The sequence below is a fragment of the Klebsiella sp. 10 genome (genome assembly GCF_018223925.1).
Classification (GTDB): domain Bacteria; phylum Pseudomonadota; class Gammaproteobacteria; order Enterobacterales; family Enterobacteriaceae; genus Klebsiella; species Klebsiella pneumoniae.
In genome coordinates this window covers 1-56,523 of sequence record NZ_JAGRRB010000006.1, presented here as the reverse complement: position 1 = coordinate 56,523, position 56,523 = coordinate 1, and the positions used below count along the sequence as shown (strand labels likewise).

53 protein-coding genes and 4 tRNA genes (1 of these 57 only partly in view) are annotated in these 56,523 nt (G+C 57.8%); 43 read left to right on the top strand and 14 right to left on the bottom strand.

What is annotated here, in order from left to right:
* From rfbA to KHQ26_RS07990, 12 genes are all read left to right on the top strand, one after another.
* On the top strand, window positions 1–531 hold the 3' portion of the coding sequence (gene rfbA / locus KHQ26_RS08045; RefSeq protein WP_019704852.1) for a glucose-1-phosphate thymidylyltransferase RfbA. It extends 351 nt beyond the left edge of the window; only the last 531 of its 882 coding nucleotides appear in the window; the start codon falls outside the window, past its left edge; its stop codon occupies window positions 529–531.
* Window positions 509–1,183 (top strand): dTDP-4-amino-4,6-dideoxy-D-galactose acyltransferase, encoded by a 675-nt coding sequence (gene rffC, locus KHQ26_RS08040; protein ID WP_004146507.1) that lies wholly within the window; start codon window positions 509–511, stop codon window positions 1,181–1,183. The genes rfbA and rffC overlap by 23 nt, the downstream gene beginning before the upstream one ends.
* A gap of 5 nt (window positions 1,184–1,188) precedes the next feature.
* A complete protein-coding gene (rffA, locus tag KHQ26_RS08035) occupies window positions 1,189–2,319 on the top strand; it encodes a dTDP-4-amino-4,6-dideoxygalactose transaminase (protein WP_002883310.1) in 1,131 nt (376 codons plus the stop codon).
* Window position 2,320: 1 nt separating this feature from the next.
* Window positions 2,321–3,571, top strand: a complete 1,251-nt coding sequence (gene wzxE / locus KHQ26_RS08030) for a lipid III flippase WzxE (RefSeq protein ID WP_004177945.1) — start codon at window positions 2,321–2,323, stop codon at window positions 3,569–3,571.
* Window positions 3,568–4,644 (top strand): TDP-N-acetylfucosamine:lipid II N-acetylfucosaminyltransferase, encoded by a 1,077-nt coding sequence (locus KHQ26_RS08025; protein WP_004177944.1) that lies wholly within the window; start codon window positions 3,568–3,570, stop codon window positions 4,642–4,644. The genes wzxE and KHQ26_RS08025 overlap by 4 nt, the downstream gene beginning before the upstream one ends.
* Window positions 4,641–5,987, top strand: coding sequence for an ECA oligosaccharide polymerase (gene wzyE / locus KHQ26_RS08020; RefSeq protein WP_004146500.1), 1,347 nt, complete (start codon window positions 4,641–4,643; stop codon window positions 5,985–5,987). The genes KHQ26_RS08025 and wzyE overlap by 4 nt, the downstream gene beginning before the upstream one ends.
* 11 nt (window positions 5,988–5,998) lie before the next feature.
* Window positions 5,999–6,739 (top strand): lipopolysaccharide N-acetylmannosaminouronosyltransferase, encoded by a 741-nt coding sequence (wecG, locus tag KHQ26_RS08015; RefSeq protein ID WP_004186366.1) that lies wholly within the window; start codon window positions 5,999–6,001, stop codon window positions 6,737–6,739.
* A gap of 205 nt (window positions 6,740–6,944) precedes the next feature.
* Window positions 6,945–8,330, top strand: coding sequence for a bifunctional threonine/serine APC transporter ThrP (gene thrP / locus KHQ26_RS08010; RefSeq protein WP_002883322.1), 1,386 nt, complete (start codon window positions 6,945–6,947; stop codon window positions 8,328–8,330).
* Window positions 8,331–8,432: 102 nt separating this feature from the next.
* A tRNA-Arg gene (locus tag KHQ26_RS08005) sits at window positions 8,433–8,509 on the top strand.
* A gap of 54 nt (window positions 8,510–8,563) precedes the next feature.
* Window positions 8,564–8,639: transfer RNA gene (locus KHQ26_RS08000), tRNA-His, on the top strand.
* A 23-nt stretch (window positions 8,640–8,662) separates the two neighbouring features.
* Window positions 8,663–8,749: transfer RNA gene (locus tag KHQ26_RS07995), tRNA-Leu, on the top strand.
* Window positions 8,750–8,791: 42 nt separating this feature from the next.
* A tRNA-Pro gene (locus KHQ26_RS07990) sits at window positions 8,792–8,868 on the top strand.
* A 461-nt stretch (window positions 8,869–9,329) separates the two neighbouring features.
* Here KHQ26_RS07990 and hemY read toward each other — a convergent pair.
* The 4 genes from hemY to hemC are packed head-to-tail and all read right to left on the bottom strand — an operon-like array spanning window position 9,330 to window position 13,411.
* Window positions 9,330–10,526 (bottom strand): protoheme IX biogenesis protein HemY, encoded by a 1,197-nt coding sequence (hemY, locus tag KHQ26_RS07985; RefSeq protein ID WP_004152054.1) that lies wholly within the window; start codon window positions 10,524–10,526, stop codon window positions 9,330–9,332.
* Window positions 10,527–10,529: 3 nt separating this feature from the next.
* Entirely contained in the window at window positions 10,530–11,711 is a 1,182-nt protein-coding gene (gene hemX, locus KHQ26_RS07980) for a uroporphyrinogen-III C-methyltransferase (RefSeq protein WP_020804034.1), read from the bottom strand.
* A 21-nt stretch (window positions 11,712–11,732) separates the two neighbouring features.
* On the bottom strand, window positions 11,733–12,473 hold the full coding sequence (gene hemD / locus KHQ26_RS07975) for a uroporphyrinogen-III synthase (RefSeq protein ID WP_002883380.1): 741 nt from the start codon (window positions 12,471–12,473) through the stop codon (window positions 11,733–11,735).
* A complete protein-coding gene (gene hemC, locus KHQ26_RS07970; protein ID WP_004212684.1) occupies window positions 12,470–13,411 on the bottom strand; it encodes a hydroxymethylbilane synthase in 942 nt (313 codons plus the stop codon). Before hemC ends, hemD begins: the two co-directional genes overlap by 4 nt.
* Before the next feature lie 357 nt (window positions 13,412–13,768).
* On the opposite strand from hemC, the gene cyaA reads away from it, so the two are divergent.
* Complete coding sequence (cyaA, locus tag KHQ26_RS07965; RefSeq protein ID WP_002883383.1) at window positions 13,769–16,321, top strand: class I adenylate cyclase; 2,553 nt, start codon at window positions 13,769–13,771, stop codon at window positions 16,319–16,321.
* Between the two features lie 48 nt (window positions 16,322–16,369).
* On the opposite strand, the gene cyaY is transcribed toward cyaA, so the two are convergent.
* Entirely contained in the window at window positions 16,370–16,690 is a 321-nt protein-coding gene (cyaY, locus tag KHQ26_RS07960; protein ID WP_002883389.1) for an iron donor protein CyaY, read from the bottom strand.
* Window positions 16,691–16,836: 146 nt separating this feature from the next.
* Between cyaY and lptM the strand changes: the two genes are divergently transcribed.
* From lptM to corA, 8 genes are all read left to right on the top strand, one after another.
* Complete coding sequence (lptM, locus tag KHQ26_RS07955) at window positions 16,837–17,040, top strand: LPS translocon maturation chaperone LptM (RefSeq protein WP_002883392.1); 204 nt, start codon at window positions 16,837–16,839, stop codon at window positions 17,038–17,040.
* 35 nt (window positions 17,041–17,075) lie between these two features.
* A complete protein-coding gene (dapF, locus tag KHQ26_RS07950) occupies window positions 17,076–17,900 on the top strand; it encodes a diaminopimelate epimerase (RefSeq protein WP_002883394.1) in 825 nt (274 codons plus the stop codon).
* On the top strand, window positions 17,897–18,604 hold the full coding sequence (locus KHQ26_RS07945; protein ID WP_020804033.1) for a DUF484 domain-containing protein: 708 nt from the start codon (window positions 17,897–17,899) through the stop codon (window positions 18,602–18,604). Before dapF ends, KHQ26_RS07945 begins: the two co-directional genes overlap by 4 nt.
* Window positions 18,601–19,503 (top strand): tyrosine recombinase XerC, encoded by a 903-nt coding sequence (xerC, locus tag KHQ26_RS07940; RefSeq protein ID WP_002883396.1) that lies wholly within the window; start codon window positions 18,601–18,603, stop codon window positions 19,501–19,503. Before KHQ26_RS07945 ends, xerC begins: the two co-directional genes overlap by 4 nt.
* Window positions 19,503–20,219, top strand: coding sequence for a 5-amino-6-(5-phospho-D-ribitylamino)uracil phosphatase YigB (gene yigB, locus KHQ26_RS07935; protein WP_002883397.1), 717 nt, complete (start codon window positions 19,503–19,505; stop codon window positions 20,217–20,219). Before xerC ends, yigB begins: the two co-directional genes overlap by 1 nt.
* Before the next feature lie 63 nt (window positions 20,220–20,282).
* Complete coding sequence (uvrD, locus tag KHQ26_RS07930) at window positions 20,283–22,445, top strand: DNA helicase II (protein WP_002883398.1); 2,163 nt, start codon at window positions 20,283–20,285, stop codon at window positions 22,443–22,445.
* A gap of 148 nt (window positions 22,446–22,593) precedes the next feature.
* A complete protein-coding gene (gene ysgD, locus KHQ26_RS26285; protein WP_349815745.1) occupies window positions 22,594–22,650 on the top strand; it encodes a YsgD/CorL family protein in 57 nt (18 codons plus the stop codon).
* A gap of 150 nt (window positions 22,651–22,800) precedes the next feature.
* The gene (gene corA, locus KHQ26_RS07925; protein WP_002883400.1) at window positions 22,801–23,751 is read left to right on the top strand and encodes a magnesium/cobalt transporter CorA; all 951 of its coding nucleotides are present in this window, start codon (window positions 22,801–22,803) and stop codon (window positions 23,749–23,751) included.
* 43 nt (window positions 23,752–23,794) lie between these two features.
* Here corA and rarD read toward each other — a convergent pair whose 3' ends face one another.
* Window positions 23,795–24,688, bottom strand: a complete 894-nt coding sequence (rarD, locus tag KHQ26_RS07920) for an EamA family transporter RarD (protein WP_004187777.1) — start codon at window positions 24,686–24,688, stop codon at window positions 23,795–23,797.
* A 48-nt stretch (window positions 24,689–24,736) separates the two neighbouring features.
* Window positions 24,737–25,201, bottom strand: a complete 465-nt coding sequence (gene yigI, locus KHQ26_RS07915) for an acyl-CoA thioesterase YigI (RefSeq protein WP_002883404.1) — start codon at window positions 25,199–25,201, stop codon at window positions 24,737–24,739.
* A gap of 152 nt (window positions 25,202–25,353) precedes the next feature.
* Between yigI and pldA the strand changes: the two genes are divergently transcribed.
* The 3 genes from pldA to rhtC all read left to right on the top strand — a co-directional run bounded on the left by pldA (window position 25,354) and on the right by rhtC (window position 28,790).
* Entirely contained in the window at window positions 25,354–26,214 is an 861-nt protein-coding gene (gene pldA / locus KHQ26_RS07910; RefSeq protein WP_002883408.1) for a phospholipase A, read from the top strand.
* Window positions 26,215–26,281: 67 nt separating this feature from the next.
* The gene (gene recQ, locus KHQ26_RS07905; RefSeq protein ID WP_004213315.1) at window positions 26,282–28,108 is read left to right on the top strand and encodes an ATP-dependent DNA helicase RecQ; all 1,827 of its coding nucleotides are present in this window, start codon (window positions 26,282–26,284) and stop codon (window positions 28,106–28,108) included.
* 61 nt (window positions 28,109–28,169) lie between these two features.
* On the top strand, window positions 28,170–28,790 hold the full coding sequence (rhtC, locus tag KHQ26_RS07900; RefSeq protein ID WP_004152056.1) for a threonine export protein RhtC: 621 nt from the start codon (window positions 28,170–28,172) through the stop codon (window positions 28,788–28,790).
* A 44-nt stretch (window positions 28,791–28,834) separates the two neighbouring features.
* On the opposite strand, the gene KHQ26_RS07895 is transcribed toward rhtC, so the two are convergent.
* Together KHQ26_RS07895 and rhtB are read right to left on the bottom strand one after the other, a co-directional pair.
* Window positions 28,835–29,743 carry an Rpn family recombination-promoting nuclease/putative transposase gene (locus KHQ26_RS07895; protein WP_020804042.1) on the bottom strand — a complete coding sequence of 303 codons (909 nt, stop codon included), beginning with the start codon at window positions 29,741–29,743 and terminating at the stop codon, window positions 28,835–28,837.
* A gap of 162 nt (window positions 29,744–29,905) precedes the next feature.
* Window positions 29,906–30,526: a homoserine/homoserine lactone efflux protein gene (gene rhtB / locus KHQ26_RS07890; RefSeq protein ID WP_004181651.1), complete on the bottom strand. Its 621-nt coding sequence runs from the start codon at window positions 30,524–30,526 to the stop codon at window positions 29,906–29,908.
* A gap of 109 nt (window positions 30,527–30,635) precedes the next feature.
* Between rhtB and pldB the strand changes: the two genes are divergently transcribed.
* The 3 genes from pldB to KHQ26_RS07875 all read left to right on the top strand — a co-directional run bounded on the left by pldB (window position 30,636) and on the right by KHQ26_RS07875 (window position 33,461).
* The gene (gene pldB / locus KHQ26_RS07885; protein ID WP_002883412.1) at window positions 30,636–31,628 is read left to right on the top strand and encodes a lysophospholipase L2; all 993 of its coding nucleotides are present in this window, start codon (window positions 30,636–30,638) and stop codon (window positions 31,626–31,628) included.
* 44 nt (window positions 31,629–31,672) lie between these two features.
* A complete protein-coding gene (yigL, locus tag KHQ26_RS07880; RefSeq protein ID WP_049123847.1) occupies window positions 31,673–32,473 on the top strand; it encodes a sugar/pyridoxal phosphate phosphatase YigL in 801 nt (266 codons plus the stop codon).
* Between the two features lie 88 nt (window positions 32,474–32,561).
* Window positions 32,562–33,461, top strand: coding sequence for a carboxylate/amino acid/amine transporter (locus KHQ26_RS07875; RefSeq protein WP_002883414.1), 900 nt, complete (start codon window positions 32,562–32,564; stop codon window positions 33,459–33,461).
* Here KHQ26_RS07875 and metR read toward each other — a convergent pair.
* Complete coding sequence (metR, locus tag KHQ26_RS07870) at window positions 33,349–34,302, bottom strand: HTH-type transcriptional regulator MetR (RefSeq protein ID WP_020804035.1); 954 nt, start codon at window positions 34,300–34,302, stop codon at window positions 33,349–33,351. The two genes, KHQ26_RS07875 and metR, sit on opposite strands and share 113 nt — an antisense overlap.
* 247 nt (window positions 34,303–34,549) lie before the next feature.
* Between metR and metE the strand changes: the two genes are divergently transcribed.
* Window positions 34,550–36,814, top strand: a complete 2,265-nt coding sequence (gene metE / locus KHQ26_RS07865) for a 5-methyltetrahydropteroyltriglutamate--homocysteine S-methyltransferase (RefSeq protein WP_002883416.1) — start codon at window positions 34,550–34,552, stop codon at window positions 36,812–36,814.
* A gap of 58 nt (window positions 36,815–36,872) precedes the next feature.
* On the opposite strand, the gene KHQ26_RS07860 is transcribed toward metE, so the two are convergent.
* Entirely contained in the window at window positions 36,873–37,685 is an 813-nt protein-coding gene (locus KHQ26_RS07860; protein ID WP_002883417.1) for a dienelactone hydrolase family protein, read from the bottom strand.
* A gap of 272 nt (window positions 37,686–37,957) precedes the next feature.
* On the opposite strand from KHQ26_RS07860, the gene udp reads away from it, so the two are divergent.
* From udp to tatD, 9 genes are all read left to right on the top strand, one after another.
* Window positions 37,958–38,719, top strand: coding sequence for a uridine phosphorylase (gene udp, locus KHQ26_RS07855; RefSeq protein ID WP_002883419.1), 762 nt, complete (start codon window positions 37,958–37,960; stop codon window positions 38,717–38,719).
* A gap of 135 nt (window positions 38,720–38,854) precedes the next feature.
* Complete coding sequence (gene rmuC, locus KHQ26_RS07850) at window positions 38,855–40,303, top strand: DNA recombination protein RmuC (protein ID WP_020804045.1); 1,449 nt, start codon at window positions 38,855–38,857, stop codon at window positions 40,301–40,303.
* A gap of 70 nt (window positions 40,304–40,373) precedes the next feature.
* Window positions 40,374–41,129, top strand: coding sequence for a bifunctional demethylmenaquinone methyltransferase/2-methoxy-6-polyprenyl-1,4-benzoquinol methylase UbiE (ubiE, locus tag KHQ26_RS07845; protein WP_002883421.1), 756 nt, complete (start codon window positions 40,374–40,376; stop codon window positions 41,127–41,129).
* 13 nt (window positions 41,130–41,142) lie between these two features.
* Complete coding sequence (ubiJ, locus tag KHQ26_RS07840; RefSeq protein WP_002883422.1) at window positions 41,143–41,748, top strand: ubiquinone biosynthesis protein UbiJ; 606 nt, start codon at window positions 41,143–41,145, stop codon at window positions 41,746–41,748.
* Window positions 41,745–43,385: a ubiquinone biosynthesis regulatory protein kinase UbiB gene (gene ubiB / locus KHQ26_RS07835; RefSeq protein WP_004177924.1), complete on the top strand. Its 1,641-nt coding sequence runs from the start codon at window positions 41,745–41,747 to the stop codon at window positions 43,383–43,385. Before ubiJ ends, ubiB begins: the two co-directional genes overlap by 4 nt.
* 129 nt (window positions 43,386–43,514) lie before the next feature.
* Window positions 43,515–43,766 (top strand): Sec-independent protein translocase subunit TatA, encoded by a 252-nt coding sequence (gene tatA / locus KHQ26_RS07830; RefSeq protein ID WP_002883425.1) that lies wholly within the window; start codon window positions 43,515–43,517, stop codon window positions 43,764–43,766.
* 3 nt (window positions 43,767–43,769) lie between these two features.
* Window positions 43,770–44,306 (top strand): Sec-independent protein translocase protein TatB, encoded by a 537-nt coding sequence (gene tatB / locus KHQ26_RS07825; RefSeq protein ID WP_002883426.1) that lies wholly within the window; start codon window positions 43,770–43,772, stop codon window positions 44,304–44,306.
* Window positions 44,307–44,308: 2 nt separating this feature from the next.
* Window positions 44,309–45,088: a Sec-independent protein translocase subunit TatC gene (tatC, locus tag KHQ26_RS07820; protein ID WP_002883427.1), complete on the top strand. Its 780-nt coding sequence runs from the start codon at window positions 44,309–44,311 to the stop codon at window positions 45,086–45,088.
* A gap of 32 nt (window positions 45,089–45,120) precedes the next feature.
* On the top strand, window positions 45,121–45,924 hold the full coding sequence (gene tatD / locus KHQ26_RS07815; protein WP_004146458.1) for a 3'-5' ssDNA/RNA exonuclease TatD: 804 nt from the start codon (window positions 45,121–45,123) through the stop codon (window positions 45,922–45,924).
* Here the strand turns inward: tatD and rfaH are convergent.
* The gene (gene rfaH, locus KHQ26_RS07810; protein WP_002883430.1) at window positions 45,921–46,409 is read right to left on the bottom strand and encodes a transcription/translation regulatory transformer protein RfaH; all 489 of its coding nucleotides are present in this window, start codon (window positions 46,407–46,409) and stop codon (window positions 45,921–45,923) included. The genes tatD and rfaH overlap by 4 nt on opposite strands.
* Before the next feature lie 178 nt (window positions 46,410–46,587).
* Here rfaH and ubiD point away from each other — a divergent pair, with 178 nt between their 5' ends.
* Both ubiD and fre read left to right on the top strand, forming a co-directional pair.
* Window positions 46,588–48,063 carry a 4-hydroxy-3-polyprenylbenzoate decarboxylase gene (gene ubiD / locus KHQ26_RS07805; protein WP_009309755.1) on the top strand — a complete coding sequence of 492 codons (1,476 nt, stop codon included), beginning with the start codon at window positions 46,588–46,590 and terminating at the stop codon, window positions 48,061–48,063.
* Window positions 48,064–48,112: 49 nt separating this feature from the next.
* Complete coding sequence (fre, locus tag KHQ26_RS07800) at window positions 48,113–48,814, top strand: NAD(P)H-flavin reductase (RefSeq protein ID WP_002883448.1); 702 nt, start codon at window positions 48,113–48,115, stop codon at window positions 48,812–48,814.
* Window positions 48,815–48,920: 106 nt separating this feature from the next.
* On the opposite strand, the gene fadA is transcribed toward fre, so the two are convergent.
* Window positions 48,921–50,084, bottom strand: coding sequence for an acetyl-CoA C-acyltransferase FadA (gene fadA, locus KHQ26_RS07795; protein WP_029497107.1), 1,164 nt, complete (start codon window positions 50,082–50,084; stop codon window positions 48,921–48,923).
* A 9-nt stretch (window positions 50,085–50,093) separates the two neighbouring features.
* Window positions 50,094–52,283: a fatty acid oxidation complex subunit alpha FadB gene (gene fadB / locus KHQ26_RS07790; protein WP_004213300.1), complete on the bottom strand. Its 2,190-nt coding sequence runs from the start codon at window positions 52,281–52,283 to the stop codon at window positions 50,094–50,096.
* A 191-nt stretch (window positions 52,284–52,474) separates the two neighbouring features.
* On the opposite strand from fadB, the gene pepQ reads away from it, so the two are divergent.
* From pepQ to hemG, 4 genes are read left to right on the top strand one after another with little or no spacing between them, the layout of a single operon-like run.
* Window positions 52,475–53,806, top strand: a complete 1,332-nt coding sequence (gene pepQ / locus KHQ26_RS07785) for a Xaa-Pro dipeptidase (protein WP_020804037.1) — start codon at window positions 52,475–52,477, stop codon at window positions 53,804–53,806.
* Window positions 53,806–54,420, top strand: a complete 615-nt coding sequence (locus KHQ26_RS07780; RefSeq protein WP_002883449.1) for an IMPACT family protein — start codon at window positions 53,806–53,808, stop codon at window positions 54,418–54,420. The genes pepQ and KHQ26_RS07780 overlap by 1 nt, the downstream gene beginning before the upstream one ends.
* Window positions 54,421–54,458: 38 nt before the next feature.
* A complete protein-coding gene (gene trkH, locus KHQ26_RS07775; RefSeq protein ID WP_002883450.1) occupies window positions 54,459–55,910 on the top strand; it encodes a Trk system potassium transporter TrkH in 1,452 nt (483 codons plus the stop codon).
* Between the two features lie 11 nt (window positions 55,911–55,921).
* A complete protein-coding gene (hemG, locus tag KHQ26_RS07770) occupies window positions 55,922–56,455 on the top strand; it encodes a menaquinone-dependent protoporphyrinogen IX dehydrogenase (protein ID WP_002883453.1) in 534 nt (177 codons plus the stop codon).
* Window positions 56,456–56,523 lie beyond the last annotated feature (68 nt).

Sequence of the window (56,523 nt, the reverse complement as noted above, 5' to 3'; positions counted from 1 at the left end):
CCGAAGCTGCGCAGTGTCGCTGCCCGCACGGAAGGGGCGACGATTTTTGGCTATCAGGTGATGGATCCTGAGCGCTTTGGCGTGGTGGAGTTTGATGATAACTTCCGTGCGCTATCGCTGGAAGAGAAGCCGAAGCAGCCGAAGTCGAACTGGGCGGTCACCGGTCTCTATTTCTACGATGGCAAGGTGACGGAGTATGCCAAACGGGTCAAACCATCCGAGCGCGGCGAGCTGGAAATCACCTCCATCAACCAGATGTATCTGGAGGATGGCGCATTGACCGTCGAACTGCTTGGACGCGGCTTTGCCTGGCTGGACACCGGCACCCACGATAGCCTGATCGAGGCCAGCATGTTCGTGCAGACCGTCGAGAAGCGCCAGGGCTTTAAAATCGCCTGTCTGGAAGAGATCGGCTGGCGTAACGGCTGGCTGGACGACGACGGCGTCAAACGTGCGGCGAAGCGGCTGGAAAAAACCGGCTACGGCCAATATCTGCTGGATCTGCTCCGTGCCCGTCCGCGCCAGTATTGACCCCCTGGAGTGGGAGAACCGCTTCTTTGCCGTGAACAGCGCGATCGTGCGCTTTGACGAGCACGCGCCGCGGCTGACGCCTGAGGCGCTGGCGGGGTGGTCGCGAGTGCAGGCGAAGATCGCCGCCAGCGACACCGTCCGGCTGGACGCGCTGCAGCGGCTGGGTTTTCAGCTGGTGGAAGGTGAGGTCGATCTGGCGCTGCCGGTGGGCAGCCCTGCAGATGCCGGCGCAGACGTCGCCGTGGAAGCGGATATTGCGCCGCTGCGCGAGCAGGCGGCGCAGGCATTTGCCATGAGCCGCTTTCGCGCGCCCTGGTACGCTGCCGACGCCAGCGGCCGCTTCTATGCCCAGTGGATTGAAAATGCGGTGCGCGGCACTTTCGATCATCAGTGCCTGATTTACCGCCATCCTGAGGGCGATATTCGCGCCTTTGTCTCCCTGCGGCAGATCACTGCGACCGAAGCGCGTATCGGCCTGCTGGCCGGACGCGGCGCCGGGGCGCAGTTGATGCAGGCGGCGCGGTACTGGGCCGCCTCGCGCGGACTTTCTACACTGCGGGTGGCGACCCAGATGGGCAACACCGCCGCGCTTAAACGTTATATTCTCAGCGGTGCTAACGTGGAAAGCACCGCCTACTGGCTATACAGGTGACCCCCATGATCCCATTTAACGCGCCGCCGGTGGTTGGAACCGAGCTTGATTACATGCAGTCTGCGATGAACAGCGGCAAGCTGTGCGGCGACGGCGGCTTTACGCGCCGCTGCCAGCAGTGGATGGAGCAGCGATTTGGCACGGCAAAAGCGCTACTGACCCCTTCCTGCACGGCTTCGCTGGAGATGGCCGCGCTGCTGCTGGATATCCAGCCGGGCGACGAAGTGATTATGCCCAGCTATACCTTTGTCTCCACCGCCAACGCCTTTGTGCTGCGCGGGGCGAAAATCGTCTTCGTTGATATCCGTCGCGATACGATGAATATCGACGAAACGCTCATCGAAGCCGCCATCACCGATAAAACCCGGGCGATTGTCCCGGTGCATTATGCCGGCGTAGCCTGCGAGATGGACACCATCATGGCCATCGCCGACAAATACAACCTGTTTGTGGTGGAAGACGCCGCACAGGGGGTGATGTCCACCTACAAGGGGCGCGCGCTGGGCACCATCGGCCATATCGGCTGCTTCAGCTTCCATGAAACCAAAAACTACACCGCCGGCGGTGAGGGCGGGGCGACGCTGATCAACGATCGCACGCTGGTGGAACGCGCGGAGATTATTCGCGAAAAAGGCACCAACCGCAGCCAGTTCTTTCGCGGCCTGGTGGATAAATATACCTGGCGGGACATTGGCTCCAGCTATCTGATGTCCGACCTGCAGGCCGCCTATCTGTGGGCGCAGCTGGAAGCGGCGGAGCGCATCAACCAGCAGCGCCTGGCCCTGTGGCAGAACTACTATGATGCGCTGCTGCCGCTGGCGCGCGCCGGGCGTATCGAACTGCCGACGGTTCCGGCCGACTGCGGGCAAAACGCGCACATGTTCTACATTAAGCTGCGTGATATCGAGGATCGCAGCAGACTGATCGCCTGGCTGAAAGAGGCGGAGATCCTCGCGGTATTCCATTACATTCCCCTGCACAGCTGCCCGGCAGGCGAACAGTTCGGCGAATTCCGCGGTGAAGACCGCTACACCACTCAGGAGAGCGAGCGTCTGGTACGCCTGCCGCTGTTTTACAATCTGTCTGTGGTGAACCAGCGGACGGTGATTAACTCGCTGCTGAGCTACTTCTCCTGATATGTCGTTAGCAAAAGCCTCACTGTGGACGGCGGCATCGACGCTGGTCAAAATCGGCGCCGGTCTGTTGGTCGTCAAGCTGCTGGCCGTCTCGTTTGGGCCGGCGGGCGTTGGCCAGGCCGGTAACTTCCGGCAACTGGTCACCGTACTCGGCGTGCTGGCCGGGGCCGGGATATTTAATGGCGTCACGAAGCTGGTGGCGCAGCATCACGACGATCCCCCGCGCCTGAAGCAGGTGGTGGGCACCTCGTCGGCGATGGTGCTTGGCTTTTCCACCCTGCTGGCGCTGGTATTTTTACTGGCGGCGGCGCCGATAAGCCAGGGGCTGTTCGGCCATACGCACTATCAGGGGCTGGTACGCCTGGTGGCGCTGGTGCAGATGGGGATCGCCTGGGCGAATTTCCTGCTGGCGCTGATGAAAGGCTTTCGCGATGCGGCGGGTAACGCCTTCTCGCTGATTGCCGGGAGCCTGATCGGCGTGGCGGCTTACTATGCCTGTTACGTGCTGGGCGGCTATCAGGGCGCGCTGCTGGGGCTGGCGTTAGTTCCAGCGCTGGTGGTGGTCCCGGCGGGTATTATGCTCTGGCGGCGGGGTAATATCCCGCTGAGCGCCCTGCGTCCGCGCTGGGATAACGGTCTGGCGGGACAGCTATCGAAATTTACCCTGATGGCGCTGATAACCTCAGTGACCCTGCCGGTAGCCTATGTGATGATGCGTAATCTGCTGGCGGCGCATTATGGCTGGGAGGCGGTCGGGATCTGGCAGGGGGTGAGCAGCATCTCCGATGCCTACCTGCAGTTTATTACCGCCTCGTTTAGCGTCTATCTGCTGCCGACGCTGTCGCGGCTGAGCGCCAAAACGGATATCACCCGCGAGATTGGCAAGTCGCTGAAATTCGTCCTGCCGGCAGTAGCGGCGGCGAGCCTGACGGTCTGGCTGCTGCGCGATTTTGCCATCTGGCTGCTGTTTTCCGATCGCTTTACCGCGATGCGCGACCTGTTCGCCTGGCAGTTGGTGGGCGATGTTTTAAAAGTTGGCGCTTACGTCTACGGCTATCTGGTGATCGCCAAAGCGTCGCTGCGTTTTTATATTCTGACGGAAATCAGCCAGTTCGCACTGCTGACCGCATTCTCACACTGGCTTATACCGGCGCACGGCGCGGTTGGCGCGGCGCAGGCATATATGGCCACTTATATTGTTTATTTCGCCCTTTGTAGTGGCGTGTTTTTACTCTGGCGTAAACGGGCATGACAGCACTGATACATGTACTGGGATCGGATATCCCGCATCATAACCAGACCGTACTGCGGTTCTTTAACGACGAACTGGCCGCCGACCCGCAGGCCAGGAGATTTATGATCGTCGGTGATGAGGCCAGCGTGCGTGATGGGTATCCGGCGCTGGATGTCACCTGTTATCCGGGGAAAAAGGCGCTGGCGCAGGCAGTGATTGCTACCGCGAAAGCCAACCGCCAGCAGCGCTTTTTCTTCCACGGCCAGTTCAATACCGGGCTGTGGCTGGCGCTGTTGAGCGGCGGCATCCGCCCGTCGCAGTTTAACTGGCATATCTGGGGGGCGGATCTGTATGAAAATTCTGCCAGCCTGAAGTTTCGCCTGTTCTATCCGCTGCGCCGTATGGCGCAGGGGCGGGTAGGGCGCGTTTTCGCCACCCGCGGCGATCTCAGCTGGTTCGCTAACCGCCATCCGCGCGTCCCGGGGGAGCTGCTCTACTTCCCGACCCGTATGGATCCGGCGCTGAATACCCTGGCCGATAACGCTCCGCGCGGTGATACCCTGACTATTCTGGTCGGCAACTCCGGGGATCGCAGCAATGAACATATTGCCGCGCTGAAGGCAATCCATCAGCAGTTTGGCGATACGGTAAACGTCATCGTGCCGATGGGCTATCCAGCGAATAACGACGCCTATATCAATGAGGTTCGCGAGGCGGGGGCGGCGCTGTTTAGCGGTGAGCATCTGCAGATCCTCAGCGAGAAGCTGGAGTTTCATGATTATCTGGCGCTGCTGCGCCGCTGCGATCTGGGCTATTTTCTGTTTGCCCGCCAGCAGGGGATCGGCACCCTGTGTCTGCTGATTCAGGCGGGCATCCCCTGCGTGCTCAATCGGGAAAACCCGTTCTGGCAGGATATGGCCGAGCAGCATGTGCCGGTGCTGTTCACCAGCGACGCACTGGACGTCAGCGTGGTGCGCGAAGCGCAGCGTCAGCTGGCGAGCGTGGATAAATCCGCTATCGCCTTCTTCCGGCCGAACTATCTGACGGGCTGGCGGCGGGCGCTACGGTTAGCGGCGGAGGGGCAGGCATGACGTTAATGCAATTTAGCGGGCTGCTGGTGGTCTGGCTGCTGTCGACGCTGTTCATCGCCACCGCCACCTGGTTTGAGTTCCGTCGGGTACGCTTTAACTTCAACGTTTTTTTCTCGTTGCTGTTTCTGCTGACCTTTTTCTTCGGCTTCCCGCTGACCAGTATTCTGGTGTTCCGCTTTGACGTCAGCGTGGCGCCGCCGGAGATTTTGCTGCAGACGCTGCTGATCGCGGTGTGCTTCTACGCAGTCTACTACGTGACCTATAAAACGCGGCTGCGTTCGGCATCGCGTGAGGTTGCGCATCGCCCGCTGTTTACCATGAACCGGGTGGAAACCCATCTGGCGTGGGGCATTTTGATGGGGCTGGCGCTGCTGTGCGTCGGCATCTTCTTCGCCCACAACGGTTTCCTGCTGTTTAAGCTCAACTCCTACAGCCAGATTTTCTCTGCTGAAGTGTCCGGCGTGGCGTTGAAGCGCTTCTTTTACTTCTTTATTCCGGCGATGCTGGTGGTCTATTTTCTGCGCCAGGATTATAAGGCGTGGATCTTCTTCCTCGTCAGCACGGTGGCCTTTGGTTTGCTGACCTACGCCATCGTCGGCGGGACGCGCGCCAATATTATCATCGCCTTCGCCATCTTTCTGTTCATCGGTATTATTCGCGGCTGGATCAGCCTGTGGATGCTGGCGGCGGCGGGTGTGCTGGGTATTGTCGGCATGTTCTGGCTGGCGCTGAAGCGCTACGGGATGAACGTCAGCGGAGACGAAGCGTTTTATACCTTTCTGTATCTCACGCGCGACACCTTCTCACCGTGGGAGAACCTGGCGCTGCTGCTGCAGAACTACGACAAGATCGATTTCCAGGGGCTGGCGCCGATGATCCGCGATTTCTACGTCTTTATCCCCAGCTGGATGTGGCACGGTCGCCCGACGATGGTGCTCAATACCGCCAACTACTTTACCTGGGAAGTATTAAACAACCATTCGGGGCTGGCGATTTCGCCGACGCTGATTGGCTCGCTGGTGGTGATGGGCGGCGTCTGGTTCGTACCGCTGGGCGCCGTGGCGGTAGGGTTGATTATTAAATGGTTCGACTGGCTGTATGAGCTGGGCAACCGGGAGAGCAATCGCTATAAAGCGGCTATCCTGCACAGTTTCTGTTTCGGCGCTATCTTCAACATGATAGTGCTGGCGCGCGAGGGGCTGGATTCGTTCGGCTCCCGCGTGGTGTTTTTCCTCGTGATCTTTGGTATCTGCTTGCTGGCGGCGAAACTGCTGTACTGGTTCCTGGATAGCGTGGGACTGATTCATAAGCGCGTAAAACCGCTTTCGCAACCGCAAGTCTGAGAAGGATGGACATGACTGGGACCATTTCCGCGCCGTTGTACCTGTTAAGAGGGCTGCAGCTTATAGGCTGGCGCGATATGCCGCACGCTCTGGATTATTTGTTTGCCGATGGCGTTCTCCGCGAGGGGACGCTGGTGGCCATTAATGCTGAGAAAATGCTGGCCGTAGAGGATAACCCGGAGGTACGGGCGCTGATTGAGGCGGCGGAGTTTAAATATGCCGATGGCATCAGCGTGGTGCGTTCGCTGCGCAAAAAATACCCGCAGGCCCAGGTATCCCGCGTCGCCGGGGCCGATCTCTGGGAAGCGTTAATGCAGCGCGCCGGCGCTGAAGGGACACCGGTGTTTTTGGTTGGTGGTAAACCTGAGGTCCTGGCGCAGACAGAATCCAGGCTGCGTCAGCGCTGGCAGGTGAACATCGTCGGCAGCCAGGACGGTTATTTCACCCCTGAGCAACGCCAGGCATTGTTCGAACGCATTCGCGACAGCGGGGCGAAAATCGTCACCGTCGCGATGGGGTCGCCGCGCCAGGAGATCTTTATGCGCGACTGCCGGCGCCTGTATCCGCACGCGCTGTATATGGGCGTCGGCGGCACTTACGATGTTTTTACCGGGCACGTCCATCGGGCGCCGAAGTTCTGGCAGGATCTGGGGCTGGAGTGGTTCTATCGCCTGCTTTTGCAGCCGAGCCGTATCAAAAGACAGTTCCGTCTGCTGCGCTATTTACGTTGGCATTATTCCGGTAAGCTCTGATATTCCACTGCAACCAGGCGAGTTTGCATACATATTCTGTGTAATCTCTTCACTCGCCTGATACTTTATTTGCCATTTCCGCAAAATTAATTAACCATTCGCAGGCTTCATACGCGCCGGGGAGACCTGCGCGTCGGCAAGGCTATGGTTTCAGTTAATAACAATAACCGGGAGTACCCGGAATACGGCAAACACAAGAGGATATATGACTGAGAAAAAAGCGGAGCTCCAGCGTGGACTGGAGGCCCGGCATATTGAACTGATCGCCCTTGGCGGGACGATTGGCGTGGGGTTGTTTATGGGGGCGGCCAGTACCTTGAAATGGGCTGGGCCTTCCGTGCTGCTGGCGTACATTATCGCTGGCCTGTTCGTCTTTTTCATTATGCGCTCAATGGGCGAAATGCTGTTCCTTGAGCCTGTCACAGGCTCCTTCGCGGTGTATGCGCATCGCTATATGAGCCCCTTCTTCGGCTATCTGACCGCGTGGTCCTACTGGTTTATGTGGATGGCGGTGGGGATCTCGGAGATTACCGCCATCGGGGTCTATGTGCAGTTCTGGTTCCCGGAGATGGCGCAGTGGATCCCGGCGTTGATTGCCGTGGGGCTGGTGGCGTTGGCTAACCTCGCGGCGGTCCGGCTATACGGTGAAATCGAGTTCTGGTTCGCCATGATAAAAGTGACCACCATTATCGTGATGATCGTCGTGGGTCTGGGCGTCATTTTCTTCGGCTTTGGCAACGGCGGCCACTCCATCGGTTTTGGTAATCTCACCGAACATGGTGGTTTCTTTGCCGGCGGCTGGAAGGGCTTCCTGACGGCGCTGTGTATCGTGGTCGCGTCCTATCAGGGGGTGGAGCTCATCGGCATTACCGCAGGTGAAGCGAAAAACCCGCAGGTGACGCTGCGCAGCGCGGTGGGCAAAGTGCTGTGGCGGATCCTGATTTTCTACGTCGGCGCGATTTTTGTTATCGTCACTATCTTCCCGTGGGATCAAATCGGCTCCAACGGCAGCCCGTTCGTACTGACATTTGCCAAAATCGGTATTACCGCGGCGGCGGGAATTATCAACTTCGTGGTGCTGACGGCAGCGCTTTCCGGCTGCAACAGCGGAATGTACAGCTGCGGACGTATGCTGTACGCCCTGGCGAAGAACCGTCAGCTGCCGGCGGCGATCGGTAAGGTATCGCGCAACGGCGTTCCGTCCGTCGGTGTGGCGCTGTCGATTCTGATCCTGCTGGTGGGCTCCTGCCTGAATTACATTATTCCTAATCCGCAGCGGGTGTTCGTCTATGTCTATAGCGCCAGCGTCCTGCCGGGGATGGTGCCCTGGTTTGTGATCCTGATTAGTCAGCTGCGTTTCCGTCGCGTGCATCAGGCGGCGATTGCCAGCCATCCGTTCCGTTCGCTGCTGTTTCCGTGGGCCAACTATTTCACGATGGCCTTCCTGATCTGCGTGCTGGTCGGGATGGGACTGAATGATGAAACCCGGATGTCGCTCTTCGTCGGCATTATTTTTCTGGCCGCCGTCACCCTGATTTATAAGGTGTTTGGCCTCGGAAGACAGGGGCAAGTCAATAATACGGCTGAATAACCGTCAAAACGAACAAAGCATGAGCAAACGATAATTTTCTTTAAAAAGGCACTAGACAGCGGGGTAGGAAGTCCGTATTATCCGACCCCGCAACGGCGCTAAGCGCCCGTAGCTCAGCTGGATAGAGCGCTGCCCTCCGGAGGCAGAGGTCTCAGGTTCGAATCCTGTCGGGCGCACCATTAACCCGGTGCTGGAGCTGCGGTGGTTTTAATACCGCGTAAAGGTTTGCAGTGGTGGCTATAGCTCAGTTGGTAGAGCCCTGGATTGTGATTCCAGTTGTCGTGGGTTCGAATCCCATTAGCCACCCCATTATTTGATAGAGTTGTGAATTTGCGAAGGTGGCGGAATTGGTAGACGCGCTAGCTTCAGGTGTTAGTGTTCTTACGGACGTGGGGGTTCAAGTCCCCCCCCTCGCACCACGACTTTAACGAATTGAACTAAAAATTCAAAAAGCAGTATTTCGGCGAGTAGCGCAGCTTGGTAGCGCAACTGGTTTGGGACCAGTGGGTCGGAGGTTCGAATCCTCTCTCGCCGACCAATTTTGAACCCCGCTTCGGCGGGGTTTTTTGTTTTCTGCTACCGTCCGCCATCTCTTATTTCTCTGATCTTGCTGATAAAAAATCTTCTCTTTGCTTAAGAATACGCGTCAGGAAAACTCTCAATTCATCACTGTGGTAGATGCAATTTCCCCGGATCCTGTGCGATAATAACCGGGTAGATGCTCATTCCATCTCTTATGTTCGCCTTCGTGCCTCATAAACTCCGGAATGATGCAGAGCCGTTCTTACGGTGCTTATCGTCCACTGACAGATGTCGCATTTATGCCTCATCAAACACCATGGACATTACGTTGAGTGAAGCACCCAATTTGTTGTCAAACAGACCTGTTTTAACGCCTGCCCTGATTTCAGCGCAGGCGTTTTTTTCTTTCGGGGATCCGTCAATGTGAAGGCGGGGGAGAAGGGCTATCGCCCCGCAGGAGGCGATAGCCATGCCAGGTTATGGCTGAGGATTATTCTGCAGCGTCAGCAGCAGTCCATCTCGGCGCATAGCGGCGGCTTCTTCCGGCTGATGCAGGCGGTCCAGGACATCCGCCAGCCAGGCGTAATCAAAGGCATCCGGACGCTGCTTAAGCGCGGCGCGGAAGGCGATGCTGGCCTCCTGCCATTCGCCGTGCCGCATCAGCGACTGGCCCAGGGTGCTCCACAGCAGCGGACGGTCGCCAACGGCTTTGATCTGCTGGCGCAGCACTTTCTCAAGCTGTTCCGGGTTATTGGTCTTCAGACGCGGGATCGGCATCACCAGACGGTCATCATACTGTTTCTTCAGACCATCAATGATAATTTGCTGCGCGGTATCGTGATCGTCGCTCTCGATGAGGCGCTCGGCCATCGCTACCTGCAGCGGCACCAGCGCCCGCGTTTTACGGCTCTGGTTGCGCCACCATTCGCGTAGTCCTTCGCTGCCGCCATCGGCCAGCGCTTTATCCATCAGGCCAACCCAGGCCAGCTGTTCCAGCGCCGCGCGGTGCGCTTCATCGCCGACGTTAGCTTTCGCCATCGACGGAATGATGTCCAGCAGCGACTGCCAGGCGCCGGTGCGGGTGTATGCCTGTTCGGCGAGGCGCAGCACTTCCGGATGACGCGGGGTAATTTCCAGCAGCTTATCGATGCCATGGCGCGCGGCGTGATTTTCATTACGCGCCAGCTGCAGGCGAACGCGAGTGATTTCCACCGGGATCAGGTCATCGCCCGCCAGCTCGGTGGCGCGCTCCAGATGCTGGTTGGCCCGCGCTTCATCGCCGCGCTGCTGGGCCGCTTCCGCCGCCAGCAGATAGTTCACCACCGGCTGTTCGGCGTGATCGGCATTTTTCGCCATCAGCTTCTCAACCTGCTGGTAATCACCTTCCGCCAGCTTAAGCAGCGCCTGCTCGGTTTGCTTACGCGCGCGACGGCGTTTACGGCCGACAAACCAGCCGCGCGTATGCGCCCCGGTGCGGAAAATGCGGCGCAGCAGCCATTCAATGGCGAACAGCACCACCATGGCGAGGATCAGGATGATCACCAGCCCGGTCACGCTGGTCTCGATATTGTAATTATCGGTCTGGATCAGGACGTAGCCCTGATGCCCGGCGATCATCGGGCCAAGCACGATCCCGGCGATCAACAGTGCGAAGAGTAAAAGAATTTTCAGCATGCGTTACTCTCCTTGCGGCGCAGCGGGGGCGGCCGGCGCAGCAGGTGCGGGCGAAGGCGCGCCGCCCGCGGTAATGGCAGGCTGCGCCATCAGGTTGCGCACTCGGGTCTGCATTAGTTTTTCCAGCAACGCCTGGCTCTGCAGCGTTTCCGGCACCGTCATGGTAATGCTTTGCTGACTGAGCTTATCCACCTCGTCGAGGAAGGCTTTGGTGGTGGCGTCATCGGTATCATAATAGGCGCGTACCCAGGTCGAGACGTTATCCAGCGACTGTTTCCAGGTCTCTTCCTGATGGCGCGGAACTGCCTGCGCGGCGACCAGCAGGCGAGAGCGAATATTTTCCCGCAGATAGATATCCTGATTCGGCGCCAGCAGCGGGACCGCCGTTTCATCGCGGCGGCGCACGGTGATAAAGCTGTCCATAAAGTTCTGCCAGCTTTTCTGCAGGTTGACGCGCCATTCGCTGATAGAGCTGGAAAGCTCATCGCTATCAGCGTCCATCGGCGAATCGTCATCGTTATTATCGGCCAGCCGCAGGTTATCGATTTGATTCGCCAGCTGATTAACCTTGAGGATCATGCCGTCATAGTCCACCTGGCTTACCGCGGAGAGGGTGGCGATGTCGTCGGTGATCGCCCGGCGGGCGCCGATGAGGCTTGGGTCGTTCATGTCGGCGAGGCTGGCGTCAGCGCTTTTCAGCAGCGCGGCGGCGGTGGTGACATCCTGATCGCTCCACAGCTTACGTCCCGCCAGCTTGACGAGGAAGTCGGCCTGGGCCAGCAGCCAGGTTTTGGCATCGCTACCGGAAATCACCGCCACTTTTTGCTGCAGCTCATCCAACTGTTTGGCCAGCGTCTCCTGCTGGTGTTTGGCTTCGTTTAGCTGGTCGGCCTGCTGTTTGATAACACCTTCCAGTTCACTTTTTTGATTTTCCTGCGCTTTTTGCAGCGCCGCGACCTGGCTTGCTAATTCAGAGGTAGTTGCGTTTTGCCGCGTGGCCTGTTGTTTGTTCAGGCCATACAGGCCGATGCCGGCGGCTATCGCAATGGCGATAGCGATCGCGCTGAGCGCCAGGCTGGTTTTATTGCCTGCCTTCTTCTTCTCAGTGTTCTCTGGCTGTGGTGTGGTCTCCACGGCCTCCCTGGTCTCTTCAACCACGGCGGATTGATTTTGTTGTTCCGTCATTATGGCTTCCAATGTTGAGAGTTATTGTAATGCGCGTAGCAGCGCATCGTTGTCGGCGCTATCGGCAACCTGAATCTCCTGCCAGCCCAGTTCACGGGCCTGAAGGGCCAGACGTTCGCTGACAACGACAACGCGGCAGTGCAGGAGCCACTGTTCGCGATACCATTGCGGTATTAACGACCATAGCTGCTGCAGCATCTCGCCGCTGGTGACCACCAGCGTGGTGACTCCGCGAGATTGCCAGCGCATCGCTTCTTCTGCGCCATCGTAATGTTTTGCACTACGTTGATAACATTCACAAAATGTGACCCTGGCGCCGCGCTCGGTCAGCGTCGCGCCTAAGAGTTCCCGCCCGCCATTGCCGCGTAGGATCAGCGCATTTTTCCCGGCAATGTTTTGTAATTCAGGTAATTGTAGCAAGACTTCGCTAATTTCCCGATCTAACGGGTAATGGATATGCTGCCCACTGACCGTATGCAGGGCCAGCGCCGTCGTGCGGCCAATGGCAAAATAGCGCGGAGAAGTGGGCCAGGGCAGGCCCTGCTGCTGCAGACGGGCATGGGCGAATTCCACCGCATGCTGGGATAGCGCAAATAGCAGATCGTCGGGCCCCAGTCGGGCAAGCGCATCGCCCAGCGCGGGAAGCTCCCTGCCAGGCGTAAATTCTATCAGCGGAAAGCTCCAGGCCACGCGTCCCATGGCCCGCAGACGGCTGACCAGCGCTTCTCCTTGCGGTAGTGGACGAGTGACCAGGATGCTCATCGCGGGGCTTCTCCATCATAAACCGCCGCGAGAATCTCGCGGGCGCCATTATCCAGAAGCTCTTCCGCCAGCGAGATGCCGAGGGCTTCCGCTTGTTCCGCTGGCCCGCGTCGTTCGCCGCGCACCAGCTGTGAACCATCCGGAGCGCCAACCAGCGCCCGCAGCCACAGTTCCCCGTCCTTCAGTTCCGCATAGCTGCCGATCGGCACCTGGCAGCCGCCTTCGAGGCGGGTGTTCATCGCCCGCTCGGCGCGCACGCGCACCGCCGTTTCCGTATGGTTGAGAGGCGCTAACAGCCCCCGGGTCCATGCATCATCAAGACGGCATTCGATGCCGACCGCGCCCTGGCCGACCGCCGGCAGAGATTGCTCAGGCGACAGCGGCTGGCGAATACGCGCTTCCAGCTGCAGGCGCTTCAGGCCGGCGGCGGCGAGGATGATGGCGTCGTACTCGCCGTTATCCAGCTTACTCAGCCGGGTACCGACGTTACCGCGCAGAGAGCGGATCGCCAGGTCCGGACGGGTGGCGGCCAGCTGGCACTGACGGCGTAAACTTGACGTGCCAACGACGCTGCCGGCCGGCAGTTCGTCAATCGAGGCATAGCGATTGGAGACAAACGCGTCGCGCGGATCGTCGCGCTCGCAGATAGTCACCAGCCCCAGGCCCTCCGGGAATTCCACCGGCACATCTTTCATCGAATGGACGGCGATATCGGCGCGCCCTTCGAGCATGGCGAGCTCTAACTCTTTCACAAATAAGCCTTTTCCCCCCACCTTTGCCAGCGGAGTATCAAGGATGATATCCCCGCGCGTGACCATCGGCACCAGCTCGACCTTCAGTCCGGGATGCGCTTGTTCCAGGCGCGCTTTAACATACTGCGCCTGCCATAGCGCAAGCGGGCTTTGCCGTGTGGCAATTTTCAAAACTTTGTCTAACATGCTTGTTACCGTCATTATCGACCACTATCCATCCTAACATTGTTGTCTTACGGATGTTAGTTTTCACGGTTTATGTGGGAGGTGGCTCCGGCCCACTCTTTTTTAACCTTTCATGCGCGTGGCGGTTGCCGGAGGCGTAGTGAGGAATTTACAGGTAATAAACGGTGCTACACTTGTATGTAGCGCATCTTTCTTTACGGTCAATGAGCAAGGTGTTAAATTGATCACGTTTTAAACCATTTGTCAGTCCGCTGCTCATCACAACCACACCGACGACGAATGGTGACGGTTTTTGTTGAAATACTGAAATCCTCCGTACTATTGTACCTCGGGTTTTTGAACATCAGGCGATATGTCTTGTACCTCTATATTGAGACACTGAAACAGAGACTGGATGCCATCAACCAATTGCGCGTGGATCGCGCGCTTGCTGCCATGGGACCCGCTTTCCAGCAGGTTTACAGTCTACTGCCAACGTTATTACATTATCATCACCCGCTGATGCCGGGTTACCTTGACGGTAACGTTCCCCGTGGCATTTGCCTCTACACGCCTGATGAAACCCAACGCCACTATCTTGAAGAACTGGAACTGCATCGCGGTATGCAGACTCAGGAGCCGCCGAAAGGCGAGCTGCCGATCACCGGCGTCTACTCGATGGGCAGTACTTCCTCCGTCGGCCAGAGCTGCTCTTCCGATCTTGATATCTGGGTATGTCACCAGGCCTGGCTGGATAGCGAAGAGCGCCAGCTGCTGCAGCGAAAATGCAGCCTGCTTGAGAGCTGGGCTGCCTCGCTCGGCGTGGAAGTCAGCTTCTTCCTGATCGACGAAAACCGTTTCCGTCATAACGAAAGCGGTAGCCTCGGCGGCGAAGACTGCGGTTCGACCCAGCATATCCTGTTGCTTGATGAGTTCTACCGCACCGCGGTGCGCCTCGCCGGCAAGCGTATTCTGTGGAATATGGTGCCGTGCGATGAAGAAGAGCATTACGATGATTACGTGATGGGGCTGTATGCCCAGGGCGTGCTGACGCCTAACGAATGGCTCGATCTCGGCGGCCTCAGTTCGCTGTCGGCGGAAGAGTACTTCGGCGCCAGCCTGTGGCAGCTGTATAAAAGTATCGACTCCCCCTATAAAGCGGTGCTGAAAACGCTGCTGCTGGAAGCCTACTCTTGGGAATACCCCAATAACCGCCTGTTAGCGAAAGATATCAAACAGCGTCTGCACGACGGGGAGATTGTCTCCTTCGGCCTCGACCCGTACTGCATGATGCTGGAGCGCGTGACCACCTATCTGCAGGCCATCGAAGATGAAACCCGCCTCGACCTGGTGCGCCGCTGCTTCTACCTGAAAGTTTGTGAAAAACTCAGCCGCGAACGCGCCTGCGTCGGCTGGCGTCGCGAAGTCGTCAGCCAGTTGGTGAATGCCTGGGGCTGGGACGAAAAGCGTCTGATGATGCTCGACAACCGCGCCAACTGGAAAATCGATGAAGTGCGCAAGGCGCACAACGAACTGCTCGACGCCATGATGCAGAGCTATCGTAATCTGATCCGCTTCGCGCGGCGCAATAACCTTAGCGTCTCCGCCAGCCCGCAGGATATTGGCGTGCTGACCCGTAAGCTGTATGCGGCCTTTGAAGCGCTGCCGGGGAAAGTGACGCTGGTAAACCCGCAAATTTCGCCGGATCTGTCGGAACCGAACCTGACCTTTATCCACGTGCCGCCGGGCCGCGCCAACCGTACCGGTTGGTATCTGTACAACCGCGCGCCGGACATGGAATCGATCATCAGCCATCAGCCGCTGGAATATAACCGTTATCTTAATAAGCTGGTGGCCTGGGCCTGGTTTAACGGCCTGCTGACCTCACGCACCCGCCTGTTTATTAAGGGCAACGGCATCGTCGATCTGGCGAAGCTGCAGGAGATGGTGGCTGACGTGTCGCACCACTTCCCGCTGCGCCTGCCGGCGCCGACGCCAAAGGCGCTGTACAGCCCGTGCGAAATCCGCCACCTGGCGATTATCGTCAACCTCGAATATGACCCAACCGCGGCCTTCCGCAACCAGGTGGTGCACTTCGATTTCCGTAAGCTGGATGTTTTCAGCTTCGGCGAAGAGCAAAAATGCCTGATCGGCAGCGTCGACCTGCTGTATCGCAACTCGTGGAACGAAGTGCGTACGCTGCACTTTAACGGCGAACAGGCGATGATCGAGGCGCTGAAAACGATCCTCGGCAAAATGCACCAGGACGCCGCGCCGCCGGACAGCGTGGAGGTGTTCTGCTATAGCCAGCACCTGCGCGGCCTGATCCGCACCCGCGTGCAGCAGATGATCTCCGAATGTATCGAACTGCGTCTCTCCAGTACCCGCCAGGATACCGGGCGCTTCAAAGCGCTGCGCGTCTCCGGCCAGACGTGGGGGCTGTTCTTCGAGCGGCTTAACGTTTCGGTGCAGAAGCTGGAAAACGCCATTGAGTTCTACGGCGCTATCTCGCACAACAAGCTGCACGGGCTGTCGGTGCAGGTGGAAACCAATCACGTTAAGCTGCCGGCGGTGGTGGATGGCTTCGCCAGCGAAGGGATTATTCAGTTCTTCTTTGAAGACGCGGATAACAACGACAGCGGCTTTAACATCTATATTCTTGATGAGAGCAACCGCGCCGAGGTCTATCATCACTGCGAGGGCAGTAAAGAGGAGCTGGTGCGCGACGTCAGCCGCTTCTATTCGTCATCGCACGATCGTTTCACCTACGGCTCCAGCTTCATCAACTTCAACCTGCCGCAGTTCTATCAGATTGTCGAAGTAGACGGGCGCACCCAGGTGATCCCTTTCCGCACCCAGGCGATTGCCGCCGCGATACCCACCAGCCAGGACGTTACCGCCTCGCCGGTGCTGCAGCAGCGCTACTCGTAGATTTGGCCCGGATAAGGCGCGATGCGCCGCTATCCGGGAAACACGTCATTAACGGAATTTCACCGTCTCACCGGCCTGCTGGCTCGCCGCCTGCTCCAGCAGATCCCAGAAGGTTTCGCCGCTGCGATCGCAGATCCACTCGTCGCCTTTGAGATCGAAGTGATAGCCGCCCTGTTTGGTGGCCAGCCACACCTGGTGCAGCGGCTCCTGACGGTTAATAATGATTTTGCTGCCGTTTTCAAAGCTGATGGTCAGCACGCCGCCGTTGATTTCGCAGTCGATGTCGCTATCGCCGTCCCAGTCGTCCAGACGTTCTTCGATGGTCATCCACAGGCTATCGGCCAGGCGATGGAATTCACTGTCGTTCATAATTTGATTCTGCTTTTTTGATTTTTGAAGATGGGTCGCAGTATAGCGCGAAACAAAAGCGCGCGCAGTCGGATGCTAAAGGCTTGCTTTTACGTCTTCTCCTGCGATGATAGAAAGCAGAAAGAATGAATCACGGGCAACTATCAATGAAAAACGTTTTTCCTACGCTTGCCGTTTTGTTTGCGATCTTCAGCCTGACCGGCTGTGGTCTGAAAGGGCCTCTCTATTTCCCACCGGCGGACAAAACCGCGCCGCCGCCGACCAAACCGGTTAACCCTGGCATTCAGAGCGCAACGCCGGATCGTAACGATCGTGGCGATACCGGTGGTCCGAGCCAGGTCAATTACTAACGATAACGTTCTGTTCCGCGCAACTGGAGTAGATGATGCAGTTCTCTAAAATGCATGGCCTTGGCAACGATTTTATGGTCGTTGACGCGGTAACGCAGAATGTTTTTTTCTCGCCGGAGCTGATTCGCCGCCTGGCGGATCGCCACCTTGGCGTCGGGTTCGATCAGCTATTGGTCGTCGAACCGCCCTACGATCCGGATCTGGATTTCCACTACCGGATCTTTAACGCCGACGGCAGCGAAGTGTCGCAGTGCGGCAACGGCGCGCGCTGTTTTGCCCGCTTCGTCCGGCTGAAAGGCCTGACCAATAAACGTGATATCCGCGTGAGTACGGCCAACGGGCGTATGGTATTAAGCGTAACGGAAGACGATCTGGTGCGGGTGAACATGGGCGAGCCCAACTTCGAGCCGTCCCAGGTGCCGTTCCGCGCCAACAAAGCGGAAAAGACCTATATCATGCGTGCCGCCGAGCAGACAGTATTGTGCGGCGTGGTGTCCATGGGAAATCCGCACTGCGTCATCCAGGTTGATGATGTGGATACGGCGGCGGTGGAAACTCTCGGCCCGGTGATGGAAAGCCATGAGCGTTTTCCGGAGCGCGCCAATATCGGCTTTATGCAGGTGGTCGGTCGGTCTCATATCCGTCTGCGCGTCTACGAACGCGGCGCGGGGGAAACCCAGGCCTGCGGCAGCGGCGCCTGCGCCGCGGTGGCGGTGGGGATCCAGCAGGGGCTGCTGGCGGAAACGGTACGCGTGGAATTACCCGGCGGTCGTCTTGATATCGCCTGGAAAGGCCCGGGCCAGCCGCTGTTTATGACCGGCCCGGCGGCCCATGTCTATGATGGATTTATTCATTTATGAAACCAATCGGGGAAGAACAGCAGGAGGTTGCCAGCGCGTTGAACGATCGCGCAGTGGTGGACTATCTGTTGCAACATCCTGAATTTTTTATTCGTAATGCCGCCCAGGTCGAACATCTCCGCGTCCCGCATCCGGTACGTGGTACGATTTCGCTGGTGGAGTGGCACATGATGCGGGCGCGTAACCATATTCATGTGCTGGAAGAGAATATGTCGCTGCTGATGGAGCAGGCGGTCGCTAATGAAAGCCTGTTCCAGCGCCTGCTGCAGCTGCAAACGCGGCTGGCGGCGGCGGAGAGCCTCGACGATATGCTCAACCGCCTTCACCGCTGGGCACGCGAGCTGGGGCTGGCGGACGCCACGGTGCGCCTGTTTCCTGACTGCTGGCGCCTCGGCGCGCCCTCGAAGTTTACCCATCTGGCATTAAACCGGCAGGCGTTTGAGCCGATCCGTATTCAACGTCTGGGCCAGGCGCGCCACTATCTTGGGCCGCTGAACGGCCCGGAGCTGCTGGTGGTGCTGCCGGAGGCGAAGGCCATTGGGTCTGTGGCGATATCGCTGCTGGGGGGCGATAATGCCCCGGGGGTGATGCTCTTCAGCAGCCGCGATGCGCAGCATTATCAGCCAGGGCAGGGGACGCAGCTGTTGCAGGAGATTGCCCAGATGCTGCCCGGCCTGCTGGAGCGCTGGATTGAACGCGCATGACCGATTCTCCTCTCTTCTCCGCCGTCGCCCGCTTTCTTCGCCATCTTGGCGTTGAACGCCAGCTCAGCCCGATCACGTTACTGAATTACCAGCGACAGCTGGACGCGCTGATCGCCCTGGCGGATGAGGCGGGCCTGAAAAGCTGGTCGCAGTGCGATGCCGCTCAGGTGCGAAGCTTTGCGGTGCGTAGTCGCCGCGCGGGGTTAGGCCCGGCAAGCCTGGCGCTTCGCCTGTCGGCGCTGCGCAGTTTCTTCGACTGGCTGGTCGGCCAGGGCGAGCTCAGCGCCAATCCGGCGAAGGGGATTGCCGCGCCGAAAATTCCCCGCCACCTGCCAAAAAATATTGACGTCGATGACGTCAATCGACTGCTGGATATCGATCTCAACGATCCGCTGGCGGTGCGCGATCGGGCGATGCTGGAGGTGATGTACGGCGCGGGATTGCGTTTGTCCGAACTGGTCAACCTGGATATCAAACACCTCGATCTCGAAAGCGGTGAGGTCTGGGTGATGGGCAAAGGCAGCAAAGAGCGCCGTTTACCGATCGGTCGCAACGCGGTGGCATGGATTGAGCACTGGCTGGATTTGCGCGGCCTGTTCGGTACCGACGACGACGCGCTGTTTTTGTCGAAACTGGGCAAACGTATTTCGGCGCGCAACGTACAGAAGCGATTCGCCGAGTGGGGCATTAAGCAGGGGCTGAACAGCCATGTGCACCCGCACAAGCTGCGCCACTCCTTTGCCACCCATATGCTGGAGTCGAGCGGCGATCTGCGCGGCGTGCAGGAGCTGCTGGGGCATGCTAACCTCTCCACCACCCAAATCTATACCCATCTTGATTTTCAACACCTTGCCTCGGTGTACGATGCCGCGCATCCGCGCGCTAAACGGGGGAAATAATGCGTTTTTACCGACCTCTGGGCCAGATTTCCGCGCTGACGTTTGATCTGGACGATACCCTTTACGATAACCGCCCGGTGATTGACCGGACGATGCACGAGTCGCTGGCCTTTGTGCGCAGCTACCATCCTTCGCTCAGCCAGTTCGACGCCCATGAGCTTAATCAGCTGCGTCAGACGCTGCTGGCTGCTGAACCTGAGATTTATCATGACGTGACCGTCTGGCGCCACCGTGCGCTGGAGTTAGGTATGCGTAATGCCGGGCTCTCCGCCGAAGCGGCGAAAGCGGGGGCCGATGCGGCGATGGAACACTTCGCCCACTGGCGCAGCCGCGTCGATGTCCCGCAGGAAACGCACGATACGCTGGCGAAGCTGGCGAAGAAGTGGCCGCTGGTGGCGATTACCAATGGCAACGCCCGCCCGGAACTGTTCGGTCTGAGCGACTATTTCCGCTTCGTGCTGCGCGCCGGGCCGGATGGCCGCTCCAAGCCGTTTGCCGACATGTACCACCTTGCGGCGGAGCGTCTGAATGTGCCGCTCGGGCAGATTCTGCACGTCGGCGATGATCTGACCACCGACGTGGCCGGCGCTATTCGCTGTGGGATGCAGGCCTGCTGGATCAAACCGCAAGGCGCGGACCTGATGCACACCGCGGACAGCCGCCTGCTGCCGCATATTGAAATTTCACGGTTGGCATCTCTGACCTCGCTGATATAATCACCAGTCACTCTGTATATATTAACAGGGGTTCGTGGAACCCCTTCTCTTCCGGCGGTGCCAATGGACGTTTCTTACCTGCTCGACAGCCTTAATGACAAACAGCGTGAAGCCGTAGCGGCCTCGCGCACCAATATGCTGGTTCTGGCAGGGGCGGGCAGTGGTAAGACGCGCGTTCTGGTGCACCGTATCGCCTGGCTGCTGAGCGTGGAGAACTGTTCCCCGTATTCCATTATGGCGGTGACCTTTACCAACAAAGCGGCGGCGGAGATGCGTCACCGTATCGGCCAGCTGATGGGCACCACCCAGGGCGGCATGTGGGTGGGCACCTTCCACGGCCTGGCGCACCGTTTGCTGCGCGCGCACCATCTGGATGCCAACCTGCCGCAGGACTTCCAAATCCTCGACAGCGAAGACCAGCTGCGTCTGCTGAAGCGTCTGATTAAGGCGATGAACCTCGATGAGAAACAGTGGCCGCCGCGCCAGGCAATGTGGTACATCAACAGCCAGAAAGATGAAGGACTGCGCCCGCATCATATTCAGAGCTACGGCAACCCGGTCGAGCAGACCTGGCAGAAGGTCTATCAGGCCTATCAGGAAGCCTGCGACCGCGCCGGGCTGGTGGACTTCGCCGAGCTGCTGCTGCGCGCCCACGAGCTGTGGCTGAACAAACCGCATATCCTGCAGCACTACCGCGAGCGCTTCACCAATATCCTCGTCGATGAATTCCAGGATACCAACAACATTCAGTACGCCTGGATCCGCCTGCTGGCGGGCGATACCGGCAAGGTGATGATCGTCGGCGATGACGATCAGTCTATCTATGGCTGGCGCGGCGCGCAGGTCGAGAACATTCAGCGCTTCCTTAACGACTTCCCCGGCGCGGAAACCATCCGCCTGGAGCAGAACTATCGCTCGACCAGCAATATTCTCAGCGCTGCCAACGCCCTGATTGAAAACAACAACGGTCGGCTGGGCAAAAAGCTGTGGACCGACGGCGCCGACGGCGAGCCGATTTCGCTGTACTGCGCCTTCAACGATCTCGACGAAGCGCGCTTTGTGGTGAACCGAATTAAAACCTGGCAGGAGAACGGCGGCGCGCTGGAGCAATGCGCCATTCTCTATCGCAGTAACGCCCAGTCGCGTGTGCTGGAAGAGGCCCTCCTGCAGGCCAGCATGCCGTACCGTATCTACGGCGGCATGCGCTTCTTCGAGCGTCAGGAAATCAAAGACGCGCTCTCTTACCTGCGCCTTATCGCCAACCGCAACGACGACGCGGCCTTTGAGCGCGTAGTCAATACGCCGACCCGCGGCATTGGCGACCGCACGCTGGACGTGGTGCGCCAGACGTCGCGCGATCGCCAGCTGACGCTGTGGCAGGCCAGTCGCGAGCTATTGAAAGAAAAAGCGCTGGCCGGTCGCGCCGCCAGCGCCCTGCAGCGCTTTATGGAGCTGATTGACGCGCTGGCGCAGGAGACCACCGATATGCCGCTGCACGTTCAGACCGATCGGGTGATTAAAGACTCCGGCCTGCGCGCGATGTACGAGCAGGAGAAAGGCGAGAAGGGCCAGACCCGTATTGAAAACTTAGAGGAGCTGGTGACGGCGACGCGCCAGTTCAGCTACAACGAAGAAGATGAAGATCTGATGCCGCTGCAGGCGTTCCTCTCCCACGCCGCGCTGGAAGCGGGCGAGGGGCAGGCGGACACCTGGCAGGACGCGGTTCAGCTGATGACCCTGCACTCGGCGAAAGGGCTGGAGTTCCCGCAGGTATTCATCGTCGGCGTCGAAGAAGGGATGTTCCCGAGCCAGATGGCCCTAGATGAAGGCGGCCGCCTGGAGGAGGAGCGTCGCCTGGCCTACGTCGGCGTAACGCGCGCCATGCAGAAGCTGACGCTGACCTATGCGGAAACCCGCCGTCTGTACGGGAAAGAGGTTTATCACCGCCCGTCGCGCTTTATCGGCGAGCTGCCGCAGGAGTGCGTAGAAGAAGTGCGTCTGCGAGCCACGGTGAGCCGCCCGGTAAACCATCAGCGACTGGGCGCGCCAATTGCCGAGAGCGATACCGGCTACAAGTTAGGCCAGCGCGTACGGCATCCGAAGTTTGGCGAAGGCACTATTGTCAACCTCGAAGGCAGCGGCGAGCACAGCCGACTGCAGGTGGCTTTTCAGGGCCAGGGAATCAAATGGCTGGTGGCGGCTTACGCCCGGCTGGAGGCAGTGTAACTTTAAGAAAAATATCATTATTTTGTAATATTCTGCTACCTTTATACGTTAAGGCGCCTGATTTGCGCTTTCGCGTTCCGTTGCGTGTTGACGCCGATTTTGCGCTGGCGTAACATGCGCGCACGATTACGCTAAGAGGACATTCGCCTTGGACACACCCAGTAGATGCTGGCTCAACTTCCTGTCATTCAGGAACAACTCCTAAGGCTATCCTCTTATGCTGATAGCCTTAGCGGTTGTCAGCGACCTGCCCCATTCCCGTCGCGCTGAGTCAGGCTTAATGGTCTGAAACCCAATTTGTTTCTGTGTGCCCACCGAACTGTCCGATAATTTTTTTGCATTGGGAGTCCCGGTCATGCTGAGCGCATTTCAACTGGAAAACAATCGTTTAACGCGCCTGGAAGCCGATGAGATCAAACACCTCGCCAGCTCGGTGTGGGTCGATCTGGTCGAGCCTGACGACGATGAGCGAAGCCGCGTGCAGACGGAACTGGGTCAAAACCTGGCGACGCGCCCGGAACTGGAAGATATCGAAGCCTCCGCGCGTTTCTTTGAAGATGAAGACGGGTTACACATCCACTCGTTCTTCTTTTTTGAAGATGCCGACGATCACGCCGGCAACTCTACCGTGGCGTTTACCATCCGCGAAGGCCGCCTGTTCACGCTGCGCGAGCGCGAACTACCCGCTTTCCGCCTCTACCGTATGCGCGTGCGTAACCAGACGCTGGTCGACGGCAACGCCTACGAACTGCTGCTCGACCTGTTCGAGACCAAAATCGAGCAGCTGGCGGATGAAATTGAAAACATCTACAGCGACCTGGAAAAGCTGAGCCGCGTCATTATGGAAGGCCATCAGGGCGACGAGTACGACGAAGCGCTGTCGACGCTGGCGGAACTGGAAGATATCGGCTGGAAGGTGCGACTCTGTCTGATGGATACCCAGCGCGCGCTGAACTTCCTCGTGCGCAAGGCGCGCCTGCCGGCGGGCCAGCTGGAGCAGGCGCGGGAGATCCTGCGCGATATCGAATCTCTGCTGCCGCACAACGAATCGCTGTTCCAGAAGGTGAACTTCCTGATGCAGGCGGCGATGGGTTTTATCAATATCGAGCAGAACCGCATTATCAAGATCTTCTCGGTGGTCTCGGTGGTATTCCTGCCGCCAACTCTGGTGGCCTCCAGCTACGGGATGAACTTTGAATTTATGCCGGAACTACACTGGAGCTTTGGTTATCCGGGAGCCATCGTGTTTATGATGCTGGCCGGCCTGGCGCCATATCTCTACTTCAAGCGTAAAAACTGGCTGTAAAAAAAGGGAGCGTCGGCTCCCTTCTTTACTGGTTGATGCAGGCTTAGCCTCTGCGCAACCGGCGCTGGGTATACAGCGCATCGACGATAAACACCGCCAGCGCGACCCAGATAAAGCCAAAGGTCACCATTTTATCCTTGCCCGGCACTTCGCCGTAGAACGTCACCGCCAGCAGGAACATCAGCGTTGGGCCGATGTACTGGAAAAAGCCCAGCGTGGAGAGCCGCAGACGCGTTGCCGCCCCGGTAAAGCACAGCAAAGGGATGGTGGTCACCACGCCCGCGGCCATCAGCAGCAGATTGAGCGACCAGGGGTTCTCGCCCATATGGCTGGTCGGGCTGTCGGTGATGCCGAACAACCAGATTGCCGCCACCGGCAGCAGCCACAGCGTTTCCACCAGCATGCCGGTTTGCGCATCGACAGCAATTTTCTTTCGCACCAGGCCGTAAAAGGCAAAACTGAAAGCCAGCCCAAGACCGATTATCGGCAGCGAACCAAAGGTCCACAGCTGGACCAGCACGCCGCAAAAGGCGAGGAGCACCGCCAGCCACTGCAGACGACGGAAGCGTTCGCCGAGGAAAATCATCCCCAACAAAATATTCACCAGCGGGTTGATAAAGTAGCCGAGGCTGGCTTCCAGCATATGGTGGTTATTCACCGCCCAGATGAACAACAGCCAGTTACCGCCGACCAGCACTGCCGAGAGCGCCAGCAGGAAGATCTTGCGCGGCGTTTTCAGCAGCTTTTTCACCTGTGGCCACTGGCGGCTGACGCTGATGAGCGCCACCATGAAGAAGAAAGACCAGATCACGCGATGGGTCAAAATTTCATCGGCGGGAACATAGTAGATAAGTTTGAAGTACGCTGGCGCGATACCCCAGATAAAGTAGGCGGCGAGGGCCAGAATGATCCCCAACCGCGTCTGTTTCGCATCCATCGGTAAAATCCATTGCCAAAGAGAGTGATGTTACTCGATTTTGGCCAATCAACCCACCATATAGGTGGCCGTTGCGCTGGCAATATAGACCTGAGCTTCGTTATGCAGTTCCACGCGGGCAACTGCCACTTTATTGCCGGCGCGCAGCAGGGTGCTGGTGGCGGTAAAACGTTCGCCGCGGCCCGGACGCAGGTAGTCCACGCGCAGGTCGATGGTTCCCATACGGGAAAGCCGCTGGCGCAATTCTTCTTCGTTGATGGTGTCATGGCGGGTAAGGGTACTGCCGACGCAAACCAGGCCAGCGGCAACGTCCAGCGCGGAGGCGATCACCCCGCCATGCAGAATGCTTTGCGCCCAGTTGCCGACCATCATCGGCTGATTATTAAAGCTAAGCTGGGCAAACGCTTTTTCGTAGCGTTCCAGTTCGAGACCGAGGGCGCGGTTAAACGGCATGTGATAGACGAAAATCTCCCCTACCAGTTTCAGGGCTGCTTCGGCAGTAAGTTCAGACATAACACCGGTTCCATTCGTTAATAAAATGTTGATTTTATGCTTCTAAAATATTGATTTCCACTTTCGGAGCGGATTAGGGGGCAGGTGATTAATAAACAGGTAGAATGGCTTCAGGTTAAACAAAAATAAAAACTATTTTTCAGGAGACCAGCATGCGTATCTCTTTGGCCTGCCTGGTGGCGCTGTGCGCGCTACCGGCCGGTGTTATGGCGCAGGACGCGTCGGTACACGACAAACCGGCAGTGCGCGGCAGCATTATCGCCAACCTGCTCCAGGACCATGATAATCCTTTCCTGCTCTACCCTTATGAGAGCAACTATCTGCTCTATACGTGGACCAGCGACCTCAATAAAGAGGCGATCCGCAGTTATGACTGGGCCGAAAATGCCCGTAAAGATGAAGTGAAGTTTCAGCTAAGCCTGGCGTTCCCGCTGTGGCGCGGTATCCTGGGCGATAATTCGCTGCTGGGCGCGTCCTATACCCAGAAATCCTGGTGGCAGCTCTCTAACAGCAAAGAGTCGGCGCCGTTTCGCGAAACCAATTATGAACCCCAGCTGTTTTTGGGCTTTGCGACCGACTACCAGTTTGCCGGCTGGACGCTGCGCGATATCGAGATGGGGTATAACCACGACTCGAATGGGCGTTCCGACCCCACCTCGCGCAGCTGGAATCGGCTTTATGCCCGCCTGATGGCGCAAAACGGTAACTGGCTGGTGGAAGTGAAGCCCTGGTATGTGGTGGGCAACACCGATGATAACCCGGATATCACCAAATATATGGGCTATTACCGGCTGAAGGTGGGCTACCAGCTGGGAGAGGCGATCCTCAGCGCGCAGGGGCAATACAACTGGAACACCGGCTACGGCGGGGCGGAACTTGGCGTGAGCTATCCCATTACCAAACATGTTCGCGCCTATACGCAGATCTACAGCGGCTATGGCGAGTCGCTTATCGACTATAACTTTAACCAAACGCGCGTCGGCGTCGGGCTAATGCTCAACGATCTGTTTTAATCGTTGCACTCTGGCTCGCAGGCGCTGAAAATAGCGCCTGTTTTCTTTTCAGGCAAATGGGGTCAACGTGGCACAGGCGGAAGTATTAAATCAGGAATCGCTGGCTAAGCAGGTTTTACAAGAGACCTTCGGCTACCAGCAGTTCCGTCCTGGCCAGGAAACGATTATCGAGACGGCGCTCGAAGGCCGGGACTGCCTGGTGGTCATGCCGACCGGTGGCGGCAAGTCGCTGTGCTATCAGGTGCCGGCGCTGGTCATGGGCGGTCTGACGGTCGTGGTCTCACCGCTGATCTCGCTGATGAAGGACCAGGTCGATCAGCTGCTGGCCAACGGCGTGGCGGCGGCTTGTCTGAACTCGACGCAAAGCCGTGAGCAGCAGCAGGAGGTGATGGCCGGCTGCCGCAGCGGGCAGGTTCGTCTGCTGTATATCGCGCCGGAACGGCTGATGCTGGATAACTTTCTTGAGCATCTGGCGAACTGGAACCTGGCGATGCTGGCGGTAGACGAGGCGCACTGTATCTCGCAGTGGGGCCATGACTTCCGTCCGGAATATGCCGCGCTGGGCCAGCTGCGTCAGCGGATGCCGCAGATCCCGTTTATGGCGTTGACCGCCACCGCCGATGATACCACCCGCCGCGATATCGTCCGCCTGCTGGGGCTTAACGATCCGCTGATTCAGGTCAGCAGCTTCGACCGGCCAAACATCCGCTATATGCTGATGGAGAAATTCAAGCCGCTCGATCAGCTGATGCGCTACGTTCAGGAGCAGCGCGGCAAATCGGGCATTATCTACTGCAACAGCCGTTCGAAAGTGGAAGACACCGCCGCCAGGCTGCAAAGCCGCGGTATTAGCGCGGCGGCTTACCATGCCGGTCTGGAAAACGACGTGCGCGCCGAGGTGCAGGAGAAATTCCAGCGCGACGATCTGCAGATCGTGGTGGCGACGGTGGCCTTCGGGATGGGCATTAACAAGCCGAACGTCCGCTTTGTGGTGCATTTTGATATTCCGCGCAATATTGAATCCTACTATCAGGAGACCGGCCGCGCCGGGCGTGATGGCCTGCCGGCGGAAGCGATGCTGTTTTACGATCCGGCGGATATGGCGTGGCTGCGCCGCTGTCTGGAAGAAAAACCCGCCGGGCCGCTACAGGATATCGAACGGCATAAGCTGAATGCGATGGGGGCGTTTGCCGAAGCGCAGACCTGTCGCCGTCTGGTGCTGCTGAACTATTTTGGCGAAGGGCGTCAGGAGCCGTGCGGCAACTGCGATATCTGTCTTGACCCGCCAAAGCAGTACGATGGCTTAATGGACGCCCGCAAGGCGCTTTCAACGATTTACCGGGTCAATCAACGCTTCGGAATGGGTTACGTGGTGGAGGTCCTGCGCGGGGCCAACAACCAGCGCATCCGAGAGATGGGCCACGATAAGCTGCCGGTTTACGGTATCGGCCGGGAGCAAAGTCACGAGCACTGGGTGAGCGTGATCCGCCAGCTGATCCACCTTGGGCTGGTGACGCAGAATATCGCCCAGCACTCCGCGCTGCAGCTGACCGAAGCCGCGCGACCGGTGCTGCGTGGCGAAGTGCCGCTGCAGCTCGCCGTGCCGCGTATCGTGGCGCTGAAGCCAAAGGCGATGCAGAAATCCTTTGGCGGCAATTACGACCGTAAACTGTTCGCCAAGCTGCGCAAATTACGTAAAGCGATCGCCGACGAAGAGAACATCCCGCCATATGTGGTCTTTAACGACGCGACGCTTATCGAGATGGCCGAACAATCGCCGCTGACCGCCGGCGAAATGCTCAGCGTCAACGGCGTGGGGACACGCAAGCTCGAGCGTTTCGGGAAGCCGTTTATGGCGCTGATCCGGGCGCATGTTGATGGCGACGATGAGTAGTCAGCTGGCTGAAAAAGTGCCAGAATAGTTTCTCTCTTCATTATTTTCCTGCGAGTTAACTATGCTGATGCTTTTCCTCACCGTGGCGCTGGTGCATATCATTGCGCTGATGAGCCCGGGGCCGGACTTTTTCTTTGTCTCACAAACGGCCATCAGCCGCTCGCGAAGAGAGGCGATGATGGGTGTGCTGGGGATCACCTGCGGCGTCATGGTCTGGGCGGGAGTGGCGCTGCTCGGCCTGAACCTGATCCTCGCCCGTATGGCGTGGCTGCATAACATTATAATGGTCGGCGGGGGCCTGTATCTATGCTGGATGGGCTACCAGATGCTGCGTGGCGCGCTGAAAAAAGAGAAGGTGGCCTCGGCGGAGCCGCAGGTGGAGCTGGCCCGCAGCGGACGCAGCTTCGTGAAGGGATTGCTGACCAATCTGGCGAATCCGAAAGCGATTATCTACTTCGGCTCGGTGTTTTCGCTGTTCGTGGGTGACAGCGTCGGCGCCGGCGCGCGCTGGGGCATTTTCCTGCTGATTATCGTTGAGACGCTGGCCTGGTTTATGGTGGTTGCCAGCCTGTTCGCCCTGCCGGGGATGCGCCGCGGCTATCAGCGGATGGCGAAGTGGATCGACGGTATCGCCGGTACGCTGTTTGCGGGCTTCGGCATCCACCTGATTATCTCGCGTTAACCGGCATGCTGTTTCCCACCCGGTTGTTTCCGGGTGGGAAAGTATCAGTGGCGAAGCCGCTGCAGCTCGTCTTCAGACAGACCGGTCATTTCCATAATCGCCTGGTCATCAATACCGCGATTGCGCATCGCTTCGGCAACCTGCACCAGAGCCTGGTGTTTACCTTCTTTTATGCCCTGCTGTACGCCTTTCTCCATACCTTCTGCAAGCCATGTTTCCGCCAGCGTCATCAGTAATCCTCCATGCTGCGGCACGCGCTGTGCCAGCCCGTACAAGAGTGTCCGAGTATCTTCGGCATCCCCTGCCTGAGCCATATAGTTTACCAATACGGTGATTTGTTGTCCGCTCATCTGCTCCAGCATTAAGAGGTGGGTCAACTTATCCAGCAATTGCGCCATATCGCGCTGGCGGATGTGCTTTTGCACCAGCGTCAGGGCTGCCATGCTGCGGTGCTGCATGATGTCGTCGTCGGGGATCACCGTGATATCGACCAGCGGAAACGACCCGCTATAGAGCTGGCTGGCGGTCTCAGGATCGGCAAAATTATCCAGCCAGCGCATCGACCAGGGATAGGGGCTGCGTCGTCCCTGATAGAAGAGAATAGGGATAACCAGAGGCAGCGTTTTATGGCCGCTCTCCAGGTGCCGCTGCATGGCGGCGATGGCATAGCGCATTAAGCGAAAGGCCATCAGCTTATCGGGTGCGCTCTGGTGCTCGATCAGAACATGGACATAGCCCGCACCGCGGGTGGTTTCCAGCGAATAAAGGATATCGCTGTAGTAAGGCCTGAGATCGTCTTCAAGAAAGCTGCCGGATTCCAGACGCAGGGTGTCCAGTTTGCAGATCTGTGTTAACGACGGAGGCAGGTGGAGCTCGATAAAATCGCGCGCCGTCTCTACCCGTGAGAGAAAAGTTTTAAATACCGCATCATGAGGGGTCGCCGTTTCCGCCATTGCCGTTCATCCATGAATCACGTATCTGGCGGCATCCTGGCACGGCGGGTTCAGCGCCGACAGCGGGCAAAAAAATTAATTACCCACTTTGCGCGCCGGCTCGCGCAGAGAGAAAGCGTCGTTCACCTGGCGAGCCTCTCTTTGCGAGCGAGATTCCATGATTCAGGCATGGCGGGCGGAGGCGAGCAGCGCCCCGACCAGCATAAACAGTGAACCAAAGACTTTGTTCAACGCCTTCATCTGCTTTGGCCCTTTGATCCATGCGGAAATGCGCTGCGCCAGGGTCGCATAGCCAATCATCACAATGATATCGACGACGATGGTGGTGACGCCCAGAACGATATATTGCATCACTTGCGGCTGGTGCGGCAGGATAAACTGCGGAAACAGGGCGGCCAGAAAAACAATGCTTTTGGGATTGGTGAGATTTACGAACACCGCGCGCTGAAACAGTTTGCCGCGCGTCTGCGCCTTCGCCAGCGTATTCAGGTCGATCGCCCCTGCCGCCCGCCATTGCTGGATACCCAGCCAGATCAGGTAGGCGGCGCCGGCCCATTTCAGCACCTCAAAGGCCAGCACCGAGCGGGAGAAGAGAGTGCCGAGACCAACGCCAACCAGCACGATATGAATGGCCAGCCCAGTCTGCAAACCGGCAATCGACGCCGCCGCGCCGCGGTATCCGTGGTTAATGGAAGTGGTCATGGTATTAATCGCTCCGGAACCCGGCGACAGGCTGAGAATAATTGATGTCAGCAGGTAGGCGAACCACCACTCAATGGTCATGAGAAACTCCCTGATTGTCTGTTTTTATGCCACAATACGCTATTGTGTCAGCATTGTGTGATACACGGTAAAAAAACGATTTTCAGCGGTTAACAGGGGTGTAAACCCGATGTTTGGGCAGAAAAAGGACTGGGAAACACGAGAAAACGCGTTTGCGGCCTTTAGCATGGGGCCGCTGACGGATTTCTGGCGACAGCGCGAAGAAGCTGAATTTAAAGGCGTCGACGATGTACCGGTACGCTTTGTCCGCTTTTGCGCGCAACATAACGATCGTCTGGTGTTGATTTGCCCCGGGCGCATTGAAAGCTACGTGAAGTATGCTGAAGTGGCCTACGATCTCTTTCACTGCGGCTTTGACGTGATGATCATTGACCATCGCGGGCAGGGACGCTCGGGCCGCCTGCTCTCAGATACCCACCGCGGACACGTGGTTAACTTCAGCGACTATGTTGATGACCTGGCCGCGCTCTGGCAGCAGCAGGTGGTTCCTGGACACTGGCGAAAACGGTTTATCCTTGCTCATTCTATGGGCGGAGCGATTGCCACGCTTTTTCTGCAACGTTACCGGGCGCATTGCGATGCAATAGCGCTCTGCGCGCCGATGTTCGGGATTATCATTCGGCTGCCGGACTGGATGGTGCGCCATATTCTCGACTGGGCTGAGGGCCATCAGCGCATTCGCGAAGAGTATGCCATCGGCACCGGGCGCTGGCGGGCGCTGCCTTTTGCCGTTAACGTGCTGACGCACAGTCGGCAACGCTATCGTCGCAACCTGCGCTTCTATGCCGATGAGCCGCGGCTGCAGGTCGGCGGTCCGACCTGGCACTGGGTGCGTGAGGGCATGCTGGCCGGCGACGAAGTGCTGGCGAATGTGGAAAAAGATACCGCCCCGACGCTGCTTTTACAGGCGGAGGAGGAGCGGGTGGTCGATAATCTGATGCACGACCGCTATTGCGAATTACGGGCCGCTGCCGGCCATCCCTGTGAGGGCGGTAAGCCGCTCGTCATTGAAGGGGCATATCATGAGATCCTTTTTGAAAAGGACGCTATGCGCTCAGTCGCGCTCAATGCCATCGTCGAGTTTTTCAATCGACATACTTAATCCGACGATAACGCTCGTCGCCCTGCTTAGAGGTTAACTTTTTTATGTACCAGGTTGTTGCGTCTGATTTAGACGGCACGCTGCTTTCTCCCGATCATTTCCTGACCCCGTATGCCAAAGAGACGCTAAAGCTGCTTACCGCCCGTGGGATCAATTTCGTCTTCGCCACCGGCCGTCACTACATCGACGTCGGGCAAATCCGCGATAATCTCGGCATCCGGTCGTACATGATCACCTCTAACGGCGCTCGCGTTCACGATAGCGATGGTCAGCAAATCTTTGCCCATAACCTCGATCGCGATATTGCCGCCGACCTGTTTGAGATCGTGCGTAACGACCCGAAAATCGTCACTAACGTTTATCGGGAAGACGAGTGGTATATGAACTGCCATCGTCCGGAAGAGATGCGCTTCTTCAAGGAGGCGGTGTTTAACTACAAGCTGTATGAGCCGGGCGAACTGGATCCGCAGGGGATCAGCAAAGTATTCTTTACCTGCGAGGATCATGAGCATCTGCTGCCGCTGGAGCAGGCGATGAACGCCCGCTGGGGCGATCGGGTGAACGTCAGCTTCTCCACCTTAACCTGCCTGGAAGTCATGGCGGGTGGGGTATCGAAGGGGCATGCGCTGGAGGCGGTGGCGAAGATGCTCGGCTACACTCTTTCCGATTGCATCGCCTTCGGCGACGGTATGAACGACGCTGAGATGCTTTCGATGGCTGGCAAAGGCTGCATCATGGCCAACGCCCACCAGCGGCTGAAGGATCTGCATCCGGAACTGGAAGTGATCGGCAGTAACGCCGACGATGCTGTCCCGCACTACCTGCGTAAGCTATACCTCGACTGAAAAAGATTGACGACTGGCGAATAAGTGTCCAGTCGTCAACCTGACTCTTCGCTACAATGCCTGTTCTTTATCCAACGAGACGACCATTGTGGCGCTGTTAATTATCACCACTATCCTGTGGGCCTTTTCTTTTAGCCTGATTGGCGAATACCTGGCCGGTAGCGTCGACAGCTATTTTTCGGTGCTGATGCGCGTGGGCCTGGCGGCGCTAGTGTTCCTGCCTTTCCTGCGCACGCGCGGCCAGTCTCCGCGCACGATCGTGCTCTATATGCTGGTGGGCGCGATGCAGCTAGGCATCATGTACCTGCTGGCTTTCCGCGCCTATCTCTATCTGACGGTCTCGGAATTTCTGCTGTTTACCGTGTTTACTCCCCTGTATATCACGCTGATCTACGACCTGCTCAGCGGACGTAAGCTGCGCTGGGGCTATCTGCTGAGTGCCGCGCTGGCGGTGCTGGGGGCGGCGATTATCCGCTATGACAAAGTCAGCGATCATTTCTGGACCGGGCTGTTACTGGTACAGCTGTCAAACCTCTGCTTCGCCATCGGTATGGTGGGGTATAAGCGTCTGATGGAGGTGCGTCCGATGCCGCAGCACAATGCCTTTGCCTGGTTCTATGTCGGGGCCTTTATCGTGGCGGTGGCGGCGTGGTTTATGCTCGGCAACGCCCAGAAGCTGCCGACCACCACGCTGCAGTGGAGCGTGCTGGTGTGGCTCGGCGTGGTGGCTTCCGGGCTGGGTTACTTTATGTGGAACTATGGCGCCACCCAAGTGGATGCCGGCACGCTGGGGATCATGAATAACGTCCATGTCCCCGCCGGGCTGCTGGTTAACCTTGCCATCTGGCAGGAGCAGCCGCACTGGCCGAGCTTTATTAGCGGAGCGTTGGTGATCCTGGCCTCGCTGTGGGTCCATCGCCGCTGGGTCGCTCCGCACTCCGGACAAACGGCAGATGATCGCAGGCGTGGTTCCGCGCAGAGCGAATAAACGCTTCGGTGACCGGTTGACGCTGTTCGCCATCGCGAACGGCCGCGTACAACCGGCTCCATAATCCCTCACCCAGGGTTTTGGTGACCACCAGGCCCTGGCGTTCAAAGCTTTCCACCACCCAGTGCGGCAGCGCGGCGATGCCCATCCGGGCAGCCACCATCTGGATCAACAACAGCGTGTTATCGACGCTTTTCAGCTGCGGGCTGATGCCGGCCGGCTGCAGGAAGTGGCGCCAGATATCGAGGCGCCCGCGCTGCACGGGATAAATCAACAGCGTTTCCGCGGCCAGATCCTCCGGGGTAACCAGCGTCTTCATAGCTAACGGATGCTCGGGCGCCAGCACCAGACGCACCTCAAAATCAAACATCGGCGAGTAGTGCAGGCCGCTGCGCGGCAGAATATCGGAGGTCATCACCAGATCCAGTTCACCCTGCTGCAGCGCAGGCTGTGGGTCGAAGGTGACGCCGGAATGGAAGTCGACCTCCACATGTGGCCAGTGGGCGCGGAAATTCTCCAGCGCCGGCGTCAGCCACTGAATACAGCTGTGACATTCGATAGCCAGCCTCAGCCGGGTCTGCTGTGGTTCGTTACAGTCCTGCAGGGCGCGAGCGATCTGCGGCAGCACCTGGTTGGCCAGCTGTAAGAGGATTTCCCCCTGAGGCGTAAAACGCAGCGGCTGGCTCTTACGCACAAAGAGACGAAAGCCAAGGCGCTGTTCCAGATCGCTGAACTGGTGAGACAAGGCGGACTGGGTCTGGTGCAGGGCCGCTGCCGCACCCGCCAGTGAACCGCTGTTCCGCAACGCTTGCAGCGTTTTCAGATGTTTAATTTCGATCATGAAAGTCCTTCACTTCGCCATGAGCAATTTGCGCTTGAGGAATATACAGTAACTGTCAATTATGGATGTGTAAACATCTGGACGTCTAAAACTCGTCATATTTCGACTTGCAGATGCGTTGGCTGCCTTGCTTACCCCAGTCACTTCCTTCAGTAAGCTCCTGGGGATGCGCATCGTTGCCGCCTTCCTGCAAGCCGAACTATTGAGATTTTTTCTTCAGATTCAATGAAATAAGAGAGGAACAAAAATGACAATTATTAACCACACCCTCGGTTTTCCTCGCGTTGGCCTGCGCCGCGAGCTGAAAAAAGCGCAAGAGAGCTACTGGGCGGGCAACGCCACTCGCGAGGAACTGCTGGCGGTAGGCCGTGAGCTGCGCGCCCGTCACTGGGAGCAGCAGAAACAGGCGGGCGTTGATCTGCTGCCGGTGGGGGATTTCGCCTGGTACGACCATGTTCTGACTACCAGCCTGCTGCTTGGCAACGTGCCGGCTCGTCATCAGAACAAAGACGGATCCATCGACATCGATACCCTGTTCCGCATTGGCCGCGGCCGCGCGCCGACTGGCGAACCGGCCGCCGCTGCGGAAATGACCAAATGGTTTAACACCAACTATCACTATATGGTGCCGGAGTTCGTGAAGGGCCAGCAGTTCAAACTGAGCTGGACCCAACTGCTGGATGAAGTAGACGAAGCGCTGGCGCTGGGCCACAAGATCAAGCCCGTGCTGCTGGGGCCGGTAACCTATCTGTGGCTGGGTAAAGTGAAAGGTGAACCGTTTGACCGCCTGACCCTGCTGAATGCCATCCTGCCGGTTTACCAGCAGGTGCTGGCCGAACTGGCGAAGCGCGGCATCGATTGGGTGCAGATTGATGAACCGGCGCTGGTGCTGGAGCTGCCGCCAGCGTGGCTGGAGGCCTTTCAACCGGCTTATGACGCCCTGCAGGGCCAGGTGAAGCTGCTGCTGACTACCTATTTTGAAGGCGTTAGCGACAATCTCGCGACCATTGCTGCGCTACCGGTCCAGGGGTTGCACGTCGATCTGGTGCACGGCAAAGATGATGTTGCCGAACTGCACAACCGCCTGCCGGCCGACTGGCTGCTGTCCGCGGGCTTGATCAATGGGCGTAACGTCTGGCGCGCCGATCTCACCGAAAAGTATGCGCAAATTAAAGACCTCGTCGGTAAGCGCGAGCTATGGGTCGCGTCATCCTGCTCTCTGCTGCATAGCCCGATCGATCTGAGCGTGGAGACGCGCCTTGATGCGGAAGTGAAGAGCTGGTTTGCCTTCGCGCTGCAGAAATGCGGTGAGCTGGCGCTGCTGCGCGATGCGCTGAACAGCGGCGATACAGCGGCGATTACCGAGTGGAGCGCGCCAATCCAGGCCCGTCGCCATTCGACCCGCGTGCACAACGCGGAGGTGGAAAAACGGCTGGCGGCGATCACTGCTCAGGACAGCCAGCGCGCCAGCCCCTATGAGGTTCGCGCGCAGGCACAGCGCCAGCGCTTTAACCTGCCGAAATGGCCGACCACCACCATCGGGTCATTCCCGCAAACGACCGAGATCCGCGGCCTGCGCCTGGACTTCAAAAAGGGTAACCTTGACGCCAGTCATTATCGGACGGGGATTGCGGAACATATTAAGCAGGCGATCGTCGAGCAGGAGCGGTTAGGTTTAGACGTACTGGTGCACGGGGAGGCCGAGCGGAACGACATGGTGGAATACTTCGGCGAACATCTGGACGGTTTTATCTTCACGCAAAACGGCTGGGTGCAGAGCTATGGTTCCCGCTGCGTGAAGCCGCCGGTGGTGATCGGCGACGTCAGCCGTCCGCAGGCGATCACCGTCGACTGGGCGAAGTATGCGCAGTCGCTGACCGACAAGCCGGTGAAAGGGATGCTCACTGGACCGGTGACCATTCTGTGCTGGTCCTTCCCGCGGGAGGATGTCAGCCGTGAAACCATCGCGAAACAGATTGCGCTGGCCCTGCGTGATGAAGTGGCGGATCTGGAGGCGGCGGGGATCGGCATCATCCAGATTGATGAGCCGGCGCTGCGCGAAGGGTTACCGCTGAAGCGCAGCGACTGGGATGCCTATCTGCAGTGGGGTGTGGAAGCCTTCCGCCTTAATGCTGCGGTCGCCAAAGACGACACGCAGATCCATACTCACATGTGCTATTGCGAGTTCAATGACATCATGGACTCCATTGCCGCGCTGGACGCTGACGTGATCACCATTGAAACCTCGCGGTCCGATATGGAGCTGCTGGAGTCGTTCGAAGCGTTCGAGTACCCCAATGAGATCGGGCCGGGAGTATATGATATTCACTCGCCAAACGTGCCGAGCGTGGAGTGGATCGAAGCGCTGCTGAAGAAAGCTGCGCAGCGTATCCCGGTGGAGCGACTGTGGGTTAACCCGGACTGCGGCCTGAAAACTCGCGGCTGGCCGGAAACCCGCGCCGCGCTGGCGAATATGGTGCAAGCGGCGCGAAATCTGCGCCAGTCCGCCTAATCGTTACGCGAAAAATCAAAAAGGAGGCATTTGCCTCCTTTTTTCATGCTTAGGGCGATTACCCTTTTTTACCGCCATACTGAGCAAACCAGGCGAGCATCCGCTGCCAGCCGTCTTTGGCTGACTCTTCATGATAGCTGGCGCGATAGTCGGCGTTAAAGGCATGATCGGCTTCGGGATAGACCACGATTTCCGCCGTGGCGTTGGCTGCCCGCAGCGCCTGACGCATAGTCTCGACGGTGTCCTGCGGAATGCTGGCGTCTTTAGCGCCGTACAGACCAAGCACCGGGGCGTTGAGATCGACGGCGATATCTACCGGGTGCTTCGGCGAATTCAGTGATTTTTCTCCCACCAGCTTACCGTACCAAGCCACTGCCGCTTTAAGCTGCGGGTTATGCGCGGCATACAGCCAGGTAATGCGTCCGCCCCAGCAGAAGCCGGTGATCAGCAGACGATGGGCATCGCCGCCGTGGCGCGCCGCCCAGCTGGCGACGTGGTCGAGATCCGCCAGCACCTGCGCGTCCGGCACCTTGCTGACCAGCTCTTTGAACAGGGTCGGGATATCGTGGTACTCATTCGGATCGCCCTGACGGAAGTACAATTCAGGCGCGATAGCCAGATAGCCTTCCTGTGCCAGGCGGCGACAAAGATCGCGAATATGTTCATGCACGCCGAAAATTTCCTGTACCACGATAACGATCGGCAGCGGACCGTCGGCATTTTTCGGGCGGGCGTGGTAGGCCGGCATGTTTTCACCCTGAGAGGGAATCGACGTCTCTCCGGCGATAATATGCTCTTCCGGCGTATGAACGGCGGTTGCGGCGTGTGGTGAAGCTGCAGGTGCGAATCCAGGTTGCTTGGTGGTGGTCATGGTATTCTCCGTACCCTTATTTATTAGCGCATCAGTAACTATAGACCCTTTACCTTTAGTTCGGGCGGTAATAAAGCACAGTGCCTGAAAGCGGCTATCTTTTGTTCTGTGATGATGAATATAACTTGTTAATGTGATGTGTATCACTATTTACTGAAAAACAACTGCAATCATTATTGGTCTTGGTGACTATCATCACAAAATGTTGCCAGGGGCTTCTGTACAGTACCGTTTTGCTTCTGCTGATAATTCGACCCACAGAGGAGTTTTTTATGTCCAAGTCTGATGTTTTTCATCTCGGCCTCACCAAGAACGATTTACAAGGGGCTACGCTGGCTATCGTCCCTGGCGATCCGGAGCGTGTGGAAAAGATCGCCGCGCTGATGGATAAGCCGGTTAAACTGGCATCTCACCGCGAATTTACCTCCTGGCGCGCGGAGCTGGACGGCAAACCAGTGATCGTCTGCTCTACCGGCATCGGCGGCCCGTCGACTTCCATCGCCGTGGAAGAGCTGGCGCAGCTGGGGGTGCGTACCTTCCTGCGTATCGGCACCACCGGCGCGATTCAACCGCACATTAACGTTGGCGATGTGCTGGTGACTACCGCCTCCGTTCGTCTGGACGGCGCCAGCCTGCACTTCGCGCCGATGGAGTTCCCGGCCGTCGCAGACTTCGCCTGTACCACCGCGCTGGTGGAAGCGGCGAAATCAATCGGCGCGACCACGCATATCGGCGTGACTGCCTCCTCGGATACCTTCTACCCGGGCCAGGAGCGTTACGACACCTTCTCCGGCCGCGTGGTGAGCCGCTTCAAGGGCTCAATGGAAGAGTGGCAGGCAATGGGCGTGATGAACTATGAAATGGAATCCGCCACGCTGCTGACCATGTGCGCCAGCCAGGGCCTGCGCGCCGGGATGGTGGCTGGGGTTATCGTGAACCGTACCCAGCAAGAGATCCCTAACGCCGAAACCATGAAGCAAACCGAAAGCCACGCGGTGAAAATCGTCGTGGAAGCGGCGCGTCGTCTGCTGTAACTCAACACTTTCCCTGTCAGGCCGGATCCTCCGGCCTTTCTTTTTTGCGTCGCCTCTCGCAGGAAATTCCTTTTAAACTGGACGTTTGTACAGCACAATTCTATTTTGTGTCATCAGGTTATCGCAGGGGGCGTCGTGGATCTCTCCATTATTATCAGCGCGGTTATCGCACTGGCAGCCGGGTTAATGGTCGGCTGGCTGGCGACCAAAGCGCGCGCCGATCAAATTCGGGCCGATCTCATCGAGGAACGGCGAGAGTTGGATATTGAGCTGAGCGCCGCCCGCCAGCAACTGGCGCAGGAGGCCCACTGGCGTGAGGAGTGTGAGCTGCTGAACAACGAGCTGCGCAGCCTACGGGATATCAATACCTCGCTCGAGGCCGATCTCCGTGAGGTCACCACCCGGCTCGAATCCACCCAGCTGCATGCGGAAGATAAGATCCGCCAGATGATGAACAGCGAGCAGCGCCTTAGCGAGCAGTTTGAAAACCTCGCCAACCGTATTTTCGAACACAGCAACCGGCGGGTCGATGAGCAAAACCGCCAGAGCCTGCATGGCCTGCTGACGCCGCTACGCGAACAGCTGGACGGGTTCCGCCGCCAGGTGCAGGAGAGCTTTGGCCAGGAGGCGCGTGAAAGACATACCCTGGCGCATGAGATCCGCAATCTGCAGCAGTTGAACGCGCAGATGGCACAGGAGGCGCTGAACCTGACCAAAGCGCTGAAGGGGGATAACAAAACTCAGGGCAACTGGGGGGAAGTGGTCTTAACCCGCGTGCTGGAGGCCTCCGGCCTGCGCGAAGGCTATGAGTACCAGACTCAGGTCAGTATTGAGACCGACAACCGCTCGCGGATGCAGCCGGACGTTATCGTGCGCCTGCCGCAGGGTAAGGACGTGGTGATCGACGCCAAAATGACCCTGGTCGCCTATGAGCGCTATTTCAACGCCGAAGACGACTACACCCGCGAAGTCGCGCTGCAGGAACACCTTGCCTCGGTGCGTAACCATATTCGCCTGCTGGGACGCAAGGATTATCAACAGCTGCCTGGCCTGCGCTCGCTCGACTATGTGCTGATGTTTATTCCCGTTGAGCCGGCGTTCCTGCTGGCCATCGATCGCCAGCCTGAGCTCATCAGCGAGGCGCTGCAAAATAATATTATGCTGGTTAGCCCGACGACGCTGCTGGTAGCCCTGCGCACTATCGCCAATCTGTGGCGCTATGAGCACCAGAGTCGTAACGCGCAAAAGATTGCCGAGCGGGCGGGGCGCCTTTACGACAAAATGCGCCTGTTTGTGGATGATATGTCCGCCATCGGCCAGAGCCTGGATAAGGCGCAAGAGAGCTATCGCCAGGCGATGAAAAAGCTCGCTTCCGGGCGTGGCAATCTGCTGGCCCAGGCGGAGGCCTTTCGCGGCCTGGGCGTGGAGGTCAAGCGCGGGATTAATCCTGATTTAGTCGAACAAGCTACGGCTCAGGACGAGCAATATCGTCTCGAAGATGAGGATAACCTGCCGGAAAATGACACATTTTCACCCGACTCTGCCGAGACGGTGCGTAGCCGGGAGGCGGCTCCGCCACGCTGAAACGTATGGGAAATGCGCTGAGTCTGATACACTCAGTGAACATTTTCTTGAAAAGCAAGCAGGCATAGAGATGGTTGAGGATTCACAAGAAACGACGCATTTTGGCTTTCAGACGGTCGCTAAAGAGCAGAAAGCAGATATGGTGGCGCATGTATTCCATTCTGTCGCCGCAAAATATGATGTGATGAACGACCTGATGTCGTTTGGGATCCATCGTTTGTGGAAGCGTTTCACCATCGACTGCAGCGGCGTACGTCGCGGGCAGACCGTGCTGGATCTGGCTGGTGGTACCGGTGATTTGACGGCCAAGTTCTCCCGCCTGGTAGGGGAAACCGGCCGCGTCATGCTTGCTGATATCAATGATTCTATGCTCAAAATGGGCCGCGAAAAGCTGCGCAATATCGGCATCGTAGGCAACGTTGAGTATGTTCAGGCCAACGCGGAAGCCCTGCCTTTTGCTGATAATACCTTTGACTGCATTACCATTTCTTTCGGTCTGCGTAACGTGACCGACAAAGAGAAAGCGCTGCGTTCGATGTACCGCGTGCTGAAGCCGGGCGGACGTCTGCTGGTGCTGGAGTTTTCTAAACCCATTATCGAACCGCTGAGCAAAGCCTACGACGCTTACTCCTTCCATATCCTGCCGAAGGTGGGCGAGCTGGTGGCAAAGGATGGCGACAGCTATCGCTACCTGGCGGAATCTATTCGTATGCATCCGGACCAGGAAACCCTGAAAGGGATGATGCAGGATGCGGGCTTCGAAAACGTGGATTACTACAACCTGACGGCGGGTATCGTTGCTTTGCATCGCGGTTACAAGTTCTGACAGGAGGGACGCTATGCCTTTCACACCCCTGGTTACCGCTGGCATTGAAACGGCGCTGAATACTTTCCTCTGGCGCGACAAAGCGCTTAAACCCGCTCGTCAGCGCCTGCTGGGCAAGGTATTGCGGGTCCAGCTGCAGGATTTCGCCACGCCCGTGGTGCTGGTATTCAGCGAACGCCAGGTTGACGTCCTGAGCGCCTGGGACGGAGAGGCCGATTGCACCGTGATTACCCGGCTCAGCGTGCTGCCAAAACTACGCAATCGTCAGCAGCTCACGGCGCTTATTCGCAGCGGTGATCTGGAAGTGCAGGGCGATCTGCAGGTGGTGCAGAATATGGTCTCCCTGTGCGACCTGGCAGAGTTTGATCCCGCTGAACTGCTGGCGCCCTATACCGGCGATATTGTGGCCGAAGGCGTCGGTAAAGTCCTGCGCGGCGGCGCTCAGTTTCTGCTGAAGGGCGCAGAGCGCCAGCAGCGCTATGTCGCGGAAGCGATCACTGAAGAGTGGCGCCTGGCGCCGGGGCCGCTGGAGCTGGCCTGGTTTGCTGAAGAGACAACGGCTATTGAGCGCGCGCTGGCCGCACTGGAAAAACGGCTGGAAACGCTGGAGGGCAAATGACGCCAGGAGAATTACGGCGCCTGTATTTCATCATCCACACCTTTTTGAGCTACGGGCTCGATGAGCTCATCCCCAAAATGCGCATCACGCTGCCGCTGCGTATCTGGCGGCGGATGCTGTTCTGGATGCCAAACCGCCATCAGGATCAGCCTCTTGGCGCCCGCCTTCGGCTGGCGCTCCAGGAGTTGGGGCCGGTGTGGATAAAATTCGGCCAGATGCTTTCCACCCGCCGGGATCTCTTTCCGCCGCATATTGCCGATCAGCTGGCGCTGTTGCAGGACCGCGTGGCGCCCTTTGAAGGGAAGCTCGCGCAGCAGCAGATAGAGAAAGCGATGGGGGGGCTGCCGGTCGAGACCTGGTTTGATGATTTCTCCGTTGAGCCGTTAGCCTCGGCGTCCATCGCCCAGGTGCATACCGCGCGTCTGAAGGAGAATGGCAAAGAGGTGGTGATCAAGGTTATCCGCCCGGATATTTTGCCGATCATTAAAGCGGACATGAAGCTCATCTACCGCCTGGCGCGCTGGGTACCGCGTCTGCTGCCTGACGGTCGCCGTCTGCGCCCGCAGGAGGTAGTTCGCGAATATGAAAAAACGCTGCTGGATGAGCTGAACCTGCTGCGGGAATCCGCCAACGCTATTCAGCTGCGGCGTAATTTCGAAGACAGCCCGATGCTGTACGTGCCGGAGGTGTACCCCGACTACTGCAGCGAAAGCATGATGGTAATGGAGCGCATTTACGGTATCCCGGTGTCCGATGTGGAGGCGCTGGAGGCCCAGGGCACCAATATGCAGCTGCTGGCGGAGCGGGGCGTGCAGGTCTTCTTCACCCAGGTGTTCCGCGACAGCTTCTTCCATGCCGATATGCATCCTGGCAACATATTCGTCAGCTACGAGCATCCGGAAGATCCGCAGTATATCGGCATCGACTGCGGTATTGTCGGCTCACTGAACAAAGAAGATAAGCGCTATCTGGCGGAAAACTTTATCGCCTTTTTCAACCGCGATTATCGTAAAGTTGCCGAGCTGCACGTCGATTCCGGTTGGGTTCCGCCCGATACCAACGTTGAAGAGTTTGAGTTCGCGATCCGCACGGTCTGCGAGCCGATCTTTGAGAAGCCGCTGGCGGAGATCTCCTTCGGCCACGTGCTGCTTAATCTGTTCAATACCGCGCGGCGTTTCAATATGGAAGTCCAGCCGCAGCTCGTTTTACTACAGAAGACATTACTTTACGTAGAAGGGGTAGGCCGGCAGCTCTATCCTCAGTTAGACTTGTGGAAAACGGCGAAGCCTTTCCTCGAGTCGTGGATCAAAGATCAGGTCGGCATTCCGGCGCTGGTGCGCGCGTTTAAAGACAAAGCGCCGTTCTGGATCGAAAGAATGCCGGAAATACCTGAGCTGGTGTATCAGAGCCTGCAGCAGAGCAAACAGCTGCAGACCAGCGTCGATACTATTGTGCGGGATATGCATGTGCGTCATGTGCGCCAGGGCCAATCCCGTTACCTGTTTGGTATAGGCGCGGTTTTATTGCTCAGTGGTACGCTGCTCTTTATCCATCGCCCTGAGTGGGGAATGATGCCCGGTTGGCTGATGGCCGGCGGTGTGGTGACCTGGCTTATTGGCTGGCGGAAAACCCACTGATCGGTTCGCCTCTTCATGACGCAGGCTTATTTGCGCAAAATCATGTCGGCGGCCTGACGAAGAGGCGGCTCGCAGGATGGCGTGTATAATGCGTCCACACAATTCATCATCTGTCATAGGGGAACGTGTATGGGTGGTATCAGTATTTGGCAGTTATTAATTGTTGTCGTCATCGTAGTTCTGCTTTTTGGGACGAAGAAGCTGAGCTCGCTGGGGTCTGACTTAGGGGCATCTATCAAAGGCTTTAAAAAAGCCATGAGTGATGATGATAAACCCGAAAAGTCGGCGCCAGACGCAGATTTCACGGCGAAAACCATCGCCGATAAACAGGATGATGCAAAAAAAGACGAGACAAAACGCCACGACAAAGAGCAGGTGTAACTCGTGTTCGATATTGGTTTTAGTGAACTACTGCTGGTGTTTGTGATTGGCCTCATTGTTCTGGGGCCACAGCGGCTTCCCGTAGCGGTTAAAACGGTAGTTGGCTGGATCCGTACGTTACGCTCGCTGGCGACCACGGTACAAAATGAGCTGGCCCAGGAGCTAAAACTGCAGGAGTTCCAGGAGAGCCTGAAGAAGGTGGAAAAGGCTAGCCTGAATAACCTGACGCCGGAGCTGAAAGCCTCGATGGATGAACTGCGCGAGGCCGCGGAGTCGATGAAGCGCTCCTATAGCGCCCACGATCCCGAAAAAGCCAGCGACGAAGCCAATACCATCCTTAATCCGGTGGTCAAAGGCAGCGAAGCGCAGCGCCAGGACGTCACGCCGGCGACGGCAGAACATCAGGCCAGCGCTCCGGCTCATGCGCCAGATCCCGTTGCCGACGAGCAATCTGCTTCACCGGCTGACCTTCAGGCAGAGAAAACGTCCGCTACGGCGGCAGTTCCCCATTCTTCCCCCGCATCGAGTGATAAACCGTAAACATGGGCGTAGACGATACACAACCGCTAATTTCGCATCTGATTGAGCTGCGCAAGCGTCTGCTCAACAGCATCATTGCTATTCTGGTGATCTTCCTGGCGCTGGTCTATTTCGCCAATGATATCTACCAGCTGGTCTCGGCCCCGCTTATCAGTAAGATGCCAGTGGGCGCGACGATGATCGCCACCGATGTCGCTTCACCTTTCTTTACGCCGATAAAGTTGACCTTCATGGTGTCGGTGATCCTGTCGGTGCCGATTATTCTTTACCAGGTATGGGCCTTCGTCGCGCCGGCGTTGTATAAGCACGAACGCCGGCTGGTGGTGCCTTTACTGGTATCCAGTACCCTGCTGTTCTATATCGGCATGGCTTTCGCCTATTTTGTCGTGTTTCCGCTGGCGTTCGGCTTCCTGACCCATGCGGCGCCGGAAGGGGTGCTGGTCTCGACCGATATTCGCAGCTATCTCGACTTCGTGATGGCGCTGTTTATGGCATTCGGGGTCTCCTTTGAGGTGCCGGTCGCCATTGTGTTGCTCTGCTGGATGGGCGTTACCACGCCGGAAGACTTGCGTAAAAAAAGGCCGTATGTGCTGGTGGGTGCCTTCGTGGTGGGCATGCTGCTGACGCCGCCGGACGTATTCTCGCAGACACTGCTGGCCATTCCGATGTACTGTCTGTTTGAAGTCGGGGTGTTCTTCGCCCGCTTCTACACCGGGAAGCGCCTGACGCGCGATGACGACGCCGCGGCCGAAGCTGAAGCCGCAGAGCACAGAGAAGAGTAATACCGCCAACCGCCCGTCAGGGCGGTTGGCATATGGGAGCGATCATGTTTGATATCGGCGTTAATCTGACCAGTTCGCAGTTTTCCCGCGATCATGATGAGGTAGTAGCGCGCGCCCTGGCGGCGGGGGTTAACGGCATGCTGCTGACCGGCACAAATTTGGCGGAGAGCCAGCAGGCGCAGAAACTGGCGAGCCGCTATTCCGGCTGCTGGTCCACGGCGGGAGTTCATCCCCATGACGGTAGCAGCTGGACGCCAGCGGTCGCCGAGGCGATTTATACCCTCGCCGGCGAGCCGCAGGTGGTGGCGATAGGCGAGTGCGGTCTGGATTTTAACCGGAATTTTTCCACGCCGCACGAGCAGGAGGTAGCGTTCAGCGCCCAGTTGGCGCTGGCCGCTGAGCTGTCGATGCCGGTGTTTTTGCACTGCCGCGACGCCCACGATCGGTTTCTGACGCTGCTTAAACCCTGGCTTGAGAAGATCCCGGGCGCGGTGCTGCACTGCTTTACCGGCAGCCGCAGTGAGGTGCAGGAATGCCTGGATCTGGGCCTGTTTATCGGTATTACCGGTTGGGTATGCGATGAGCGGCGGGGACTGGAGCTGCGCGAGCTGCTGCCGGCGATCCCGGCGGAACGTCTGCTGCTGGAGACCGATGCGCCTTATCTGCTGCCGCGCGACCTCAAGCCGAAACCGGCCTCGCGGCGTAACGAGCCCGCGTATTTGCCGCATATCCTGGCCAGCGTCGCGGCCTGGCGTGGCGAGGAGGCGCAATGGCTGGAGGCGCAAACGGACGCAAACGTCAGGGCGCTGTTTGGCGTCGACATTAACGGCGTTTAGATTTTCTGGAAGTCGGTATTTTTAACGCTCTGCAGGACTTGCTTATTCAGCAGGTTTAACAGCAACATAGAGCGCGCTTCGCCGTCGGGCTCGGTGAAGATCGCCTCCAGGCCTTCAAACGCGCCGTCGGTGATTAGCACGCTATCGCCCTCATGCGGCGTTTCCGGGTCGGTAATCCCTTCCGGTTTGTAGATAGAAAGCTGATGGATGACCGCCGAGGGGACGATAGCGGGTAGGGCGCCAAAGCGCACGAAGTTGTTAACCCCGCGAGTGGCGCTGATGGTGGTGGTATGAATCACCTCTGGATCGAACTCAATAAACAGGTAGTTCGGGAACAACGGTTCGCTGACCATGGTGCGTTTACCGCGAATGATTTTTTCCAGCGCAATCGTCGGCATCAGGCAGTTAACTGACTGACGTTCCAGATGTTCCTGGGCTCGTTGTAGCTGCCCACGTTTGCAATACAGTAAGTACCAGGCTTGCATAATGACTCATTCCACTTCTAATAACGGCAAGCATAACAAATGGCTGGTGTAATCGCGAAAGCCATTATAATTGAAATCCAAATTTCAGCGTTCTTTCACGCTAATTTAACAAAATTACAGCATCGCGCCGTCGAACACCGTATAATTAGCCGCCTGTAGAGAGGTCAATAACACTTCCATGAAATATCACGATCTTCGCGACTTTCTGACACTCCTGGAACAACAGGGCGAACTAAAACGTATCACTCTGCCGGTCGATCCTCACCTGGAAATCACCGAAATTGCCGACCGGACTCTGCGCGCCGGCGGCCCGGCGCTGCTGTTTGAGAATCCGAAAGGCTATACCATGCCGGTGCTGTGCAATCTGTTCGGCACGCCGCGTCGCGTGGCGTTGGGGATGGGGCAGGAGGATGTCAGTTCGCTGCGCGAGGTGGGTAAACTGTTGGCCTTTCTGAAAGAACCTGAGCCGCCAAAAGGCTTCCGCGACCTGTTTGATAAGCTGCCGCAGTTCAAGCAAGTGCTGAATATGCCGACCAAACGCCTGCGCGGCGCCCCCTGTCAGCAAAAAATCATCCAGGGCGATGATGTCGACCTGAATAAAATCCCGATTATGACCTGCTGGCCGGAAGATGCCGCGCCGCTGATCACCTGGGGGTTGACGGTAACCCGCGGGCCGCACAAAGAGCGGCAGAACCTGGGGATTTATCGCCAGCAGCTGATCGGCAAAAACAAACTGATTATGCGCTGGCTGTCTCATCGCGGCGGCGCGCTGGATTTCCAGGAGTGGTGCGCGGCGCGTCCGGGCGAACGCTTCCCGGTTTCCGTGGCGCTTGGCGCCGATCCGGCAACCATTCTTGGCGCGGTGACGCCGGTGCCCGATACCCTGTCGGAATATGCCTTCGCAGGCCTGCTGCGCGGCACCAAGACCGAAGTGGTTAAGTGCGTTTCCAATGACCTTGAAGTGCCGGCCAGCGCGGAAATTGTGCTAGAAGGCTACATTGAGGCCGGTGAAATGGCGCCGGAAGGCCCGTATGGCGACCACACCGGTTACTACAATGAAGTAGACCAGTTCCCGGTGTTTACGGTAACCCATATTACCCAGCGTGAAGACGCGATTTATCATTCTACCTATACCGGCCGACCGCCCGATGAGCCAGCGGTGCTGGGCGTGGCACTGAATGAAGTCTTTGTGCCGATCCTGCAAAAGCAGTTCCCGGAAATCGTTGATTTCTATCTGCCGCCGGAAGGGTGCTCCTATCGCCTGGCGGTGGTGACCATGAAAAAACAGTACGCGGGACATGCCAAGCGCGTAATGATGGGCGTCTGGTCGTTCCTGCGCCAGTTTATGTACACCAAGTTCGTGATTGTCTGCGATGACGACGTCAATGCACGCGACTGGAACGATGTGATTTGGGCGATCACTACCCGTATGGACCCGGCTCGTGATACGGTACTGGTAGAGAATACGCCAATTGATTATCTGGATTTTGCCTCGCCGGTTTCCGGCCTGGGTTCAAAAATGGGGCTGGATGCCACCAATAAATGGCCTGGCGAAACCCAGCGTGAATGGGGTCGCCCAATCAAAAAAGATCCTGCCGTTACGGCGCGTATTGACGCCATCTGGGATGAACTGGCCATCTTTAAACAACAGTAAGCGGGGCTAACGCCGCTGTTTTGCTCTATTGACCCGACAGAGGGGACGCATGACAACCTTAAGCTGTAAAGTGACCTCGGTGGAGGCGATTACCGATACCGTATATCGTGTTCGATTAGTGCCGGAAGCGGCATTTTCCTTCCGTGCCGGCCAGTATCTGATGGTGGTAATGGATGAGCGCGACAAGCGCCCGTTCTCCATGGCTTCCACGCCGGCGGAACAGGAATTTATCGAGCTGCATATCGGCGCCTCGGAGCTCAATCTGTACGCGATGGCGGTCATGGATCGCATTCTGAAAGAGCGTGAAATTGAGGTTGATATTCCGCATGGCGAAGCGTGGCTGCGCGATGACGAAGATCGCCCGCTGATTCTGATCGCCGGCGGTACCGGATTCTCTTATGTGCGTTCTATTCTGTTAAGCGCGCTGGCGCGTAACCCTGATCGCGATATCGCCATTTATTGGGGCGGCCGCGAGGCTAAGCATCTGTACGATCTGGCCGAGCTGGAAGCGTTAAGCATCAAGCATCCGAATCTGCGCATCGAGCCGGTGGTCGAACAGCCGGAAGAAGGGTGGCGTGGTCGCTCCGGTACGGTACTCACCGCCGTGCTGCAGGATTACGGTACGCTGGCCGAGCATGACATCTACATTGCCGGTCGTTTTGAGATGGCCAAGATCGCTCGCGACCTGTTCTGTAATGAGCGCGGCGCGCGTGAAGATCGCCTGTTTGGCGATGCGTTTGCGTTTATCTGAAAATAAAAAACCCGCCCCTGACAGGCGGGAAGAACGGCAACTAAACCTGCTCTCTTCGCCATAGCCGCCAGGTTCTGGTGGCAATGGCGTTGAGATACCCTTTCGCTTAAACCCGCTCAAACACGGTAGCGATCCCTTGTCCCAGGCCGATACACATGGTGGCGAGGCCGAACTGAGCGTCTTTGCGCTCCATCTGGTTGATCAGCGTGGTGCTAATACGCGCCCCGGAACAGCCCAGCGGATGACCGAGCGCGATCGCCCCGCCGTTGAGGTTGATCTTCTCATCGATCTGCTCCATTAAGCCCAGATCTTTAATACACGGTAGGATCTGCGCGGCAAATGCTTCATTCATTTCAAAAACGTCGATATCGCTGGTGGATAAGCCCGCTTTTTTCAGCGCCAGCTTTGAGGCCGGAACCGGGCCATAACCCATAATGGACGGGTCGCAGCCGACCACCGCCATTGAACGGACGCGAGCGCGCGGCTTCAGCCCCAGCTCGCGAGCGCGGCTTTCGCTCATCAGCAGCATCGCCGCTGCGCCATCGGAAAGGGCGGAAGAGGTACCCGCCGTTACCGTACCGGTCATCGGGTCAAACGCCGGTTTAAGCGTGGACAGCGTCTCGACGGTGGTTTCCGGGCGGATCACCTCGTCATAGTTAAAGGACTTGAGTACGCCATCGGCATCGTGGCCGCCGGTGGGGATAATCTCCGCTTTGAATGCGCCGGACTGGGTTGCGGCCCAGGCACGAGCGTGAGAGCGCGCGGCGAACTGATCCTGCATCTCGCGGCTAATACCGTGCAGACGCGCCAGCATCTCCGCGGTCAGCCCCATCATCCCTGCCGCCTTTGCCACGTTGCGGCTGAGGCCCGGATGGAAATCGACGCCGTGGCTCATTGGCACATGGCCCATGTGCTCGACGCCGCCAATCAGGCAGACGCTGGCATCGCCGGTCATGATCATACGGGCCGCATCGTGCAGCGCCTGCATGGAAGAACCGCACAGACGGTTGACCGTATTTGCTGGTACCGAATGCGGGATCTCCGCCAGCAGCGCCGCGTTACGGGCGATGTTAAAACCCTGCTCGAGGGTTTGCTGCACGCAACCCCAGTAGATATCGTCTATCGCGCTTGCCTCAAGCGACGGATTGCGCGACAGCAGGCTACGCATCAGGTGCGCGGAGAGGTCTTCCGCGCGCACGTGGCGAAATGCGCCGCCCTTCGAACGGCCCATCGGGGTGCGAATTGCATCGACAATGACAACCTGTTCCATTGTGACTCCTTAAGCCGTTTTCAGAGCGCCAACCGGACGGGCTGGCTCTACCTGGGGATAATACGCTTCGTTATGGCGCGCTTTGTCACGCAGACCGGCTGGCACTTCATACAGCGGGCCAAGGTGCTGGTATTGCTGCGCCATATCGAGATACTTCGCGCTGCCGATGGTATCCAGCCAGCGGAATGCGCCGCCGTGGAACGGAGGGAAGCCCAGGCCGTATACCAGCGCCATATCCGCTTCCGCCGGGCTGGCGATAATGCCTTCTTCCAGGCAGCGGACGACTTCGTTAACCATGGGGATCATCATGCGGGCGATAATCTCTTCATCGCTGAAATCGCGCTTCGACTGGCTGACGTCGGCGAGCAGGCTGTCGACGGCAGCATCTTCTTCTTTCTTCGGCTTACCTTTGCTGTCGTCTTTATAGCGCCAGAAGCCGAGGCCGTTCTTCTGGCCGAAACGGTTGGCGTCAAACAGGGCGTCGATGGCGTCGCGATAATCTTTCTGCATCCGCTGCGGGAAGCCCGCCGCCATGACCGCCTGAGCATGGTGCGCGGTATCGATGCCGACCACGTCCAGCAGATAAGCCGGGCCCATCGGCCAGCCAAACTGTTTCTCCATCACTTTGTCGACTTTGCGGAAGTCCGCTCCGTCGCGCAGCAGCTGGCTGAAGCCGGCGAAGTAGGGGAACAGTACCCGGTTGACGAAGAAGCCGGGACAATCATTCACCACAATCGGCGTTTTGCCCATTTTGCTGGCCCAGGCCACCACTTTGGCAATGGTATTATCCGAGGTTTTTTCGCCGCGGATCACTTCAACCAGCGGCATGCGATGCACCGGGTTAAAGAAGTGCATACCGCAGAAGTTTTCCGGGCGCTGCAGAACGCTGGCCAGCTCGCTGATGGGGATCGTTGAGGTGTTGGACGCCAGCACGGTATCCGGGCGCACTTTTGTCTCGGTTTCCGCTAGTACGGCTTTCTTCACTTTCGGGTTTTCCACCACCGCTTCAACAACCACGTCGACGCGGTCAAAACCGCTGTATTCCAGCGTTGGCTGAATGGTGCTAATCACTCCGGCCAGCTTCAGACCGTCGATTTTGCCGCGTTCCAGCTGTTTATTCAGCAGCTTCGCCGCTTCGGTCATGCCAAGGGTCAGCGATTTGTCGCTGATGTCTTTCATCACCACCGGCACGCCCTTCCAGGCCGACTGGTAAGCGATACCGCCGCCCATAATGCCAGCGCCCAGGACGGCAGCATGCTTCGGCGTCTCGACATCTTTGGTCAGCTTTTTCGCTTTCGCTTTGACGTACTGGTCGTTCAGGAAGATACCAACCAGCGCGCGGGCCTCATTGGTATGGGCCAGCGGGACAAAGCTTTTATTTTCCAGCACCAGGGCTTCTTCACGACCAAGACGCGCGGCGGCTTCAATGGTTTTGACCGCGGTGATCGGCGCCGGGTAATGCTTCCCGGCGGTTTGCGCGACCATGCCTTTGGCAATCGTGAAGCTCATGGCGGCTTCAATTTTGCTGAGCTTCAGCGGCTCCAGCTTCGGCTGACGTTTCGCTTTCCAGTCCAGGTCGCCATTCATGGCCTGACGTAGGATCGCCAGCGCGCCGTCGCGTAGTTTTTCCGCAGCGACCACGCCATCCACCAGGCCGATTTTCAGTGCTTGATCGGCGCCGACGTCTTTCCCGGCGGCAATAATTTCCAGCGCGCTATCGGCGCCGAGCAGGCGCGGCAGACGCACGGAACCGCCGAAGCCCGGCATAATGCCGAGCTTGGTCTCTGGCAGCCCAATGCGCAGGTCCGGCGTCGCCAGGCGGTAATCGGTCGCCAGCACGCATTCGCAGCCGCCGCCCAGCGCATAGCCATTGACGGCAGAGATAGTGGGGACGGGGAGATCTTCCAGACGATTGAAGACGCTGTTAGCAAAATGCAGCCACTGGCTTAACTGCTCCTCAGGGACCAGGAACAGCGAGAGGAATTCGGTGATATCCGCGCCGACGATAAATGCCGCTTTTTCAGAGCGCAGCAGCAGACCTTTGAGATCGCTTTGTTTTTCCAGTACGTCCAGCGCATGACCGAGGCTGGCTACGGTTGCGGTATCAAGCTTGTTGACCGAACCTGGGGCATCGAACACCAGTTCGGCGATGCCATCTTCCAGCCAGTCGAGGTACAGGGTGTCGCCTTTGTAGAGCATGTCAGTCTCCTGAATCCAGCAATATGATCTGGTCATACCAGATGAAACGGAGTGTGGAATTTATGTTAAAGAATTGCAAATTACTCTTTAAATAATTGCTGGTCGGATCACATCCGGCGGAAATCACCCGCACGCAGGTCGATGTGCTAAGATGCGGTGTATCACGATCCCATAAAAGCAAAGGATAAAAGATGGAATCCCTGGCCGCGCTCTATAAAAATCATATTGTTACCCTACAAGAACGTACCCGCGACGTCCTGGCCCGTTTTCAAATGGATGCTCTGCTGATTCACTCCGGCGAGCTGGTTAACGTCTTCCTTGATGACCATCCGTACCCGTTCAAGGTCAATCCGCAGTTCAAAGCCTGGGTGCCTGTGATTCAGGTGCCTAACTGCTGGCTGCTGGTGGACGGTGTGAATAAACCGAAGCTGTGGTTCTATCTGCCGGTAGATTACTGGCATAACGTTGAGCCGTTGCCGACCTCTTTCTGGACCGAAGAGATAGACGTGATCGCGCTACCGAAGGCCGATGGCATCGGCAGCCAGCTGCCTGCTGCTCGCGGTAATATTGGCTATATCGGTCCGGTGCCTGAGCGCGCGCTGGGCCTGGGTATCGCCGCGGATAAGATCAACCCGAAAGGGGTTATCGACTACCTGCATTACTACCGGGCTTACAAAACCGATTACGAGCTGGCCTGCATGCGTGAAGCGCAGAAGTCGGCGGTGAATGGTCATCGTGCGGCCTACGAAGCTTTCCAGTCGGGAATGAGCGAATTCGATATCAACCAGGCCTATCTCACCGCCACCGGCCATCGTGATACCGACGTGCCTTACAGCAATATTGTCGCGCTGAATGAGCATGCCTCCGTCCTGCACTACACCAAACTGGACCATCGTGCCCCGGCGGAGATGCGCAGTTTCCTGCTCGACGCCGGTGCGGAATATAACGGCTATGCCGCAGATCTGACGCGCACCTGGGCGGCGCACGGCGATAACGACTTTGCCCATCTGATCAAAGACGTTAACGATGAGCAGCTGGCGCTGATTAGTACCATGAAGGCCGGTACCAGTTACATTGATTACCATATCCAGTTCCATCAGCGTATCGCGAAGCTGTTGCGTAAACACCAGTTGGTTACCGACATGAGCGAAGAGGCGATGGTGGAGAATGACCTGACCGGGCCGTTTATGCCGCACGGGATTGGCCATCCGCTGGGTCTGCAGGTGCATGATGTTGCGGGCTTTATGCAGGACGATACCGGTACGCATCTGGCGGCGCCGTCGAAATATCCGTACCTGCGCTGCACCCGTATTATCGAGCCGCGTATGGTGCTGACCATTGAACCCGGCATCTACTTCATCGAGTCGTTACTGGCGCCGTGGCGTGAAGGCCCATTCAGCAAGCACTTCAACTGGCAAAAAATTGACGCCATGAAGCCGTTTGGCGGGATCCGTATCGAAGATAACGTGGTGGTTCACGAAAACAGCATCGAAAATATGACGCGCGATCTGAAGCTGGCCTGATGGAGAGCTGGTTAATCCCGGCGGCGCCGGTTACCGTCGTTGAGGAGATTAAAAAAAGCCGTTTTATCACGCTGTTGGCGCATACCGACGGCGTGGCGGCGGCAAAAGCTTTTGTCGAGTCCGTCAGAGCGGATCATCCTGATGCCCGCCACCACTGCGTGGCGTGGGTCGCGGGGCCGCCTGATGATTCGCAACAGTTGGGGTTTTCAGACGATGGCGAACCGGCGGGAACGGCGGGTAAACCGATGCTGGCGCAGCTGATGGGAAGCGGCGTCGGCGAGATAACCGCTGTCGTCGTGCGTTACTACGGTGGTATCCTGCTGGGCACCGGTGGTCTGGTTAAGGCCTATGGCGGCGGGGTGCATCAGGCGCTGGCGCAGCTGACGACGCTGCGCAAGACGCCGTTAACGGCATATACTTTGCAGTGTGAGTATGGGCAACTGGCCGGCGTCGAAGCGCTGCTCGCCCAATTCTCCGGAAACGTCGTTGAAAGCGAATATCTGGCGTCAGTTCGGCTGCGCGTGGCGCTTCCCCAGGCCGAAGTGGCGGCTTTTTCAGCAAGACTGGCTGATTTTAGTCGTGGTTCATTGCAATTACTGAAGATTAACGAATAATCCCCTCTGTTTTTTGCCTATCAAAGGAAGCGCCAGAGATGCATTTTCGCGCCATAACCCGAATCGTTGGACTGCTGGTCATCTTGTTTTCGGGGACGATGATCGTCCCGGGATTAGTGGCCCTGATATATCGCGATGGCGCGGGACGGGCCTTCACTCAAACCTTCTTTGTCGCTCTGGCGATCGGCTCCATGCTGTGGTGGCCGAACCGTAAGCAAAAAGGCGAACTGAAATCTCGTGAAGGGTTTCTGATCGTGGTGCTGTTCTGGACCGTGCTGGGGAGCGTGGGGGCCTTGCCCTTTATCTTCTCCGAACAGCCGAACCTGACGGTGACGGATGCCTTCTTCGAGTCATTTTCCGGCCTGACGACGACCGGGGCGACCACTCTGGTGGGGCTGGACTCGCTTCCGCACGCTATCCTCTTTTATCGCCAGATGCTGCAGTGGTTCGGCGGCATGGGGATCATTGTGCTGGCGGTAGCGATTCTGCCTATCCTCGGTGTCGGGGGGATGCAGCTCTACCGCGCGGAAATGCCCGGCCCGCTGAAGGATAACAAGATGCGTCCGCGTATTGCCGAGACGGCGAAGACATTGTGGCTCATCTATGTGTTACTCACAATCGCCTGCGCATTGGCGCTCTGGTTTGCCGGTATGCCGGCGTTCGATGCGATCGGGCACAGTTTCGCCACCATCGCCATCGGCGGTTTCTCGACTCACGATGCCAGCGTCGGCTATTTCAACAGCCCGATGATCAACTCCATCATTGCCATCTTCCTGCTGATCTCCGGCTGTAATTACGGTCTGCATTTTTCGTTGTTGAGCGGACGCAGCCTGAAGGTGTACTGGCGCGACCCCGAATTTAGGATGTTCATTGGCGTCCAGTTGACGCTGGTCATCGTCTGTACGCTGGTGCTATGGCTTCATAACGTGTACGGCTCGGTGTTGACGACGCTGAACCAGGCGTTTTTCCAGGTGGTGTCGATGGCGACCACCGCGGGGTTCACCACCGATAGTATTGCACGCTGGCCGCTGTTCCTTCCGGTGCTGTTGCTGTGCTCCGCATTTATCGGCGGCTGCGCTGGCTCCACGGGCGGTGGATTAAAAGTGATCCGTATTCTGTTGCTGTTCAAGCAGGGCAACCGTGAGCTGAAGCGGCTGGTGCACCCGAATGCGGTGTATAGCATTAAATTAGGTAACCGCGCGCTGCCGGAACGTATTCTGGAAGCGGTATGGGGATTCTTCTCCGCCTATGCGCTGGTCTTTATCATTAGTATGCTGGCGATTATCGCCACCGGGGTGGATGACTTCTCTGCTTTCGCCTCCGTGGTGGCGACATTGAACAACCTCGGGCCTGGGCTCGGCGTCGTCGCGGATAACTTTGCCACCATGAACCCGGTCGCGAAATGGATCCTGATTGCTAATATGCTGTTTGGTCGTCTGGAAGTGTTCACCTTACTGGTGCTCTTTACCCCCACTTTCTGGCGCGAATAACAGGAGTGCTCGTGAAAACTTTAATTCTCTTCTCCACCCGCGACGGGCAGACCCGTGAAATTGCTTCGTTTCTCGCCTCTGAGCTTAAAGAGCTGGGCATCGATGCGGACACCCTGAACCTGAACCGTACCGATGTCGTCGAATGGCATCACTACGATCGGGTGGTCATTGGCGCGTCGATTCGCTACGGGCACTTTCATCCGGCGGTGGACCGCTTTGTGAAAAAGCATCTGGCAGCATTGCAGGCGCTGCCGGGGGCATTCTTTTCGGTTAACCTGGTGGCGCGTAAACCCGAGAAGCGCACGCCGCAGACCAACAGCTATACGCGTAAGTTTCTGCTGAACTCGCCGTGGCAGCCGCAGAGCTGCGCGGTATTTGCCGGCGCGCTGCGCTACCCGCGCTACAGCTGGTACGATCGGTTTATGATCCGCCTGATTATGAAAATGACCGGGGGTGAAACGGATACCCGCAAAGAAGTGGTCTATACCGACTGGCAACAGGTATCCCGGTTTGCTCGGGAAATCGCACAAATGGCGCGCAAATAGCGCGTAAAACTCGCGTTGTGATGGAAAATCGAGCGAACGAAAAGTTTTTTTGCATTTCCCCTTGTCAC

Excerpts from the sequence above, each read along its gene's own strand:
- ubiB (WP_004177924.1), top strand. The coding sequence starts at position 41,745 with ATGACGCCAGGAGAATTACGGCGCCTGTATTTCATCATCCACACCTTT.
- lptM (WP_002883392.1), top strand. The coding sequence starts at position 16,837 with ATGAAAAACGTTTTTCCTACGCTTGCCGTTTTGTTTGCGATCTTCAGC.
- ubiE (WP_002883421.1), top strand. The coding sequence starts at position 40,374 with ATGGTTGAGGATTCACAAGAAACGACGCATTTTGGCTTTCAGACGGTC.
- yigI (WP_002883404.1), bottom strand. The coding sequence starts at position 25,201 with ATGTCTGAACTTACTGCCGAAGCAGCCCTGAAACTGGTAGGGGAGATT.
- yigL (WP_049123847.1), top strand. The coding sequence starts at position 31,673 with ATGTACCAGGTTGTTGCGTCTGATTTAGACGGCACGCTGCTTTCTCCC.
- rfaH (WP_002883430.1), bottom strand. The coding sequence starts at position 46,409 with ATGCAAGCCTGGTACTTACTGTATTGCAAACGTGGGCAGCTACAACGA.
- xerC (WP_002883396.1), top strand. The coding sequence starts at position 18,601 with ATGACCGATTCTCCTCTCTTCTCCGCCGTCGCCCGCTTTCTTCGCCAT.
- trkH (WP_002883450.1), top strand. The coding sequence starts at position 54,459 with ATGCATTTTCGCGCCATAACCCGAATCGTTGGACTGCTGGTCATCTTG.
- ubiD (WP_009309755.1), top strand. The coding sequence starts at position 46,588 with ATGAAATATCACGATCTTCGCGACTTTCTGACACTCCTGGAACAACAG.
- hemY (WP_004152054.1), bottom strand. The coding sequence starts at position 10,526 with ATGCTGAAAATTCTTTTACTCTTCGCACTGTTGATCGCCGGGATCGTG.
- KHQ26_RS07895 (WP_020804042.1), bottom strand. The coding sequence starts at position 29,743 with ATGGCGGAAACGGCGACCCCTCATGATGCGGTATTTAAAACTTTTCTC.
- thrP (WP_002883322.1), top strand. The coding sequence starts at position 6,945 with ATGACTGAGAAAAAAGCGGAGCTCCAGCGTGGACTGGAGGCCCGGCAT.
- fre (WP_002883448.1), top strand. The coding sequence starts at position 48,113 with ATGACAACCTTAAGCTGTAAAGTGACCTCGGTGGAGGCGATTACCGAT.
- rarD (WP_004187777.1), bottom strand. The coding sequence starts at position 24,688 with ATGGATGCGAAACAGACGCGGTTGGGGATCATTCTGGCCCTCGCCGCC.
- KHQ26_RS07860 (WP_002883417.1), bottom strand. The coding sequence starts at position 37,685 with ATGACCACCACCAAGCAACCTGGATTCGCACCTGCAGCTTCACCACAC.
- wecG (WP_004186366.1), top strand. The coding sequence starts at position 5,999 with ATGACTGGGACCATTTCCGCGCCGTTGTACCTGTTAAGAGGGCTGCAG.
- cyaY (WP_002883389.1), bottom strand. The coding sequence starts at position 16,690 with ATGAACGACAGTGAATTCCATCGCCTGGCCGATAGCCTGTGGATGACC.
- tatD (WP_004146458.1), top strand. The coding sequence starts at position 45,121 with ATGGGAGCGATCATGTTTGATATCGGCGTTAATCTGACCAGTTCGCAG.
- rhtC (WP_004152056.1), top strand. The coding sequence starts at position 28,170 with ATGCTGATGCTTTTCCTCACCGTGGCGCTGGTGCATATCATTGCGCTG.
- hemC (WP_004212684.1), bottom strand. The coding sequence starts at position 13,411 with ATGTTAGACAAAGTTTTGAAAATTGCCACACGGCAAAGCCCGCTTGCG.
- yigB (WP_002883397.1), top strand. The coding sequence starts at position 19,503 with ATGCGTTTTTACCGACCTCTGGGCCAGATTTCCGCGCTGACGTTTGAT.
- rffA (WP_002883310.1), top strand. The coding sequence starts at position 1,189 with ATGATCCCATTTAACGCGCCGCCGGTGGTTGGAACCGAGCTTGATTAC.
- fadA (WP_029497107.1), bottom strand. The coding sequence starts at position 50,084 with ATGGAACAGGTTGTCATTGTCGATGCAATTCGCACCCCGATGGGCCGT.
- KHQ26_RS07780 (WP_002883449.1), top strand. The coding sequence starts at position 53,806 with ATGGAGAGCTGGTTAATCCCGGCGGCGCCGGTTACCGTCGTTGAGGAG.
- tatA (WP_002883425.1), top strand. The coding sequence starts at position 43,515 with ATGGGTGGTATCAGTATTTGGCAGTTATTAATTGTTGTCGTCATCGTA.
- KHQ26_RS08025 (WP_004177944.1), top strand. The coding sequence starts at position 3,568 with ATGACAGCACTGATACATGTACTGGGATCGGATATCCCGCATCATAAC.
- metR (WP_020804035.1), bottom strand. The coding sequence starts at position 34,302 with ATGATCGAAATTAAACATCTGAAAACGCTGCAAGCGTTGCGGAACAGC.
- wzyE (WP_004146500.1), top strand. The coding sequence starts at position 4,641 with ATGACGTTAATGCAATTTAGCGGGCTGCTGGTGGTCTGGCTGCTGTCG.
- uvrD (WP_002883398.1), top strand. The coding sequence starts at position 20,283 with ATGGACGTTTCTTACCTGCTCGACAGCCTTAATGACAAACAGCGTGAA.
- corA (WP_002883400.1), top strand. The coding sequence starts at position 22,801 with ATGCTGAGCGCATTTCAACTGGAAAACAATCGTTTAACGCGCCTGGAA.
- pldA (WP_002883408.1), top strand. The coding sequence starts at position 25,354 with ATGCGTATCTCTTTGGCCTGCCTGGTGGCGCTGTGCGCGCTACCGGCC.
- fadB (WP_004213300.1), bottom strand. The coding sequence starts at position 52,283 with ATGCTCTACAAAGGCGACACCCTGTACCTCGACTGGCTGGAAGATGGC.
- hemX (WP_020804034.1), bottom strand. The coding sequence starts at position 11,711 with ATGACGGAACAACAAAATCAATCCGCCGTGGTTGAAGAGACCAGGGAG.
- metE (WP_002883416.1), top strand. The coding sequence starts at position 34,550 with ATGACAATTATTAACCACACCCTCGGTTTTCCTCGCGTTGGCCTGCGC.
- pepQ (WP_020804037.1), top strand. The coding sequence starts at position 52,475 with ATGGAATCCCTGGCCGCGCTCTATAAAAATCATATTGTTACCCTACAA.
- dapF (WP_002883394.1), top strand. The coding sequence starts at position 17,076 with ATGCAGTTCTCTAAAATGCATGGCCTTGGCAACGATTTTATGGTCGTT.
- ubiJ (WP_002883422.1), top strand. The coding sequence starts at position 41,143 with ATGCCTTTCACACCCCTGGTTACCGCTGGCATTGAAACGGCGCTGAAT.
- udp (WP_002883419.1), top strand. The coding sequence starts at position 37,958 with ATGTCCAAGTCTGATGTTTTTCATCTCGGCCTCACCAAGAACGATTTA.
- tatC (WP_002883427.1), top strand. The coding sequence starts at position 44,309 with ATGGGCGTAGACGATACACAACCGCTAATTTCGCATCTGATTGAGCTG.
- wzxE (WP_004177945.1), top strand. The coding sequence starts at position 2,321 with ATGTCGTTAGCAAAAGCCTCACTGTGGACGGCGGCATCGACGCTGGTC.
- rhtB (WP_004181651.1), bottom strand. The coding sequence starts at position 30,526 with ATGACCATTGAGTGGTGGTTCGCCTACCTGCTGACATCAATTATTCTC.
- hemD (WP_002883380.1), bottom strand. The coding sequence starts at position 12,473 with ATGAGCATCCTGGTCACTCGTCCACTACCGCAAGGAGAAGCGCTGGTC.
- pldB (WP_002883412.1), top strand. The coding sequence starts at position 30,636 with ATGTTTGGGCAGAAAAAGGACTGGGAAACACGAGAAAACGCGTTTGCG.
- KHQ26_RS07945 (WP_020804033.1), top strand. The coding sequence starts at position 17,897 with ATGAAACCAATCGGGGAAGAACAGCAGGAGGTTGCCAGCGCGTTGAAC.